At 69.2% G+C, this 54298-nt stretch carries 58 protein-coding genes and 1 tRNA gene (2 of these 59 only partly in view); 24 read left to right on the forward strand and 35 right to left on the reverse strand.

Annotated features, from left to right (window positions below):
- Together JOD31_RS14590 and JOD31_RS14595 are read right to left on the reverse strand one after the other, a co-directional pair.
- Positions 1-418 carry the 5' portion of a GTP-binding protein gene (locus JOD31_RS14590; protein ID WP_204951151.1) on the reverse strand. The gene continues 797 nt to the left of window position 1, outside the view, so 418 of the gene's 1215 nt are visible here — the first part of the coding sequence; the start codon lies at positions 416-418; its stop codon lies off the left edge, out of view.
- A 285-nt stretch (positions 419-703) separates the two neighbouring features.
- A complete protein-coding gene (locus JOD31_RS14595; protein ID WP_204951152.1) occupies positions 704-1627 on the reverse strand; it encodes a LysR family transcriptional regulator in 924 nt (307 codons plus the stop codon).
- Between the two features lie 81 nt (positions 1628-1708).
- Here JOD31_RS14595 and JOD31_RS14600 point away from each other — a divergent pair, with 81 nt between their 5' ends.
- The 10 genes from JOD31_RS14600 (at position 1709) to panB (ending at position 9806) form a co-directional block, all read left to right on the forward strand.
- Positions 1709-2686 (forward strand): alpha/beta hydrolase, encoded by a 978-nt coding sequence (locus JOD31_RS14600; RefSeq protein ID WP_204951153.1) that lies wholly within the window; start codon positions 1709-1711, stop codon positions 2684-2686.
- Positions 2687-3124: 438 nt separating this feature from the next.
- Positions 3125-4039: a metal ABC transporter substrate-binding protein gene (locus JOD31_RS14605; RefSeq protein ID WP_204951154.1), complete on the forward strand. Its 915-nt coding sequence runs from the start codon at positions 3125-3127 to the stop codon at positions 4037-4039.
- The gene (locus JOD31_RS14610) at positions 4036-4941 is read left to right on the forward strand and encodes a manganese/iron ABC transporter ATP-binding protein (RefSeq protein WP_204951155.1); all 906 of its coding nucleotides are present in this window, start codon (positions 4036-4038) and stop codon (positions 4939-4941) included. Before JOD31_RS14605 ends, JOD31_RS14610 begins: the two co-directional genes overlap by 4 nt.
- Positions 4938-5798 carry a metal ABC transporter permease gene (locus JOD31_RS14615; protein ID WP_204951156.1) on the forward strand — a complete coding sequence of 287 codons (861 nt, stop codon included), beginning with the start codon at positions 4938-4940 and terminating at the stop codon, positions 5796-5798. Before JOD31_RS14610 ends, JOD31_RS14615 begins: the two co-directional genes overlap by 4 nt.
- Positions 5795-6637, forward strand: coding sequence for a metal ABC transporter permease (locus JOD31_RS14620; protein WP_204951157.1), 843 nt, complete (start codon positions 5795-5797; stop codon positions 6635-6637). Before JOD31_RS14615 ends, JOD31_RS14620 begins: the two co-directional genes overlap by 4 nt.
- A 358-nt stretch (positions 6638-6995) precedes the next feature.
- A complete protein-coding gene (locus JOD31_RS14625; protein WP_204951158.1) occupies positions 6996-7799 on the forward strand; it encodes a sterol desaturase family protein in 804 nt (267 codons plus the stop codon).
- A 54-nt stretch (positions 7800-7853) separates the two neighbouring features.
- Complete coding sequence (locus JOD31_RS14630; protein ID WP_204951159.1) at positions 7854-8243, forward strand: hypothetical protein; 390 nt, start codon at positions 7854-7856, stop codon at positions 8241-8243.
- Between the two features lie 27 nt (positions 8244-8270).
- Positions 8271-8489 carry a hypothetical protein gene (locus JOD31_RS14635; RefSeq protein WP_103119670.1) on the forward strand — a complete coding sequence of 73 codons (219 nt, stop codon included), beginning with the start codon at positions 8271-8273 and terminating at the stop codon, positions 8487-8489.
- Positions 8486-8791, forward strand: a complete 306-nt coding sequence (locus tag JOD31_RS14640; protein ID WP_204951160.1) for a DUF6166 domain-containing protein — start codon at positions 8486-8488, stop codon at positions 8789-8791. Before JOD31_RS14635 ends, JOD31_RS14640 begins: the two co-directional genes overlap by 4 nt.
- Positions 8792-8924: 133 nt before the next feature.
- The gene (gene panB / locus JOD31_RS14645) at positions 8925-9806 is read left to right on the forward strand and encodes a 3-methyl-2-oxobutanoate hydroxymethyltransferase (RefSeq protein WP_204951161.1); all 882 of its coding nucleotides are present in this window, start codon (positions 8925-8927) and stop codon (positions 9804-9806) included.
- A gap of 42 nt (positions 9807-9848) precedes the next feature.
- On the opposite strand, the gene JOD31_RS14650 is transcribed toward panB, so the two are convergent.
- Positions 9849-10592 carry a GntR family transcriptional regulator gene (locus JOD31_RS14650; protein WP_204951162.1) on the reverse strand — a complete coding sequence of 248 codons (744 nt, stop codon included), beginning with the start codon at positions 10590-10592 and terminating at the stop codon, positions 9849-9851.
- A gap of 202 nt (positions 10593-10794) precedes the next feature.
- Here JOD31_RS14650 and JOD31_RS14655 point away from each other — a divergent pair, with 202 nt between their 5' ends.
- Positions 10795-12207 carry an MFS transporter gene (locus JOD31_RS14655; RefSeq protein ID WP_204951163.1) on the forward strand — a complete coding sequence of 471 codons (1413 nt, stop codon included), beginning with the start codon at positions 10795-10797 and terminating at the stop codon, positions 12205-12207.
- Positions 12208-12467: 260 nt separating this feature from the next.
- Here the strand turns inward: JOD31_RS14655 and JOD31_RS14660 are convergent.
- A tRNA-Met gene (locus JOD31_RS14660) sits at positions 12468-12544 on the reverse strand.
- A 315-nt stretch (positions 12545-12859) separates the two neighbouring features.
- Entirely contained in the window at positions 12860-13504 is a 645-nt protein-coding gene (locus JOD31_RS14665) for a hypothetical protein (RefSeq protein WP_204951164.1), read from the reverse strand.
- A 188-nt stretch (positions 13505-13692) separates the two neighbouring features.
- On the opposite strand from JOD31_RS14665, the gene ispH reads away from it, so the two are divergent.
- The 4 genes from ispH (at position 13693) to rnhA (ending at position 16712) form a co-directional block, all read left to right on the forward strand.
- On the forward strand, positions 13693-14658 hold the full coding sequence (ispH, locus tag JOD31_RS14670; protein ID WP_204951165.1) for a 4-hydroxy-3-methylbut-2-enyl diphosphate reductase: 966 nt from the start codon (positions 13693-13695) through the stop codon (positions 14656-14658).
- Between the two features lies 1 nt (position 14659).
- Complete coding sequence (locus tag JOD31_RS14675) at positions 14660-14995, forward strand: hypothetical protein (RefSeq protein WP_204951166.1); 336 nt, start codon at positions 14660-14662, stop codon at positions 14993-14995.
- A gap of 224 nt (positions 14996-15219) precedes the next feature.
- A complete protein-coding gene (locus tag JOD31_RS14680) occupies positions 15220-16188 on the forward strand; it encodes a homoserine kinase (protein ID WP_204951167.1) in 969 nt (322 codons plus the stop codon).
- Between the two features lie 86 nt (positions 16189-16274).
- Positions 16275-16712 carry a ribonuclease HI gene (rnhA, locus tag JOD31_RS14685; protein ID WP_204951426.1) on the forward strand — a complete coding sequence of 146 codons (438 nt, stop codon included), beginning with the start codon at positions 16275-16277 and terminating at the stop codon, positions 16710-16712.
- Positions 16713-17080: 368 nt separating this feature from the next.
- Here the strand turns inward: rnhA and JOD31_RS14690 are convergent, their stop codons facing one another.
- Complete coding sequence (locus JOD31_RS14690; protein ID WP_204951168.1) at positions 17081-17566, reverse strand: peroxiredoxin; 486 nt, start codon at positions 17564-17566, stop codon at positions 17081-17083.
- 71 nt (positions 17567-17637) lie between these two features.
- Positions 17638-18462 carry a protein-disulfide reductase DsbD domain-containing protein gene (locus tag JOD31_RS14695; RefSeq protein ID WP_246482510.1) on the reverse strand — a complete coding sequence of 275 codons (825 nt, stop codon included), beginning with the start codon at positions 18460-18462 and terminating at the stop codon, positions 17638-17640.
- 115 nt (positions 18463-18577) lie between these two features.
- Here JOD31_RS14695 and JOD31_RS14700 point away from each other — a divergent pair, with 115 nt between their 5' ends.
- Positions 18578-19201 carry a YqgE/AlgH family protein gene (locus tag JOD31_RS14700; protein ID WP_020186578.1) on the forward strand — a complete coding sequence of 208 codons (624 nt, stop codon included), beginning with the start codon at positions 18578-18580 and terminating at the stop codon, positions 19199-19201.
- 12 nt (positions 19202-19213) lie between these two features.
- Here the strand turns inward: JOD31_RS14700 and JOD31_RS14705 are convergent, their stop codons facing one another.
- The 14 genes from JOD31_RS14705 to coxB form a co-directional block, all read right to left on the reverse strand.
- Positions 19214-19795: a hypothetical protein gene (locus JOD31_RS14705; protein WP_204951170.1), complete on the reverse strand. Its 582-nt coding sequence runs from the start codon at positions 19793-19795 to the stop codon at positions 19214-19216.
- Positions 19796-19868: 73 nt separating this feature from the next.
- On the reverse strand, positions 19869-22790 hold the full coding sequence (locus tag JOD31_RS14710) for a sensor domain-containing phosphodiesterase (RefSeq protein ID WP_428980911.1): 2922 nt from the start codon (positions 22788-22790) through the stop codon (positions 19869-19871).
- A gap of 112 nt (positions 22791-22902) precedes the next feature.
- On the reverse strand, positions 22903-23487 hold the full coding sequence (locus JOD31_RS14715; protein WP_204951172.1) for a GNAT family N-acetyltransferase: 585 nt from the start codon (positions 23485-23487) through the stop codon (positions 22903-22905).
- A gap of 11 nt (positions 23488-23498) precedes the next feature.
- Entirely contained in the window at positions 23499-24773 is a 1275-nt protein-coding gene (locus JOD31_RS14720) for a M16 family metallopeptidase (RefSeq protein ID WP_204951173.1), read from the reverse strand.
- 202 nt (positions 24774-24975) lie between these two features.
- Positions 24976-26394: a threonine synthase gene (thrC, locus tag JOD31_RS14725; RefSeq protein WP_204951174.1), complete on the reverse strand. Its 1419-nt coding sequence runs from the start codon at positions 26392-26394 to the stop codon at positions 24976-24978.
- Between the two features lie 310 nt (positions 26395-26704).
- On the reverse strand, positions 26705-27169 hold the full coding sequence (locus JOD31_RS14730; protein ID WP_204951175.1) for a hypothetical protein: 465 nt from the start codon (positions 27167-27169) through the stop codon (positions 26705-26707).
- A complete protein-coding gene (locus tag JOD31_RS14735) occupies positions 27166-27912 on the reverse strand; it encodes an SURF1 family protein (RefSeq protein ID WP_204951176.1) in 747 nt (248 codons plus the stop codon). The genes JOD31_RS14730 and JOD31_RS14735 overlap by 4 nt, the downstream gene beginning before the upstream one ends.
- The gene (locus JOD31_RS14740) at positions 27909-28289 is read right to left on the reverse strand and encodes a DUF983 domain-containing protein (protein WP_204951177.1); all 381 of its coding nucleotides are present in this window, start codon (positions 28287-28289) and stop codon (positions 27909-27911) included. The genes JOD31_RS14735 and JOD31_RS14740 overlap by 4 nt, the downstream gene beginning before the upstream one ends.
- Before the next feature lie 82 nt (positions 28290-28371).
- Positions 28372-29208 carry a cytochrome c oxidase subunit 3 gene (locus JOD31_RS14745; RefSeq protein ID WP_204951178.1) on the reverse strand — a complete coding sequence of 279 codons (837 nt, stop codon included), beginning with the start codon at positions 29206-29208 and terminating at the stop codon, positions 28372-28374.
- A gap of 62 nt (positions 29209-29270) precedes the next feature.
- On the reverse strand, positions 29271-29900 hold the full coding sequence (locus tag JOD31_RS14750) for a cytochrome c oxidase assembly protein (RefSeq protein ID WP_428980916.1): 630 nt from the start codon (positions 29898-29900) through the stop codon (positions 29271-29273).
- Positions 29887-30045 carry a hypothetical protein gene (locus JOD31_RS14755; protein WP_200819600.1) on the reverse strand — a complete coding sequence of 53 codons (159 nt, stop codon included), beginning with the start codon at positions 30043-30045 and terminating at the stop codon, positions 29887-29889. Before JOD31_RS14755 ends, JOD31_RS14750 begins: the two co-directional genes overlap by 14 nt.
- The gene (gene cyoE, locus JOD31_RS14760; RefSeq protein WP_204951180.1) at positions 30045-31010 is read right to left on the reverse strand and encodes a heme o synthase; all 966 of its coding nucleotides are present in this window, start codon (positions 31008-31010) and stop codon (positions 30045-30047) included. Before cyoE ends, JOD31_RS14755 begins: the two co-directional genes overlap by 1 nt.
- Positions 31011-31095: 85 nt before the next feature.
- A complete protein-coding gene (ctaD, locus tag JOD31_RS14765; RefSeq protein WP_204951181.1) occupies positions 31096-32706 on the reverse strand; it encodes a cytochrome c oxidase subunit I in 1611 nt (536 codons plus the stop codon).
- A 40-nt stretch (positions 32707-32746) separates the two neighbouring features.
- Complete coding sequence (coxB, locus tag JOD31_RS14770) at positions 32747-33607, reverse strand: cytochrome c oxidase subunit II (RefSeq protein ID WP_204951182.1); 861 nt, start codon at positions 33605-33607, stop codon at positions 32747-32749.
- A gap of 351 nt (positions 33608-33958) precedes the next feature.
- On the opposite strand from coxB, the gene JOD31_RS14775 reads away from it, so the two are divergent.
- Entirely contained in the window at positions 33959-34453 is a 495-nt protein-coding gene (locus tag JOD31_RS14775) for an invasion associated locus B family protein (RefSeq protein ID WP_271206198.1), read from the forward strand.
- A 303-nt stretch (positions 34454-34756) separates the two neighbouring features.
- Here JOD31_RS14775 and JOD31_RS14780 read toward each other — a convergent pair whose 3' ends face one another.
- Genes JOD31_RS14780 through pabB form a run of 3 tightly spaced genes read right to left on the reverse strand, consistent with a single transcriptional unit; the run spans position 34757 to position 37598 of the window.
- Positions 34757-35584 (reverse strand): aminotransferase class IV, encoded by an 828-nt coding sequence (locus JOD31_RS14780; RefSeq protein ID WP_204951184.1) that lies wholly within the window; start codon positions 35582-35584, stop codon positions 34757-34759.
- Positions 35572-36165, reverse strand: coding sequence for an anthranilate synthase component II (locus JOD31_RS14785; RefSeq protein WP_204951185.1), 594 nt, complete (start codon positions 36163-36165; stop codon positions 35572-35574). The genes JOD31_RS14780 and JOD31_RS14785 overlap by 13 nt, the downstream gene beginning before the upstream one ends.
- The gene (pabB, locus tag JOD31_RS14790; RefSeq protein ID WP_204951186.1) at positions 36162-37598 is read right to left on the reverse strand and encodes an aminodeoxychorismate synthase component I; all 1437 of its coding nucleotides are present in this window, start codon (positions 37596-37598) and stop codon (positions 36162-36164) included. Before pabB ends, JOD31_RS14785 begins: the two co-directional genes overlap by 4 nt.
- A gap of 172 nt (positions 37599-37770) precedes the next feature.
- On the opposite strand from pabB, the gene JOD31_RS14795 reads away from it, so the two are divergent.
- Both JOD31_RS14795 and JOD31_RS14800 read left to right on the forward strand, forming a co-directional pair.
- Complete coding sequence (locus tag JOD31_RS14795; RefSeq protein ID WP_246482511.1) at positions 37771-39600, forward strand: monovalent cation:proton antiporter-2 (CPA2) family protein; 1830 nt, start codon at positions 37771-37773, stop codon at positions 39598-39600.
- Positions 39601-39658: 58 nt separating this feature from the next.
- Positions 39659-40585, forward strand: a complete 927-nt coding sequence (locus JOD31_RS14800) for a DUF937 domain-containing protein (RefSeq protein WP_204951187.1) — start codon at positions 39659-39661, stop codon at positions 40583-40585.
- A 12-nt stretch (positions 40586-40597) separates the two neighbouring features.
- On the opposite strand, the gene JOD31_RS14805 is transcribed toward JOD31_RS14800, so the two are convergent.
- Positions 40598-40960, reverse strand: coding sequence for a DUF1127 domain-containing protein (locus tag JOD31_RS14805; RefSeq protein WP_246482512.1), 363 nt, complete (start codon positions 40958-40960; stop codon positions 40598-40600).
- Between the two features lie 206 nt (positions 40961-41166).
- On the opposite strand from JOD31_RS14805, the gene JOD31_RS14810 reads away from it, so the two are divergent.
- Positions 41167-42060, forward strand: a complete 894-nt coding sequence (locus JOD31_RS14810; protein WP_204951188.1) for a LysR substrate-binding domain-containing protein — start codon at positions 41167-41169, stop codon at positions 42058-42060.
- Positions 42061-42076: 16 nt separating this feature from the next.
- Here JOD31_RS14810 and chpT read toward each other — a convergent pair whose 3' ends face one another.
- Positions 42077-42757 carry a histidine phosphotransferase ChpT gene (gene chpT, locus JOD31_RS14815; protein ID WP_204951189.1) on the reverse strand — a complete coding sequence of 227 codons (681 nt, stop codon included), beginning with the start codon at positions 42755-42757 and terminating at the stop codon, positions 42077-42079.
- A 135-nt stretch (positions 42758-42892) separates the two neighbouring features.
- On the opposite strand from chpT, the gene cysQ reads away from it, so the two are divergent.
- On the forward strand, positions 42893-43690 hold the full coding sequence (gene cysQ, locus JOD31_RS14820) for a 3'(2'),5'-bisphosphate nucleotidase CysQ (protein ID WP_204951190.1): 798 nt from the start codon (positions 42893-42895) through the stop codon (positions 43688-43690).
- A 19-nt stretch (positions 43691-43709) separates the two neighbouring features.
- Here cysQ and JOD31_RS14825 read toward each other — a convergent pair whose 3' ends face one another.
- Entirely contained in the window at positions 43710-44183 is a 474-nt protein-coding gene (locus JOD31_RS14825) for a YHS domain-containing (seleno)protein (RefSeq protein ID WP_204951191.1), read from the reverse strand.
- 165 nt (positions 44184-44348) lie between these two features.
- Between JOD31_RS14825 and JOD31_RS14830 the strand changes: the two genes are divergently transcribed.
- Together JOD31_RS14830 and JOD31_RS14835 are read left to right on the forward strand one after the other, a co-directional pair.
- The gene (locus tag JOD31_RS14830; RefSeq protein ID WP_204951192.1) at positions 44349-44969 is read left to right on the forward strand and encodes a DUF1134 domain-containing protein; all 621 of its coding nucleotides are present in this window, start codon (positions 44349-44351) and stop codon (positions 44967-44969) included.
- 182 nt (positions 44970-45151) lie between these two features.
- Positions 45152-46087 carry a coiled-coil domain-containing protein gene (locus JOD31_RS14835; protein ID WP_204951193.1) on the forward strand — a complete coding sequence of 312 codons (936 nt, stop codon included), beginning with the start codon at positions 45152-45154 and terminating at the stop codon, positions 46085-46087.
- 4 nt (positions 46088-46091) lie between these two features.
- On the opposite strand, the gene JOD31_RS14840 is transcribed toward JOD31_RS14835, so the two are convergent.
- From JOD31_RS14840 to glmM, 6 genes are all read right to left on the reverse strand, one after another.
- Entirely contained in the window at positions 46092-46643 is a 552-nt protein-coding gene (locus JOD31_RS14840) for a histidine phosphatase family protein (RefSeq protein ID WP_204951194.1), read from the reverse strand.
- Positions 46644-46902: 259 nt separating this feature from the next.
- On the reverse strand, positions 46903-48489 hold the full coding sequence (serA, locus tag JOD31_RS14845; RefSeq protein ID WP_204951195.1) for a phosphoglycerate dehydrogenase: 1587 nt from the start codon (positions 48487-48489) through the stop codon (positions 46903-46905).
- Between the two features lie 47 nt (positions 48490-48536).
- Positions 48537-49280 carry an enhanced serine sensitivity protein SseB C-terminal domain-containing protein gene (locus JOD31_RS14850; protein WP_204951196.1) on the reverse strand — a complete coding sequence of 248 codons (744 nt, stop codon included), beginning with the start codon at positions 49278-49280 and terminating at the stop codon, positions 48537-48539.
- A 238-nt stretch (positions 49281-49518) separates the two neighbouring features.
- Positions 49519-50691, reverse strand: a complete 1173-nt coding sequence (locus tag JOD31_RS14855; RefSeq protein ID WP_204951197.1) for a phosphoserine transaminase — start codon at positions 50689-50691, stop codon at positions 49519-49521.
- A gap of 185 nt (positions 50692-50876) precedes the next feature.
- Entirely contained in the window at positions 50877-51653 is a 777-nt protein-coding gene (locus JOD31_RS14860) for an outer membrane protein (RefSeq protein WP_204951198.1), read from the reverse strand.
- 316 nt (positions 51654-51969) lie between these two features.
- Positions 51970-53316: a phosphoglucosamine mutase gene (glmM, locus tag JOD31_RS14865; RefSeq protein WP_204951199.1), complete on the reverse strand. Its 1347-nt coding sequence runs from the start codon at positions 53314-53316 to the stop codon at positions 51970-51972.
- Between the two features lie 227 nt (positions 53317-53543).
- Between glmM and JOD31_RS14870 the strand changes: the two genes are divergently transcribed.
- On the forward strand, positions 53544-53714 hold the full coding sequence (locus JOD31_RS14870; protein WP_204951200.1) for a hypothetical protein: 171 nt from the start codon (positions 53544-53546) through the stop codon (positions 53712-53714).
- A 10-nt stretch (positions 53715-53724) separates the two neighbouring features.
- On the opposite strand, the gene JOD31_RS14875 is transcribed toward JOD31_RS14870, so the two are convergent.
- On the reverse strand, positions 53725-53901 hold the full coding sequence (locus JOD31_RS14875; RefSeq protein WP_204951201.1) for a hypothetical protein: 177 nt from the start codon (positions 53899-53901) through the stop codon (positions 53725-53727).
- Positions 53902-53993: 92 nt separating this feature from the next.
- Positions 53994-54298: the 3' portion of a heat-inducible transcriptional repressor HrcA gene (gene hrcA, locus JOD31_RS14880; RefSeq protein ID WP_204951202.1), read on the reverse strand. It continues 787 nt past the right edge of the window; the window shows 305 of its 1092 coding nt (coding positions 788-1092); the start codon falls outside the window, past its right edge; the stop codon is at positions 53994-53996.

A 54298-nucleotide genomic window follows, 5' to 3' on the forward strand; every position in this document is an offset into this window, starting at 1 on the left:
CGTCCACGACGGTCACCATGGTGTCGAGCCGGGCGACGTCCGACAGCGAGGCGCCGTCCTCGTCGCGGAAGTCGAAGGTGGCGGCGACGGGAAGCGGCTCGGAGACCCCCGTCGACTCGATCACGAGATGATCGAACCGCCGCTCCCCGGCGAGCCGCCGGACCTCCGTCAACAGGTCGTCGCGCAGGGTGCAGCAGATGCATCCGTTGGTCATCTCGACGAGCTTTTCGTCGCCGCGCGACAGCTCGGCGCTTCCGGCCCGCACGAGATCGGCGTCGATGTTGACCTCGGACATGTCGTTGACGATCACCGCGACCCTCAAGCCGTCGCGGTTTCTCAGGATGTGGTTAAGAAGCGTGGTCTTTCCGGCGCCGAGAAAGCCCGAAAGGACAGTGACTGGCAGGCGGTGGTCGGCCATGGCGCACCCATTACGTAACGTTATAACGTCACATAACGGATGCGCCCGCCGGTTGGCAAGGGGCCCCGCTCGGACGCGCAGGCCTGCTCCGTCACGACTTCGCCAATGATGATGAAGACGGCTCCGCGCCTTGCCCGCGACGTGAGGCGACGCAGCCGGTTGGCGCTTAGCTGGCGATCGCCGCGATGTGGACGACGGCGAGGAAGGTTGTGACGAGGTGAGGGGTCCGCCGGATTGTGTCCGGTCGGAATGTGAGGCTTAGGGCCGGCGCCCCTCATCGAACAGTCAGTCCGATTTCGATCCTCCATCACCGCGGATCGTATCGATCAGCGCACGCAGGCCGGACGAAACATGCCGACGCCCCGGATAATAAAGGCATACGCCCGGGAAAGATGGGCACCATTCGCCCAGCACGCGCTCGAGCCGGCGGTCGTCAATTGCGTCCATCACGAGAAAATCGGGCACGAAGGCGATCCCGATCCCGTCGATCGCCGCCTCCGCCATCAGGATTTGATCGGTCAGGGTGAGCGGCCCGTCGACGTTGATGGTTTCGGCAATGCCGTGACGCTCGAACTCCCACCGGTAGATCGCGCCGCTTTCGAAGCGGAAGCGGATGCAATCATGTTGATACAGATCCTGCGGCACGGTCGGTCGCCCACGCGCCGCGAGATAATCCGGTGAAGCGACGGCGGCAAACCGCACTGTGTCGACAAGGCGAACCGCGATCATGTCCTGCGGCACCGCCTCGGCCAGCCGGATGCCCGCATCGAACCCCTCGGCGACGATGTCGCCGAGCCTGCCATCGGTGACGATATCAAGGTGAACCTGCGGATAAGCGTGTCGGAAACGAGCCAGTATCGGCCGCAGGATCATGCGGATCGCCACGTCGCTGGCGTTGATCCGCACCGTGCCGCTGGGGCTCGCCCGAAAATCGTCAACCTCCTGCAGCGCTTCCGTGATCGACGACATCGCCGGACGAAGTTTTGCGGCAAGCCGCTCGCCGGCCTCGGTTAGAGACACGCTCCGAGTCGTTCGATTGAACAGACGCACGCCGAGGCGCTGTTCAAAACTCTTCACCGAATGACTGACCGCTGATCTCGTCACGTTGAGTTCGATTGCAGCCGCCTGAAAACTGCGACGGGCGGCGACCGCAAGGAACACACTGAGCGCGAAAAGGTCGCCAGCCTTGGATTGTTGAACGCCATTCATCTTGATGTCAAGAATTGGATAGATTGTTAAGACAGTCAAGTTTGCTTACGTTGAAGGCAGCTTGAACAGGAGGAAAACGCCATGGCCAAACACGGCAACTACACCCCTGAGAAGGTGACCTTTCCCTCGCATGGTGAAGATGTCGTCGGCGTCGTCTATCGTCCGAAGGGCGACGGTCCGTTCCCGACGGTCGTCCTGCTCGGACCCTATTCCTTCGAGAAGGAACAGGCGCCGACCCACTATGCAACGCGGCTGGCCGACGAGGGGTTTCTTGCGCTCGCCTTCGATCCGCGCACCGTGGGCGAGAGCGGGGGCATGCCGCGGCGGCTCGAAAACCCCAAGATGAAGAATGAGGATGCCCGCTCGGCGCTCGACTATCTCCTGACCCGTCCCGATGTCGATCCGGCGCAGGTCTTCGGACTCGGTGTCTGCCAGGGCGGACCGGAGATGCTCGATATCGCTTCCTACGATGATCGGATCAAGGCAGTCGCCTCGGTCACAGGATATTATCGCGACCGCGAGACCGACCTCTTCATGATCGCCGCCGGCGTCACGGAAAACCCGTTCGACACGGCGACAGCTCCGACGCCTTCGGAACTGGACGCGTTGCTGGCCGCCCGGCTCGAACGCGCACGAGACGCCAAGGCCCGCTACGAGGCGACCGGCGAAGTCGTCTACAGGCCTCTGGTCGATCCAGAGCTGGGCGATCGCAAGACCGGCTCGGAAGCGGGGCTACCCGGCCCGCTGGTGTGGAGCTGGTACGGTCCTTGGACGCTCAAGGGGTGGGAAAACCGCTACGCCATCATGAGCGACCTTGACCACTTCGACTACACCACCGTTCCCGGCGTAGCGAAGCTCAACAAACCCGCCCTCGTCGTCCATTCCGACAGTTGCATGAACCCGGTAGCGGCGCGGCGGCACTTTGAGTCGATCCCGACCCCGGACAAGAAGCTCATCTGGGAAAACGGCACCAACCATTTCCAGTATTACGACCAGCCCGACGTCGTCGACCGCACCGTCGGCCACGCGGCCGATTGGTTCCGCGAACACATGAACTGATCCACTGCGGCTGCCGAGGCAGCCGTCGAGGCAGCAACGTGTGTCGCCGGAAGGCGACACACGCCCCCCTCCTCATCGCCCGACGACACCGTCGAGGCTGGCTCTCGCGGACCTGCCGGAAGATCGGCGACCGAGGCCGCTTCTTTCACCTCGCGGCAGTCTTCTGGTCGACGCCGTGCGCTTGGCCGGCGCCCTCGGGCTCTCTTGACTATGCCGTTTCGCTCGAACGACCGCTGTCGTCGGGGCGCTCCCATGGTGAACCCGGCCCATAGCGCGCCCCTCGAGTCCTGCGTCGTGGCTGAACCCCCAAACGCCGAGACCGAACACGCGGACGAGCGGCGATCGCTGCAAGCCATTTTTGCAAATAGTTTGCACTTGCAGTTTCTCGCGTGCGCCACGATGATGCTTTTGCAAGTCACTTGCAAAATGGAGACGTGGATGTTGAGGGGCTCGAGGCGTTGGGCGGGAGCGGCCATCGTGGGGGCCGCTCTGGCGGGGTTGTGCCCCGCGCTGGCCGAGGCGGAGAAATTCAAGGCGGTGACGACCTTCACCGTCATCGCTGACATGGCGAGGAACGTCGCCGGCGACGCGGCGGTCGTGGAGTCGATCACGAAGCCCGGGGCCGAGATCCACAATTACGCGCCCACGCCGGGCGACATCCGCCGGGCGCAGGGCGCGAAGCTCGTCTTGTGGAACGGCCTCAACCTCGAACTCTGGTTCGAGAAGTTCTTCGTGAATCTCAGGAGCGTGCCGGACGCGGTCGTCTCAAAGGGCGTCGAACCGATAAGCATCGCCGAGGGGCCCTACACGGGCAAGCCCAACCCGCACGCCTGGATGTCGCCGAAGAACGCACTGATCTACGTCGACAACATCCGCGACGCCTTCGTGGCGAACGATCCGGACAACGCCGAGACCTACAAGGCGAACGCGGAAGCCTACAAGGTCAAGATCGCGGCGACGATCACGCCGATCCGCGAGAAGCTGAACCAGATCCCCGAAGACAAGCGCCGGCTCGTCTCGAGCGAAGGCGCCTTTTCCTATCTGGCGCGCGATTTCGGGCTGAAGGAGCTCTATCTCTGGCCGATCAACGCCGACGAGCAGGGCACGCCCCAGCAGGTGCGCAAGGTGATCGACGCCGTAAACGCCGAGAAGATCGCCGCGGTCTTCAGCGAAAGCACGGTGTCGGACAAGCCAGCGCGACAGGTCGCGCGCGAGACCGGCGCGCATTACGGCGGCGTGCTCTACGTCGACTCGCTCAGCGACGCGGAGGGCCCGGTTCCGACCTACATCGACCTCCTGCGGGTGACCTCCGACACGATCGAGAAGGGACTGGCCAAGGGGCTGACGCAGTGACGGCCCAGGTCGACGATCTCGCCCGGCCCGCATCTTCGGATGCGGGCTCGGGGATCGCGGTCCGAAACGCGACCGTCACCTATCGCAACGGGCACACGGCGCTGCGCGACGCGAGCTTCGAAATCCCGATTGGGACGATCGCCGCGCTCGTGGGCGTCAACGGCTCGGGCAAGTCGACCCTGTTCAAGGCCATCATGGGCTTCGTGCGCCTCGCCAGGGGCGAGATCCGCGTGCTCGGCATGACGGTCGCGGAGGCGCTGCGCAGGAACCTGGTCGCCTATGTGCCCCAGGCCGAGGAGGTCGACTGGAATTTCCCCGTGCTGGTGGAGGACGTCGTCATGATGGGCCGCTACGGCCGCATGGGGATGTTGCGCATCCCGAAAGCCGCCGATCACGAGGCGGTCTCGGCGGCGCTCGCCCGCGTGAACATGAGCGACTGCCGCAAGCGCCAGATCGGCGAACTCTCCGGCGGGCAGAAGAAGCGCGTCTTCCTCGCCCGCGCGCTGGCTCAGGACAGCAGAGTGATCCTGCTCGACGAACCCTTCACGGGCGTCGACGTCAAGACCGAGGATCAGATCATCGCGCTGTTGCGCGAGCTTCGGGACGAAGGCCGGGTGATGCTGGTCTCGACCCATAACCTCGGCTCCGTGCCGGAGTTCTGCGACCGGGCCATCCTGGTCAAGGGCACGGTTCTGGCCTGCGGGCCGACCGCCGAGACCTTCACGCAGCAGAACCTGGAGCGGGCGTTCGGCGGCGTTCTCCGCCACCTCGTCCTGAACGACGCGAAAGGCTGCGCGCCCACGCCGTTCGGCGTGTTCACCGACGACGAGCGCCCGCTCATCATCCAGCAGGGGCGCGCGACCGCGCGCAGGCTCGAAAGCTTCGACGAGGAGCGGCCATGACCGCGGCGCTGCTCGAGCCCTTCGGCTACGGCTACATGCTGAACGCCATGTGGGTGTCGGCGCTCGTGGGCGGCGTCTGCGCCTTCCTGTCCTGCTACCTGATGCTCAAGGGCTGGTCGCTGATCGGGGACGCGCTCTCGCACGCGATCGTGCCCGGCGTCGCCGGCGCCTACATGCTCGGACTGCCGTTCTCGATCGGCGCCTTCTTCTCCGGGGGGCTCGCGGCCGCCGCCATGCTGTTCCTGAACCAGCGGACGAAGCTGAAGGAAGACGCCATCATCGGGCTGATCTTCTCCTGCTTCTTCGGGCTCGGGCTGTTCATGGCGTCGCTGTCGCCGATGTCGGTGAACATCCAGACCATCGTGCTCGGCAACATCCTCGCCATCACGCCCGAGGACACGCTTCAGCTTGCGATCATCGGCTTCACGTCGTTCGCGATCCTGCTCGCGAAATGGAAGGATCTGATGGCGACGTTCTTCGACGAGAACCACGCCCGCACGATCGGCCCCAACCCGACCCTGCTCAAGATCATGTTCTTCACGCTGCTGTCGGCCTCGACGGTGGCCGCGCTCCAGACGGTCGGCGCCTTTCTGGTCATCTGCATGGTGGTGACGCCCGGCGCGACGGCCTACCTGCTCACGGACCGCTTTCCACGGCTCCTGGTCATCGCGGTCGTGATGGGGACCGCGACCAGCTTCGTCGGCGCCTATGCGAGCTACTTCCTCGACGGCGCGACCGGCGGGATCATCGTCGTGCTCCAGACCGCGATCTTCCTCGCCGCGTTCGTCTTCGCGCCGAAACACGGCGTGCTGGCGGCCCGCCGGCGCGCCGGCCAGGCGCTGGAGGCCACGCGATGAGCTTCGTCGAGACGCTGCTGTCGCCCTTCCAGTTCGACTTCATGATCAACGCCCTCGCCATCTCGACGCTGATGGCGGTCCCGATGGCGCTCCTCTCCTGCTTCCTCGTGCTGAAGGGCTGGTCGCTGATGGGGGATGCGATCAGCCACGCCGTCTTTCCCGGCGTGGTGATCGCCTATGTCGCCGGCCTGCCCTACGCGGTCGGGGCTTTCGCCGCCGGCATGACGTGCGCCGTCGCCACCGGCTTCCTGAAGGACAACAGCCGCATCAAGCAGGACACCGTGATGGGCGTCGTGTTCTCCGGCATGTTCGGCTTCGGGCTCGTGCTCTACGTCAAGATCAGGCCGGACGTTCATCTCGACCACATCCTGTTCGGCGACATGCTTGGAGTCGCCTGGCGCGACATCGGCGAGGCGGCCGTGATCGCCGCCGTCACGGCGGGGATCCTGGGCCTGAAGTGGAGGGACTTCCTCCTGCACGCCTTCGACCCGGCGCAGGCGCGGGCCGTGGGCTTGCGGGTCGGCCTGCTGCATTACGGCCTGCTCGGCCTGATCTCGCTCACCGTCGTCGGCGCGCTCAAGGCCGTCGGCATCATCCTCGCCGTCGCCATGCTGATCGCCCCAGGCGCGATCGCGTTCCTTCTGACGCGGCGCTTCAGCGCGATGACGGTCGTGGCCATCGTGGTCGCCGTTCTCGGCAGCTTCGCCGGCGTCTATCTGTCCTTCTTCATCGACAGCGCCCCCGCGCCGACGATCGTGCTCGCCCTCGGCTTATGTTTCATCGCGGCCTTCCTTCGCGCGACGCAGAAGGCGGCGCGGCTCGAAACCACGGGAGCCTGAGAAGCGGCCGGCCGTTCTCGTCAGAAGGATCGTCAGGCCGTCCGCGAAGCGGCGTGTCCGCTGTCCGACCGGATCGAGCTCGCGCGCCTGCCGCCGGCCCTTGCAGGGAGAGGAGGACGACGTGCGGACCGCGCGCCAAGGGCGCCGGCGGAACCTTCTATCCTCTCGCGTCACGCCCCTCCCAACGCCGCGCCTCCGATCCTTGCGGTCGTCCGCCGCCCTGGGCCCGTCACGCTCGCGCCGCGGGACGAGAACGTCCGGCGCCGCGGTTCTCCGGTTCTAGCTTTCTTGATACGCGAATGATATATCAGTGTCCAACGACGCGGCGGGCGGCTGCGCGCCTGACGAGGAGGAGCTCATGGAACTCACCCAGACAACCATGTCCGAACGGCAGCGCGCCTACCGGGCAAATTACCGGCAGCGCGTGGCGGGCTGGTACAATGGCCTGCTGCACATCGCGATCATCTACGTGATCGGCTTCACGGCCCTCTACATCTACCTGTCGAACCTCGACGCTCCGTCCTGGGCGGAGCTTGCGACCGTTCCGGTCACCTTTCTGTTCTGCAATTTCGTCGAGTGGTGGATCCACCGCTACGTCATGCACCGGCCGTCCAAGAACCCGGTCGCGCGCGCGGTCTACAATCGCCACACGCTGCAGCATCACCAGTTCTTCACCGAGCACGAGATGCGGTTCGCCGACCACCGCGACTACCGGGTGACGTTCTTTCCGCCCTACGCGCTCGCGGCCTTCACGCTGATGTCGATTCCCGGCGCGATCGTGCTCGGCTGGCTGTTCACCGCAAACGTCAGCTGGCTGTTCATCACAACAACGACGTCGATCTACATGATCTACGAGTTTATGCACTTCTGCTGCCACGTCGACGACAACTGGTTCGTCAGAAACATGCCGTTCATCAACACCAATCGGCGGCACCACACCGCCCATCACGACCAGTCGATCATGATGGAGCGCAACATGAACCTGACGTTCCCGATCATGGACTGGCTGTTCGGCACCTCCGACCTCAACCGTGGCCTGATCGGGACGCTGTTCAACGGCTACTCGACCAAGCATGTGAAGACGGACATGCGGAAGACCGCGCGCACGCCGCGGGCTCCCGGAGCCGCGCCCCAGAAGGCTTACGCGCAGCCCGCCGAATGACGTCGATCGGCGCGACGATTGCGTCGGGCCCCCGCACGGAGGAGCCGGAACCCAATGGACATGATCGAACCGAACCTGGGGGCGCTCGCATGGTTTGCGCTGTTCGCAAGCGTCGCGGGGCTGGGCTTCTACGTGCTGGCCGGGGCCTTTCCGCTGTCCACCCGCGACGATCTTAAGGTCCATCCGGCCGGGGTCCCGCTTGCGATCGTCAACGCTCTGGCGTTTCTCGCGCTCGCCGTCGGGACCGGGATCTACGCGGCGGCCGAGCTTCGCTGGACCAGCATCGTGATCGTGGCGGGCTTCGCGTTCCTGTTCGCGCCGGGGATCTTCAACATGTGGCCGGAGCGCTGGCGCGACGGCGCGGCGGGACTGGCGATCCTCCTCGCCGTCACGGTTCTCGCGATCGCGCTCCTGCACGTCGTCGGCGGCGTCTACGCCGCCTGACAACCTACGACAACAAGGGAGGAGACGATGCCATTTCGGGTGAAGATGGGGCTCACGATCGTGGTGCTGCTCGCCGCGGCCGCGGGCTGGTTCTACATGGGGCATCTCGGCAAGACCGGGCCCCAGATGGCCTTGCTGTTCCTCGGGCCGTTCACGGGCGTCAGCCTGTGGATCTTCCCCGAGGTCATGCGGTCCAAGGCCGACAACACGCCGGCGGGCCGGGACGCGAAGGGGCGCGCGCGATGAAGACCTACATCGGCGACCGCACCATCGACGGCATTCTGGTGACCGTGGACGGCGAACCGCTCCAGCCGCGCGACGACCTCAAGGACTACGCCGGCGCCGACTTCGAATGGAGCTACGAGGGTCCGGCCCCGCGGCAACTGGCGTTTGCGATTCTCACCGATCATTTCGGCGACGGGACGCGGGCCGAGGCGCTGACCGAGCGCTTCATGCGGGACGTGGTGGCGAACTTCCAGAACGAGTGGGAGATGTCGACGGCCGACATCGACGACGTCGTCTCGACCTACGACGCCGGTGCGGCCTAGCCGCCGCGACGCGTCCGTCGCACGGCCCCGCGGATCCGCCCGGAGGGTCGTTCCCCGACGGCGAACGCCGCAGGCGCGAAGCGCCCCGGCCTCCCGTCGCCTCACGCGCCGATCCCTCCTGAAAGCAGTCGATATGACCGAAGCTCCGTCGTCAGAAAAGCGCGAGAAGCGCACCGTGACGCAGATCCGCGCCTCCAAGGCCACCGGCGAGAAGATGGTCTACATGTCGGTGCCGGACTACACCTCCGCCAAATGGGCGGAGATGGCGGGCGTCGACGTCGCGGTGGTGGGCGACAGCCTCGCGATGATCGCGCACGGCCACGCCAACACCATCCCCGCGACCATGGACATGATGGTGATGCACGCGCAGGCGATCCGCCGCGGCGCGCCCGACACGTTCACGCTCGGCTGCATGCCCTACCAGAGCTACAACACGATCGACCGGGCGCTCGTAAACGCCACGCGCTTCATGCAGGAGGCGCTCACCGACGCCGTGAAGCCGCAGGGCGGCAAGAGCCAGGCGCAGATCCTGAAGGCGCTGGTCGACGCGGGAATCCCGACCGCATCCCATATCGGCCTGACGCCGCACACGGTCGCGACCTTCGGGGGCTTCAAGATCCAGGGGAAGACCGCGGACGCGGCCTTCAAGATCCTCGAGGACGCGCTCGCGATCGAAGACGCCGGCTGCTTCATGCTGGAGTTCGAGGCGGTGCCGGCGCGGATCGCAAAGCTCATTTCCGAGCAGCTGACGATCCCCACGATCGGCATCGGAGCCGGCGTCGGCACGGACGGCCAGATCCTGCTCTGCCACGACCTGCTCGGGGTCTTCACCGACTTCAAGCCCAAGTTCACCAAGCGCTACGCGCGGCTTACCGAGGTCGCGGTGGCGGGGATCAAGGAGTATGTGCGCGAGGTCAAGGCCGGCGCATTTCCCGACGACGACCATTCGTACGGGGTCAACGAGGCGGAATACGAGAAGTTCGCCGCCATGGTCGAGAACCGCCGGCAGGTCTGACGGCGGTCCTTCTGTCCGGGATCTGCTTCTGACCAGACGACGTCAGACGTCGAGCGTCTTCCTGGCGAAGCTCTCGATGTAGTCCATCAACCGGTCGGATCCCGCGGCCGCGGCCGCGCCGTCGCGCGCCGCGATCGCCTCGGCGACCTCGGCGTGGAGCCGCGCCGAGAGCCCGAGGTCGCCGACCTCTTTGTAATGCTGGTACCAGAAGCGGCGCGACAGGGCGGTCATGTTGGACATCGCGCGCGCCGCGAACTCGTTGCGGGCCGTGGCCGAGACCAGGTCGTTGAACTCGCGGTCGAGCCGCATGAAGGCGAGGTCGTCGGCGGCCGCCGCCGCGGCCCGCATGCCCTGCGCGATCGCCGCGAAACGCGACCGCTCACCGGCGTCCGACCGTTCGGCCGACAGCCGCGCCAGAAGGGATTCGAGCACCCGCCTGGTCTCGAGCAGGCGCAACTGCGATTTCAGGTTCACCTCCGAGACCAGAATGCCGCGGCGCGGGGCGACGATCACCAGGCCGTCGCGCGCGAGCCTCTGAAGCGCCTCGCGGATCGGGGTCCGGCCGAAGCCGAGCCTCTGCGCGAGCGCCATCTCGCTCAGGAAGACGCCGGGCGGAAGCTGCAGGGTGGTGATGAGCTCTTCCAGGATCACATAGGCCCGGTCGGTCAACGTCCCGCCGTCCGCGGGCTGCGCCGGCGCGGGGCGCTCTGCGGCGGGACGCTCGACCGCCGGACGCTTGGCCGCCGCAGCGCGCGGCGGACGCGATCGCACCTTCGTCACGCTCATGGCTTCCCGGTTTCCTTGGGGCGGTTTGGGTCGTCGAAGAAGGCTGACTTAGCACGCCGCCGACCACCCAAAAAGAGAAGGGCGAAGGATTGGAAGGCCACTAATATATCAGTTGCATCTCTGTCTCTGCGGAAATAGCGTTGGGGGTAAGAGGCCCAAAGGGTCCGAGCTTCGAGCCACGCAACCGGGGGAGGATGCGGCCATGACGGATATCTCGCTGCCAGCGGGAGGCGCCGCCGCGCCTGCCGGGACGTCGTCGGCCACGACGGCGAGCGACGTGATGATCGCGGCGCGGCTCGATCGCCTGCCGATGACGGGCTACCAGAAGATGATCTTCGCGATCATCGCGACCGCCTGGTTCTTCGACTCGATCGACCTCGGCTCGCTGACCTTCCTGCTCGGTTCGATCAAGACCGAGTTCAACCTCTCGACCGCGCAGGCCGGATTCCTGTCGTCGATGAGCTTTCTCGGCATGTTCCTCGGCGCGGCGATCTCCGGGATGGCGGCGGACCGCATCGGCCGCAAGCTCGTGTTCCAGATCTCGATGATCTTCTGGGGCGCGGGCAGCCTGTGGTGCTACTTCGCGCCCGATCCCACGACGCTCGGCTACGCCCGTCTGCTGCTCGGCTTCGGCATGGGCATGGAGTTCCCCGTCGCGCTGGCGATCGTGTCGGAGTTCGTCCCGACGGCGAAGCGCGGCCGCTACCTCGCGATCCTCGAGGGGTTCTGGCCGATCGGCTTCATCGCGGCCGGCCTGCTCAGCTGGCTGTTCCTCACGCACTTCACCTGGCGCGAGATGTTCCTGTGCCAGGCGATCCCGGCGCTGTTCCTGTTCGTCGTGCGCTTCCTCGTGCCGGAGAGCCCGCGCTGGCTCGCCGACCGGGGCCGCCTGGACGAGGCCGAGAAGGTCATGTCGCACATCGAACGGAAGGTCGCGGAGCGTCTGCCGGCCGGAGCCAGCCTCGGGGAGCCGAAGCCCGTCGCGGCCCTAGCGCGGGGCCAGCGCCGCTTCTCCTTCATGGAGCTCTGGGCCGGCGAATACGCCAGCCGCACCGTGATGATCTGGTTGGTCTGGTTTTTCGCGCTGCTCGGCTTCTACGGCCTCACCACGTGGCTCGGCGCGCTGCTGCAGGCGCAGGGTTTCACCAACACCAAGTCGACCGAATACGTCGTGCTGATCGCGCTCGCGGGCATTCCGGGCTTCATCACCGCCGCCTGGCTGGTCGACGCCTGGGGCCGCAAGGGCACGTGCGCCCTGATGCTGATCGGCTCCGCGGTCGCAGCCTTCGCCTATGGCAACGCGCCGTCGTTCACGATGCTGATCGTGTTCGGCCTCGTCATGCAGTTCTTCCTGTTCGGCATGTGGTCGACGCTCTACGCCTACACGCCGGAGCTCTATCCGACGCGCGCGCGGGCGACCGGCGCGGGCTGCGCCTCGGCGGTCGGCCGCATCGGCTCGCTGATCGGGCCTTCGGTCATCGGCGTGGTCTTGCCGACGCTTGGTTCGGCCGGCGTGTTCGCGCTCGGGGCCGGCTCCTTCGTGATCGCCGCGATCGCAGTGCTGACGCTCGGCGTCGAAACCAAGGGGAAGTCGCTCGAGGAAATCTCGGGCTGAACAGGCGACCGCGCTCGGCGCGACGGAGCGCCGGGCGTGTCGCGTCCCCGGACAGCGCCGACCGAGCCGGAAACCATCAAGCCGCGGATGGACGAGATCCCGGCCAAGCGAGACCGCATCCGGAGCGAGCTTGCGGCGCCGAACAAAGACAGCGCTCCGATCGCCCCGCAAACCCCTAGACATCGGATGCCGCGCCACCATGGCGGAGCTGACGGACGCGCCGATGATGGCGCCGAAGGGCCGCCACAGTGGGCTTGAAATGGTAGCGGAGGAGGGACTCGAACCCCCGACACGCGGATTATGATTCCGCTGCTCTAACCAGCTGAGCTACTCCGCCACGGCCGGGGTCGCATGAGCGTCCCCGCGGCGCGGGCGGATATAAGGAAGCGGGCGGAACGGTGTCAAGCGGTGGCCGGGGAGAAACGCGCGGCTCCCGCGCGGCGCGCCCCGGACCGCGAACCCCCAAGGCGCGCGCGCCCGGATCGGCGACGTGGGCGCAGCGCCCCTCTCCGATCTCGCCCGCGCGCGGCCGGATCGAAAACGCTCGGCGGCGCGTCCGCCGAAATTCCCGCCGCACGCGTCGATAGGAGTCTCGGCGACAGCGCGGCGGAGGGCGTACGGAACGAAGCGAAGACGCGCGGCGTCCCCGGCCTCAGCGGCGGGCGGAGCGGCGTCCGGCGGCGGCCGGCACGCCCTTCGGGTCGTAACCGACGAGAATGCGCCAGCCGCGGAAGCGGTTTTCCGGGATCGGCACCACGATGTCCTGCTCGAGATGCGGGAACTGCGCCTGGGTCTGGCCGGCCGGCACCACGACGTCGATCACGTGGACCTGCGAGTAGATCGGCTTGTCGGCCTCGTCGACCACCGCCACGCGCAGCGGCAGGCGGAAGGCGCCCGGCGCGCCCTTGGGCCCGAGAATCACCCGGCCCGTGACGCCGACCCGGATCGCCGCCTCGACGCCGAGGCTGGAGCACTGCCGCGCGGTGTCGACCAGATTGGCCTGGTAGCGCACCGAGAACGGGTCGGTCGCGGAGGGCGGATCATAGGCGCGGAACGCCGCCGTCCCGTCCAGAATCTCGATCGGCGGACACTCGCGCTTGATGGCGTCGTCCACCGGCGGCGTGATCGGCGGCGGGTTGGCGTTGCCGAGCAGCAGCTTGGTGGCGACGCTCTCCTGTTGCGGCGCGCCGGCCTGCTGGTCGCCGCCCACCGTGCTGCACGCGGACAGCGCCAGCGCCGCGGCGCCCGCGAGTATAAATGTGCCGGCCGTCGTCCGTCGTCCGTCGCCGCTACGCATACGCCTCGCCCCCGGAACAGGCGCCGCGGGCGGGAAGGCCCCGGCGCGCGGGCTTTATAGCAAGGCGCTCCCGCCCGCGAAAGCGCGGGGCTCGCCTTGACACCCCCCGCCCGCGCGGCCCATCTCGGGGGCGAACGCCGTCCCCGCCCGACGGCCCGCGCTTCGGCGCCTGTCTCATTGAGCGGACCATGAGCGACAAGCCGCCCCTCCGCATTCTGCTGTGCGCTCCGCGGGGCTTCTGCGCCGGCGTGGTGCGCGCGATCGACGTGGTCGAGGCCGCCCTCGTGCGCTTCGGACCGCCGGTCTACGTCCGCCACGAGATCGTGCACAACCGCTACGTGGTCGACGCCCTGAAGCGCAAAGGGGCGGTCTTCATCGAGGAGTTGGACGAGGCGCCCGACGGCGACCGCCCGGTGGTGTTCTCGGCCCACGGCGTGGCGAAGTCGGTGCCCGCCGCGGCGAAGGCCCGCAACCTGATCGCGATCGACGCCACCTGCCCGCTGGTCACCAAGGTGCACCGCGAGGCGGAGATCCACCACAAGCGCGGGCGTCTCGTGCTGCTCATCGGCCACGCCGGGCACCCGGAGGTGATCGGCACCATGGGCCAGTTGCCCGAGGGCGCCGTGCTGCTGGTCGAGACCGTGGCCGACGTCGCGGCCCTCGCGCTGCCGGCGGATGCGGCCGAACTCGCCTACGTCACCCAGACGACGCTGTCGATCGACGACACCGCCGACGTGGTGGCGGCGCTGAAGGCCCGCTTCCCGCTGATCCACGGCCCCCACAAGGAAGACATCTGCTACGCCACCACCAACCGCCAGGAGGCGGTCAAGCGCGTGGCGCCGGAGTGCGACGGGCTCGTCGTGGTCGGCGCGCCGAACTCGTCGAACTCTCAGCGCCTGCGCGAGGTGGCCGAGCGCGCCGGCTGCCGCGTGGCGCGGCTGGTGCAGCGGGCGACCGACATCGACTGGGACGAGTTTTCGGGACTCGCCACGCTCGGCGTCACCGCCGGCGCCTCGGCGCCGGAGATTCTGGTGGAAGAGATCATCGACGCCTTCGCCGAGCGCTACGCGGTGACGGTGGAGACCGTGTCGACGGCGGACGAGAGCGTGTTCTTCCCGCTGCCCCGCGAGCTTCGGGCGCCGGCGGCGGAGTGACATGAAGAACATTCAAATCATCGACGGCGCTCAAAACTGCACATTCTCGATCTTTCAGGCGACCGACGAGGAATTTGCGCTCATCTTCCCTGGTCCGGGACAGGACATCGAATTTGCAGAGGATCTGTGGAAACGCATCCGTAAGAAACAACCTCAGGCTTTGGACGGTCTCGCGGAACGCCCGATCTTGAAGACAGAGGCCAACGGCATCCACGGCACCCTTTTCTACGGGTTCGAAGCCAAGCGGAAACATTTCCCGAAGACGAAGCGGGAACGCGACTGGAACCCGCTGTCGATCAACACAGCGCAGCGTCGTTTGTACGGCCAGGAAGTCTAACGGCACGAGCGTTGGCTGGCTCGGGGGATCGCTCGGCGGCCCCAAGCTCCCCGTCGTCCTCCGGTTTGACCGGAGGACCCACTTTCAGCGTCGCGCTCGACGTCGAAGGTGGATGGTCCGGTCAAGCCGGACCATGACGTCTCACGTGGTCCCGAACGCCCATTGCGGCCCGCGCGCCGACCTCTTAAGCAGCCCGTGCGCCCTCCCCTCACCCGAGACCCCGCATGGCCGTCTACACCGAAGTCCCCGACGAGGACCTCGCCGCCTTCCTCAAGGCCTACGACATCGGCGAGGCCGTCTCGTTCAAGGGCATCGCGGAGGGCGTGGAGAACACCAACTACCTGCTGGTGACCACCAAGGCGCGGTTCATCCTGACGCTCTACGAGAAGAGAGTGAACCGGGACGACCTGCCGTTCTTTCTCGGCCTGCTGGAGCATCTCGCCGCCCGCGGCGTGACCTGCCCGCAGCCGGTGGCGGCGCGCGACGGCGCGCTGCTGTCGGAGCTGTGCGGCCGTCCGGCGGCGCTCGTCACCTTCCTCGATGGCGTCTCGGTGCGGCGGCCGACGCCGCGGCAGTGCGCGGAGCTGGGCCGCGCGCTGGCGGATCTGCACGAGGCCGCCAAGGGTTTTGAGCTCAAGCGTCCTAACGCGCTGTCGGTCGAGGGCTGGCGGCGCCTGGCGGAGAGCGCCCGCGGGCGGAGCGACGCGGTCGCGCCGGGCCTCGACGCGCTGATCGCGGCGGAGCTCGCAGCGCTTGGCCCCACCTTCGAGGGCCTCGCCCTGCCCTCCGGCGTCATCCACGCCGACCTGTTCCCGAACAACGTGTTCTTCCTCGGCGACCGGCTGTCGGGGCTGATCGACTTCTACTTCGCCTGCGACGACGCCTTCGCCTACGACGTCGCGATCTGCCTCAACGCCTGGTGCTTCGAGACGACCGGCGAATTCAACGTCACCAAGGGCCGCGCGCTGCTCGACGCCTACCATGCGGCGCGGCCGCTGTCGGAGGCCGAGACCGCGGCGCTGCCGGCGCTCGCGCGCGGCGCCGCGCTGCGCTTCATGCTGACGCGGCTGGTGGACTGGCTCGACACGCCGCCGGGGGCGCTGGTGAAGAAGCTCGACCCGCTCGAATACCTGAAGAAGCTGCGCTTCCACCAGCAGGCGGCGGGGCTCGGCGACTACGGGTGGCGGCCGTGAGCCCCGTGTCGAAGAAGCCGCGGGCGAAGCCGGCCGCCCTTCCCGCCCGCCCGGCGGAGCCGGAGAAGCCGGTCGCGCCCGGCCCGGTGGAGATCTTCACGGACGGCGCCTGCTCCGGAAACCCAGGCCCCGGCGGCTGGGGCGCGATCCTGCGCAAGGGCGGGGTCGAGAAGGAGCTGAAGGGCGGCGAAGCCCCGACCACCAACAACCGCATGGAGCTGATGGCCGCGATCTCGGCGCTGGAGGCGCTGACGCGGCCCTGCGAGGTGGTGCTGCACACCGACAGCCAGTACCTGCGCGACGGCGTCACCAAGTGGGTGTTCGGCTGGAAGAAGAACGGCTGGAAGACCGCCGACAAGAAGCCGGTGAAGAACCAGGACCTCTGGGAGCGCCTGGACGCCGCGATCCGGATCCACCAGATCGACTGGCGCTGGGTGAAGGGTCACGCCGGCCACCCGGAGAACGAGCGCGCCGACGAGCTGGCGCGCGAGGGCATGAAGCCGTTCCAGACGAAGCGCGGCTAGGGCCTGATCGCTTCAAACAGACGCGCCGGCCTTGTCCCCTCCCCCTCGCGGGTAGGGGTGGGGGTGGGGCAGAACGAAGCGCGGCGGCCAGGACGCAGAGCGCCCGAACGCGGTCTCGCCTCGGGAGGCTCATCCGGAACCACCCCCGACCCCTCCCCGCAAGGGGGGAGGCGAGAGAGCGCGGCTCGGCGACGGTGGGGCCTTCGGGACGGCAGGCGTTCCATGTCGAACGATCGGGCTCTGCCGGCGAGATGATGGATTCCGGGACTTCGCCCGGAATGACGGCCGGGTTCAGTGCGTCAACGAGACCCGAAACCGCGCTATAGAGTCTGCGTCCGCCGGCATAGGCCCGACAGCGCTCCGCCCCGTCAGAGGGCTGCAAGCACCTTGTCGGCGGCGGAGAGGTCGGCCTTGCCGGGGCTGTCCTCGACCGCGAGGAAGCTGACGGTCATGTCGTCGAGGATCATGGCGTAGCGCTTGGAGCGCACGCCGAGGCCGCCGGCGGAGGCGTCGAGCTCGAGGCCGAGCGCCTTCGCGAAATCGGCGCTGCCGTCCGACAGGAACTCGATCTTGCCCTTGCCGCCGGTCGCCTCGGCCCAGGCGTTCATGACGAAGACGTCGTTGACCGACGTCACCGCGATCACGTCGACGCCCTTGTCCTTCAGCGCCTCGAGATTGTTGAGATAGCCCGGCAGGTGGTTCTTGTGGCAGGTGGGCGTGAAGGCCCCCGGCACGGCGAACAGCACCGCCTTCTTGCCCGCAAACAGTTCGTCCGCCATCACCGTCGCCGGACCTTCGGGGCCCATGGTGCGGAAGGTGGTGTTGGGCAGGCGCGCGCCGACCTCGATGGCCATTGGGTCTCTCCTGATCGATCCGGTGAGGCGGCCGAACGAGGCCCGGCCGTTGGGGACGTCGAGGCTGAGATTTAGGGCTTCGCCGCGACGGCGTCGATAGGCGCAAGCGTCTCGATCGCCTCTCCTCCGGCCGAGAGCGTCAGCCGCAGCGCCGCGGGCGGAGCGCCGTCCGGCAGCGCTACGTGGAAGCGCGCGACGCCGTCCGCCCGCGGCGGCAGCGACTTCGGCGAGGGCACGAAGGCGCCCTCCCCCGTCTCGGCGAACAGCAGCGCGCCCGGCGCCCCTGCGCGGACGCCGATCTCGAAGCCGTTCCCCTCGCGGATGATCGACGCGATCGCCAGCGGCCCGTCCGGCGCGCCGAGCGCCTTGGGCTTCGGCGCATGGGCGAGCGCGCGGCGCGCGGCCGCCGCGGCGGGACCGGGAAAACCGCCGTCGGCGGCGAGGCTGAGCGAGACTTCCGAGCGCACCGGCACGCAGACCTGGTCGCAGACGCCGTAGTCCGCCACCAGCGCGAGCTCCACCGGCTCGGCCGGATCCTTCGGGGTGACGGCGACCGGCAGCGTCACCTCGTGGTGGTAGACGTTGGTGATCCCGCTCTCGTCGCTGGCGCGCTCCGGAACGGGGAAGACGACCGTCGCGGACGCAAGGTTGCGCGAACCGGAAAAGTCGAAGCGCGGCGGCACGCCGCTGTCGCCGGGCTGGCGCCAGTAGGTCTTCCAGCCGCCCTCGAGCGTGATCGCGACGGCGGCGAGGCGCTCGCCCGCAGGCCCGCGGCCGGCGTCGACCAGCCGCAGCGCCGACGCGCCGTCCCGCGCCCATGGCGACGTGGGCTCCGCCGACGCGGGCGAGGTCAGCGCGGCGACGGACAGGGCGGAGAGCAGCGAGCGAGCGATCATCATCGAAGCCTTACCTGACGCCGGGACCTGAGAAAGGCAACTCGACGTGAGGGCGACGTGAAAGCGCAGCGACGCCTCCTTTTAAAAAACCACCAGCAGCCCTACTCTTCCATGCATGCCGGAGCTTCTGCGCAAACGCCTCGCCGACCGCACGTCCCGATCGGGTTATCTCGACGGTCAGGTGCTGGTCGCCATGCCGACCATGACGGACGACCGCTTCGCCCGCACGGTGATCTACGTCTGCGCCCATTCCTCCGAGGGCGCGATGGGCATCGTCGTCAACAAGCTCGCCCCGCACATCAGCTTTCCCGACCTGCTGGTGCAGCTCGACGTGATCTCGGAGGGCGAGGAGATCCGCCTGCCGGAGCGCGCCGGCGCGATCCAGGTGCTGCGCGGCGGGCCGGTCGAATCCGGCCGCGGCTTCGTGTTGCACTCCGCTGACTTCATGATCGAGGACTCGACGCTCTCGATCGACGACGGCATCTGCCTGACGGCGACGCTCGATATCCTCAAGGCGATCGCCAAGGGCGCCGGCCCGAAGAGCGCGCTGCTGGCGCTGGGCTACGCCGGCTGGGCGCCGGGGCAGCTCGAAACCGAGATCCAGGCCAACGGCTGGCTCAACGTGCCCGCCGACCGCGGCCTCGTGTTCGACGGCGCGGTCGAGACGAAGTACGAGCGCGCGCTGGCGAAAATCGGCATCGACCTCGGCAAGCTCTCCCCGGAAGCCGGCCACGCGTGAGGCGGGCGCCGATCAGTCGTCGAGGCGGAAGCTTTCGACGTAGTCCGCACAGGTGACCTTGGCCGATTCCGCGATGGCGACGGGATAGTCGCAGATCACGTTGAACAGGCCCCTATCCGTTTTCGAGACGCGCATCACGATGCCGCGGGACGGCCCTTCAAAGGCCGCGCGCGCGACCTCCTCCCTGCCGATCATCTCAACCTCGACGTTCGGAACGGCCGCGCCCTGCTTTCTCGCCACGCCTGCGATCAAGTCGCGCAGGTCGACGTCCTTTTGACGGTCGGTCCGCACGGTTTCGATCGCGCCGAACTCCATCCCGTCCGCGCTCTTGCTTCCGACGCCGTGCAGCGTCAGGCGGCCGATGTTCCGGTCTTCGGTGACGATCGTGTAGTCGTTGAATGGGATCGGCGACAGAATGCGGAAGCCGCCCTTGGTGGACTTCGCCAGATACCAGCCGCTTTCGTCTTTCTCGGTCGCATGCGTGCGATGCATCTCGAGCTGCGGTTTCGCGGCGGCGCCGAAGGCGGCCCCGCTCGCCGCCGCAGCGGCGGCGAGGCCGGCGGCGATGCGGATCAATCGTGCGCGAACATTCATGGGGTCCTCCCGTCTCAGACGTTGAGCCCGCGCCTGGACATCAGCGCTCCGGAAGCGCCGGACGACGGCGCCTTCACCGCCGCCCGAGCGCGCCCTGCATGACGCGGCGGGCGACGCCCTGGGGGGCGAGGCCGAGCATGCGGTCGCAGTCGTCGGCCGACATGGCCTCGCCGAAGGCGTAGCCCTGCGCGAAGGTCGCCCCGAGGTGGTAGAGCTCGACCGCGTCGCTGTCGGTCTCCACGCCCTCCGCGACGACCTCCATGCCGAGATCGTGGGCGAGCCGCACGATCGAGCCGAGGATCACCGGCCGCTCCCCGCGTCCCGTGGGACGCACGAAGGACTTGTCGATCTTCAGCACGTCGAAGGGGAAGCGCTGGAGGTAGGCGAGGCTGGAATGGCCGGTGCCGAAGTCGTCGAGCGAGAGGCCGGCCCCGAGTTCGCGCAGGCGCAGCAGCATCTGCGCCGCGTGCTCCGGGTTCTCCATGACCAGGCTTTCGGTCAGCTCGATCTTGAGCGAGCCCGGCGGCAGCAGCGCCCGCGCCAGCACGTTCTTGATGTCCTGCACCAGGTCCTGCCGCAGGAACTGCCGGCTCGAGACGTTGACCGACATGAACAGCGGCGGCTCGCCCGGCACCCGCGCCTGCCACTGCGCGAGCTGACGCGCGGCCTCGTCCAGCGCGAACAGCCCGAGGTCGACGATCAAACCGCTCTCTTCGGCGATCGAGATGAATTCCGCGGTCGAGCGGCGGCCGTAGCGCGGATGCTCCCAGCGCAGCAGCGCCTCGAAGCCCGCGATGGTGCGGTCCTCCAGCCGGACGATCGGCTGGTAGTGCACCTTGATCTCGTTGCGCTCGAGCGCGCGGTTCAGTTCGCCCGCGATCAGCAGGCGGTCGGTGGTCGCCGCCCGCATGGTCGGCTTGAACACCTCGATGTGGTCCCCGCCGAAGCGCTTGGCGTGGTACATCGCCACTTCGGCGTTCTTGACCATCTCGTCGCCGGTGCCGCCCGAGCGGCCGTCGGCGAGCGCGAGGCCGATCGAGGCGGTGAGGAAGATCTCGCGGCCGCCGAAGGTGATCGGCGCGCGCAGCGTCCGCTTCAGCGTGTCGGCGAAGCCCGTGATGTTCTCGCCGTCGCGCTCGGACAGCAGCAGCACGCCGAACTGGTCGCCGCCGAGGCGCGCCAGCGTGTCCTGCGGCTTCAGGAGCCGCGAGAGGCGCCGGACCACCGTGATCAGGATGGTGTCGCCGGTGGTGACGCCGACGCTCTCGTTGACCTTCTTGTAGCGGTCGATGTCGAGCACCATCACCGTCGGCCGCAGACCCGTGTCGGTCTGGGCGTAGGCGAGCGCGGCATCGAGCCGGTCCACGAACAGCTCGCGGTTCGGAAGGCCCGTGAGGTTGTCGTGCACGGCGTTCTGGAGCAGGCGCTCCTCGGTGGTCTTGGCGTCGGTCACGTCGAGCAGCGTGCCGACGCAGCGCACCACCTCGCCGTCGGCGCCGACCACGGGGCGGGCGCGCAGCGTGTACCAGAGGAAATGCCCGTCCGCGCCGCGCAGACGGAAGGTCTCGGCCAGGCGCCCCCGGCGTTCCTCCACCAGCGCGTCGAGCGCCGCGCGGAACCGGTCGCGGTCGCTCGGATGGACGACGTCGAGCCAGCGCGCGGCCGGCGCGTCGAGCGCGCCGCGCTTGAGGCCGAGCGCATGCTCGAGCTCGTGCCCGGCGTGGACCCGGTCACCCTCGACGTCCCAGTCCCACACCACGTCGCCGGAGCCGGTGATCGCCAGCGCCCGGCGCTCGACGTCTGAGGCCGGCCCTGTCGCCACGGAGCCGCCGGAGAAGGCGTGCTGCATGACCGTGAAGCCGATGAGCAGGACGATCAACACCAGGCCGCCCACCAGCGCCGCGGCGGCCAGATCGCTGGCGAGCCCGCCCGCGACGGTGATCGCGGCGGCGCCGACCCAGGCGACCAGCAGGATCCATGTCGGCGCCAGCATCACCGCGCGGTCGTAGCCCTTGGCCGCGAACCACACGACGATGCCGAGGCCGATGACCGCCACGCCGATCAGCGAGAGCCGCGCGATGCCGGCGGCGATCGGCGCCTGGTAGGCCGCAAGCCAGACGAGCCCCACCAGGAAGGCCAGCCACACGCCCATGATGTGGCTGTAGCGCACGTGCCAGCGGTTCAGATTGAGGTAGGCGAACAGGAAGACCAGCAGCGTGGCCGCCAGCGAGGCTTCGCTCGCCGCCCTCAGGATGCGGTCGACGTCCGGCTGCAGGTCGAAGATCTTGCGCCAGAACCCGAAGTCGACGCCGAGATAGAACATCACGCCCCAGGCCAGCGCGGCCGCGGCGGGGAACATCACGCTGCCCTTCACCACGAACAGGATGGTCAGGATCAGCGCCAGAAGGCCGCCGACGCCGAGCATGATGCCGCGGTAGAGCGTGAAGGAGTTGATCTTGTCCTTGTAGGCGTCGGTGTCCCAGAGCGTCAGCTGCAGCAGCTTCGGCGACGCGAGCTCGACGACGTAGGTGACCGTCGCGCCGGGATCGATCGTCAACTGAAACACGTCGGCGTCGTCGGAGGCCTGCCGTTCGGGCCGAAGCCCCTGGCTGGCCGTGACGTTCGCCAGCCGCTCTTCGCCGAGGTCTGGCCACACGGCGCCCGAACCCACCAGCCGGAAGTGCGGCGAGACAAGCAGGCGGTCGATCTGCTCGTCGCCGTCGTTGCGGAGCGCGAAGACGAGCCACTGCCGTCCGTCGCCGCCCTCCCGCTGGGCGCGCACCTCGATCCGTCGGACGATTCCGTCGGGGCCGGGGAAGGTGGCGACCTGGAGCCGGTCCGCCTGGCCGACCGGCCGCTCGACCGCGCCCAGCAGATCGATCGCCTCGTCGTCGCCGTCGACTGACAACGGCTGCAGCGCCGCCGCGGGGGCGACGGTGAAAAGGAGCGACATGAAGAGAAACAGCGCCGGAAGAAGGGCGCGGACCGAACGCAACGCTTGGCGTCTCCCCGAAAGCCGTCGGAGCGACGGCGACGTGATGGCCCGGCGTTTTCACCGCGGGTCCCGATCGCGTCGGCCGCTCCGCGAAGCGCCGACCCGCATCTACTTAGCCCACGGCGTCGCTTCGCAGAAGCGCGTAAAGCAGGTGGTCCTGCCAGACGCCGTCGATGCACAGATATTCCCGCGCGTAGCCCTCCTTCTGGAACCCCGTCTTTTCCAGCAGACGGATCGACGCGGCGTTGAAGGGCAGGCAGGCGGCCTCAATCCGCCGCAGCTTCAGCTGGGTGAACACGAAGGGCGCGAGCGCGCGCACCGCCTTGGTCATCAGGCCCCGGCCCGCGTGGCGTTCGCCCATCCAGTAGCCGACCGAGCAGGTCTGGGCGACGCCGCGGCGCACCTGGCTCAGCGTGACGCCGCCGACCAGCTGGCCTTCGGCGTCGAACACGAAGAACGGGTAGGCCTGGTCCTGCTCGATCTCGCGCACGTAGCGCTTCAGACGGCGGCGATAGGCGAGCCGCGTCAGGTCGTCGGCGGGCCAGATCGGCTCCCACGGCCGCAGGAAGGATCGGCTGGCGGACCTCAGGTCCGCCCAGGCCTGGTAGTCCGCCATCTGGGGCGTGCGGAGCGTGACGCCCTCCCCCGCCACGGTGGGCACCAGCTCCGCCGCCGCCAGCGTCCGGAAGAACGCCATCGCCCGCGGTCTCAGGCTGCGGAGCGCCGCGCGCCCAGCCGTTCGGCCAGGCGATCTTCGCGCATCAGCCCCCGCGTCGGGCCGATCGCGGCGAGCGTCGACGCGGAGCCGAGCATGAGCTTGCCCGCGGCCCGCGCGTCCTCCACCGTCACCGCCTCGATCTTGGCGAGCGTCTCCTCCAGATCGAGCGGCCGCCCGTGGGCGAGCTGGTGGCGGGCATGATGATCGGCCCGCGACGCCGCCTGCTCCAGCGACATCAGCAGCCCCGCCTTCATCTGCGCCTTGGCGCGGAGCACCTCGCGCTCGGTCGCCGCATCCGCGGCGTCGTGCAGCACGTCGAGCATCACGGGCAGGATTTCGGCCGCGTCCTCCGGCCCGAGGCCGGCGTAGGCGCCGAACAGGCCGGCGTCGGCGTAGCCCCAGTGGAAGGCGTGCACGGAATAGGCGAGGCCGCGGTTCTCGCGCACCTCCTGGAACAGGCGGGAGGACATGCCGCCGCCGACGAGGTTCGCGAACACCTGGGCCGCATAGGCGTCGGGCGCCTCGTAGGGGCGACCCTCGAAGGCGATCGCGACATGGAGCTGCTCGAGGTCGCGTTTCGCCCGCTTGTCGCCGCCGCGGTAGGCCGCGGCCTTCGGCGTCTCGGCCTTGCCTGCGGGCAGCCGGGCGAAGAGCCGGGCCGCCGCGTCGACGATGGCGTCGTGCTCGACCGCCCCGGCCGCGACGACGACCGCGCCGCCGGAGGTGTAGTTGCGGCCGAGGAAGCCCGCGAGGGCGCGCCGGTCCAGTCCGCGCACGGTCTGCTCCGTGCCGAGGATCGAGCGGCCGAGCGGCTGGCCGGGGAACGCCGCCTCCTGCAGCATGTCGAACACGAGGTCGTCGGGCGTGTCCTCGACGGAGCCGATCTCCTGCACGATCACGTTCTGCTCGCGCTTCAGCTCGTCCGGATCGAAGGCGGGCTCGGTGACGATGTCGGCCAGCATGTCGAGCGCCAGCTCCACGTCGGCGGCCAGCACGCGGGCGGAATAGGCGGTCTGCTCGACGCCGGTCGCGGCGTTGAGGTCGCCGCCGACCTGCTCGATCTCCTCGGCGATGGCGAGCGCGGAGCGCCGCGCCGTGCCCTTGAACGCCATGTGCTCCAGCAGATGGGCGAGCCCGTGCTCCTCCTCGCGCTCCGACCGGGCGCCGGCCCCGAAGGAGACGCCGACGGCCGCCGTGCCGAGCTCGGGCATGGCGTCGGTCACGACCGCGAGGCCGGACGGGAGCGTGGTGACGCGCGCGCTCATCGGGCGGCTTCTTCGTTGGAACAGGCGGGAAGGGCCCCCCTCCCCCTTGTGGGGAGGGGTTGGGGGTGGGGGTGGTTCAGAACGAAGCGCCCCGCCTTCGCCGCCTCGGGCCAGGAGCGACGTCCTGCGCGACCCCCGCCCCGGGCCTCTCCCCGCAAGGAGAAGGGGGGAAGGGCGGTCGCGTTCGCCTCCACGCGGGCGGTCACGCGGCGGCGTCCCGGAGCACGCGGGCGTGGTCCGACACGTAGGCCTCGATCGCCGCGACGTCGTTCGGCAGGCGCTTGAGGCGCTCGGGCCGCGTCAGCAGGTCGGCGAGATGCGGCGGCAGCGCGGGCCGCACACCCGAAGCCGCCTGCACCGCGTCCGGGAACTTGGCGGGATGGGCGGTCGACAGCACCACGGTCGGCGTCGCCGGATCGAGCGCGGCGTGGTCGGCGACGGCGTAGGCGACCGCGGTGTGGGTGTCGAGCAGGTAGCCCGCGTCCTTCAGCACGGCGCCGATGGTGCGGCCGACCGTCGCCTCGTCGGCGCGGGCGGCGTCGAACTCGGCGCGGATGGCCGCAAGCGCGTCCGGCTCCAGCGTGAAGGCGCCGGACTGGCCGAGCGACGCCATCGCGGCGCGCACCTTGGAGGGGTCGCGGCCGACGGCGTCGAACAGAAGCCGCTCGAAGTTCGACGACACCTGGATGTCCATGGAGGGCGAGGTCGTCGCGGTGACGCCGGTGACCTCGTAGCGCCCGGTCTCGAGCGTGCGGGCGAGGATGTCGTTGACGTTGGTGGCGATGACGAGCCGCCCGATGGGCAGGCCCATGCGCTTCGCCACATAGCCCGCGAAGACGTCGCCGAAGTTGCCGGTCGGCACCACGAAGTCGACCTTGCGATGGGGGGCGCCGAGCGCGAGCGCGGCCGCGAAGTAGTAGACCGCCTGCGCCAGCACCCGCGCCCAGTTGATCGAGTTGACGCCGGCGAGCGCCAGGCGGTCGCGGAAGGCGTGGTGGTTGAACATCGCCTTCACGTGCGCCTGCGCGTCGTCGAACGAGCCGTCGATCGCGATGGCGTGGACGTTGACGTCCGGCACGGTGGTCATCTGCCGGCGCTGGACCTCGCTGACCTTGCCGTCCGGCATCAGGATGAAGACGTCGAGCCGCGAGCGCCCGCGGAAGGCCTCGATCGCGGCGCCGCCGGTGTCGCCGGAGGTGGCGCCGACGATGGTCGCGCGCTGGCCGCGCTCGGCGAGCGCGTAGTCCATCAGCCGCGCGAGCAGCTGCATGGCGACGTCCTTGAAGGCGAGCGTCGGGCCATGGAACAGCTCGAGCACGAAGCGGTTCGGCCCGGTCTGCACCAGCGGCGTGGTCGCCGGGTGGCGGAACGAGCCGTAGGCTTCCTGGATCATCGCCCGGAGCGTCGGCGCCGGGATGGCGTCGCCTACGAAGGGGGCGATCACCGCCTCGGCGATCTCGGCGTAGGGGCGGCCCGCAAGCGCGGCGATCTCGTCGCGGGAAAGCGTGGGCCAGGTCTCCGGCACATAGAGGCCGCCGTCGCGCGCGAGGCCCGCCAGCATCGCGTCGGCGAAACCGAGCCTGGGCGCGTCGCCGCGGGTCGAGACATAGGCGACAGCCATGCCGAAGATGCTCCGTCGAAACAGGGAAATGAGGCCGTCAAACTAGGCCCGGAGGCCCGGAGCCGCAAGCGCGGCGGACGGCTCCCCCAAATAGATCCGCATTGTAATGGCGCGCGAAAGCCCGCAACTGTCACACTGACCCCAGCCGCTCATTCAGCTGGCGTCAAAAGCGACCTGCAATATTGCACACAGAATATCGTCTCTAGACCAAATAAACTCCCAAGATAATATGCTTTTGCCTCATCGTCCTTTATAATTGACACGCTGATGTAAAACGTATCGTTGTTCCTGTGCCTTATCGACGTCAGTCTCAGAGAGCCACCAAGACGAACGCCCATTGTTTTTTGGAGCATATCCTCATAAGCGCCCCCTCGAACTCAGGAACTCTAATAGTTTTACCTATTCCATCCCGCAAATTATCCAACTCACCTTTAATTTCAGAATTGTTTTGGAATATTCCTTCGGCACAGGCGTTAAGGTCGTGCGACGGATGCATGTCACCATAGTAGGCATAAACAATCTTGCCCTCGACTGATGGGCGGGCAACCAGCCCACTGATCACTTGAGGTGTCCGTTTGTCTGGATGCAGCCGTTTGGCGAAATCGGCGACGTCCTTCGTCGTGAGCATGGACGGCTCGCTGCAGAGCACAATCAGCGCCGCTTCCGCCGTTTCCTGGCCGAAATCACCCGGCTGGAACACTGGCGTTTTTACTCCTTCGGCCTCAACGCCGCCGCTCATCAAAGCACCGATCAAGCCTATCGCCGCCGCCCTCATCGCGTTTGCTTTCCCTCGCGCAACGCCCGGACGGCGTAGACCGCGAACACCGCGGCAAGCGCGGCCGCGAGGCCGAACCAGGTGAGCGCGTATTCCAGGTGGCGGTTGGGGAAGGTCAGCCGCGTCTCGCCGCCCTGCGGTAGGCCGCCGGGGTTCGGCGTCGCGTCGGCGTCGACCGTGAACGGCGCCACGCGCGTCAGCCTGAGGCCCGCCGCGATGGCTTTCGGGTCGCGGGCGAAGAACAGGCGCTTCGCCGGGTCGTCGGCGGGGGTGAACAGGTTGCGGTCCTCCGGGACCCGCAGGAGGCCCGTCACCGTGACCGGTCCGGCGACCAGCGTTTCGGGCCGGCGCGCCGGATCGCCCAGCGGCTCGGGCACGAAGCCGCGGTTGACGATGACGGCGGAGCCGTCCGCCCGGACGAGCGGGGTGAGGACGAAGTAGCCCGGGCCGGACAGCGGCCCGCGCGCGTCGCCGAGCGCGACGTAAACCCGGACCTCGTTCTGGTGCGCGAACGTTCCGGTCAGGTTAACCCGACGGTAACCCCAGGCGTCAAAGTCGAGCGCCGGCCAGTCGGCTTCGGCCGGCGCCGCGACGGGCGGGGCTTCGGTTCGCGCGGAGATGCGGGCGACGAGGTCGTTCTTCCAGGCGAGCCGTTCGAGCTGCCAGACGCCGAGGGCGACCAGGAGCCCGAGCGCGACCAGCGTCGCGAGCCCGGCGCCGAGAAGCTTGCGCGCGCCGGTCATCGGTCGAGCTTCGCCTCGGACGCGGCGTTGCGGTGCTGGAGGGCGATCAGCAAGCCCTTGAACAGACGGAGCATTCCCAGGCAGACGAACAGCGTCAGGGGCAGCGACACCAGCAGATGGACCCAGAACGGCGGTTCGAAGGTGAACTCGAACCACAGCACGAAGCCGAGCACGAGGAAGCCCGCGATCAGCGTGACGAACACCGCCGGCCCGTCGCCCGCGTCCGCGAAGCCGTAGTCGAGCCCGCAGACCTCGCAGGCCGGCGGCAGATCGATGAAGCCCTTGAACAGTTTGCCTTTTCCGCAGGCGGGACAGCGCCCCAGCAGACCCGCGACGGCGGCGTTGACGGAGGGCTGGGACACGGTCGGCGTGGTCATCGCGGGTCCTTGGAACGGCGAAGGGCCGCCGGCGCGACGCCGGCGGCCCTTCGGAAGCTCTGGCGCCGCGAGGGCGCCGTCGTCAATGGGCCGCAGCGTGCGCGCCGGCGCCCCAGACGTAGATCGCCGCGAACAGGAACAGCCACACCACATCGACGAAGTGCCAGTACCAGGCCGCCGCCTCGAAGCCGAAGTGCTGCTTCGGGGTGAAGTGGCCGGCGTAGACGCGGGCGAGGCAGACCGCGAGGAAGATGGTTCCGACGATCACGTGGAAGCCGTGGAAGCCGGTCGCCATGAAGAAGGTCGCGCCGTAGATGTTCTCGGAGAACTTGAACGCGGCCTCGGAATATTCGACCGCCTGGAACACCGAGAACAGCGCGCCGAGGCCGATCGTCAGCCACAGGGCGATCTTGAGGCTGCGGCGGTCGCCATGCAGCAGCGCATGGTGCGCCCAGGTCACCGTGGTGCCCGAGGTCAGCAGGATCAGCGTGTTGACCAGCGGCAGGTGCCACGGGTCGAAGGTCTGGATGCCCGTGGGGGGCCACACGCCGCCGGTCGCCTCAAGCCGCTGGAACTGGTGCGCCTCGTTCGGGAACAGGGCCACATCGAAGTAGGCCCAGAACCACGCGACGAAGAACATCACCTCGGAGGCGATGAACAGGATCATGCCGTAGCGCATGTGGATCTGAACGACGCGGGTGTGGAAGCCGGCGTGGGCCTCCTTGATGACGTCGCGCCACCAGGCGATCGCGGTGTAGAGCACGCCCGCGAAGCCGGCGAGCCCGATCCACGGCGTGTGGCCGTGCATCCATAGCACCGCGCCGACAGCCATGACGAAGGCCGCCATCGAGGCGAGGAACGGCCACGGGCTCGGGTCCACGAGGTGGTAGTCGTGATGCTTGGCGTGGGCGTCGGCCATGGTCGTCTCCCCGTTATTGTCCTTCGGACCGCGGCTTTTGAGCGTCGCGCCCCGGTGAGCGTCTAGAGTTTCGGTCGGTCATCCTTCACGGCGGCGAGCGGCTTGGGGCCCTTCGCCGGGAAGAACGTGTAGGACAGCGTGATCTGCTTCACGCGGTCGAGCTCGCGCTCGTCCGCGATCGTCGGATCGACGAAGAACGCGACCGGCATGTCGATCTCCTCGCCCGGCTTCAGCGTCTGCTCGGTGAAGCAGAAGCACTGGAGCTTGGCGAAGTAGGCGCCGGTCGTCTCGGGCGTGACGTTGTAGGTCGCGGTTCCCGACAGTTCGCGGTCCGAGCGGTTGCGGACCTTGAAGTTCACGAGCTTCGTCTCGCCGACCTTCACCGTGGTCGTCGTGATCTCCGGCCGGAAGTCCCAGTCGAGTCCCGGGGCGACGTTGCCGTCGAACCGGACGATCATCGTGCGGTCCAGCGCCGCCGCGGGCGCGCTCTTCGCGACCTGCGTGGTGCCGTCGAAGCCGGTCGCCCGGCAGAACATGTCATAGAGCGGCACCGCGGCGAAGGCCGCGCCGACCATCACCGCGACGAACAGGCTGCAGGCCGCGGCCACGTTGCGGTGGCGGCGGTCGAGATCGGTCGTCGGCTTCGGCGCCTGTTCGGTCACCGTTCGGTCTCCACGCTCACAGGGGCCGATTGAGGACGTTGCCGCCCAGTTTGAAGATTGTCACCAGCCAGAACAGCACCACCAGCGCGCCCAGCGCCCAGGCGATGGCGACGTTCCGCCGCCGCCGCTGACGCTGCTGCTCCGTGGTCAGGCGGACGCCGTCCTCCTCGGCCATCACATCCAGCCGTCGAACGGCGCGGTCAGCGCCGCGACCCCGAAGCTCTTTTCGATCAGGATCGTGGCGAACAGCGCCGTCAAATAGAACAGCGAATAGGCGAACAGCTTGCCCGCGGCGCGGCGCGCCGGGACGCCCTCGCGCAGCCGGTAGACGCGCCAGGCGAAGCCGACGAAGGCGAGACCGGCGACGCTCGACAGCGTCAGGTAGGCCCAACCGCCGAGCCCGATCGCGGCCGGCAGCACGCCGAGCGGCGCCAGCGCGAGCGAATAGAGCAGGATCTGCCAGCGGGTCTCGTCCTCGCCGGCGACGACGGGAAGCATCGGCACGCCGGCCCGCGCGTAGTCCTCGGACTTGATCAGGGCGAGCGCCCAGAAGTGCGGCGGCGTCCACATGAAGATGATGGCGACGAGCGTCGCGCTCTCGAGCCCGACCGTCCCCGTCGCCGCCGCCCAGCCGATCATCGGCGGCAGCGCGCCGGCGAGCCCGCCGATGACGATGTTCTGAGGCGTCCAGCGCTTCAGCCACATCGTGTAGACGACGACGTAGAAGAAGATCGTGAAGGCGAGCAGCCCGCCCGCCAGCCAGTTCGTGGCGAGGCCGAGCAGCATCACCGAGACGCCGGAGAGCAGCAGGCCGAAGCCGAGCGCCTCGCCCGGCGCCACGCGACCCGCGGGGATCGGCCGGTTCTGCGTGCGGGTCATGACCGCGTCGATGTCGGCGTCCCACCACATGTTCAGCGCCCCCGAGGCGCCGGCGCCGACGGCGACGCAGAGCAGCGCGATCGCGCCGAGCACCGGGTGCAGGCCGCCGGGCGCGGCGACGAGGCCAACGAGCGCCGTGAAGATCACGAGCGACATCACCCGCGGCTTCAGGAGCGCGACGAAGTCCTCCACGCCGGCGAGGCTCGGGCCGGGGCCCGTCAGCGTCGGGGCGTCGAGATGATCGTCGTGAGCGAGGGACATGAAGGGGTACGCGCCTGACTTGAGGTTGAGCCCGGTCGGGGCAGGAGCGGCCGGAGGGGCGAAGCCCGCCCGGCCGCTCGGAAGGTCACTTCACGCGGGGCAGCGTCTCGAACTGGTGGAACGGCGGGGGCGAAGGCAGCGTCCACTCGAGCGTCGTGGCGCCCGGACCCCAGGGGTTATCGCCCGCCACGCGCTTCTTCGAGAAGGCCTCGAACACGCCGAAGAGGAAGATGAACACGCCGACCGCCGAGATGTACGACCCGACCGAGGACACGAAGTTCCAGCCGGCGAACGCGTCGGGGTAGTCGACGTAGCGACGCGGCATGCCTGACAGGCCGAGGAAGTGCTGCGGGAAGAACACGAGGTTCACGCCGATGAACGTGACCCAGAAGTGGGTCTTCGCGATCGTCTCGTTGTACATGTAGCCGAACATCTTCGGGAACCAGTAGTACCAGCCCGCGAAGATGGCGAAGACCGCGCCGAGCGACAGCACGTAGTGGAAGTGCGCCACCACGTAATAAGTGTCGTGCAGCGACCGGTCGATGCCGGCGTTCGACAGCACCACGCCGGTGACGCCGCCGAGCGTGAACAGGAAGATGAAGCCGATCGCCCAGTACATCGGGGCGCGGAGGCTGATCGAACCGCCCCACATCGTCGCGATCCACGAGAAGATCTTCACGCCCGTGGGCACCGCGATGACCATCGTGGCGAACACGAAATAGGCCTGCGTGTTCACCGAAATGCCGGAGGTGTACATGTGGTGCGCCCACACGACGAAGCCGACCACGCCGATCGCGACCATGGCGTAGGCCATGCCGAGGTAGCCGAACACGGGCTTGCGCGAGAAGGTCGAGATGATGTGGCTGATGATGCCGAAGCCCGGCAGGATCAGGATGTACACTTCCGGGTGCCCGAAGAACCAGAACAGGTGCTGGTAGAGGATCGGGTCGCCGCCGCCGGCCGGCGAGAAGAAGGTCGTGCCGAAGTTGCGGTCGGTGAGCAGCATGGTGATCGCGCCGGCGAGGACCGGGAGCGAGAGCAGCAGCAGGAACGCCGTCACCAGCACCGCCCAGGCGAACAGCGGCATCTTGTGCAGCGTCATGCCCGGGGCGCGCATGTTGAAGATCGTCGTGATGAAGTTGATCGCGCCCAGGATCGAGGACGCGCCGGCGATGTGCAGGCCGAGGATCGCGAAGTCCATGGCCGGGCCGGGCTGGCCGCTCGTCGAATAGGGCGGATAGATCGTCCAGCCGCCCGAAACGCCGTGCGAGCCCGGCGCGCCCTCGACGAAGAGCGAGGTGATGAGCAGGCCGACCGCGGGGATGAGCAGCCAGAAGGAGATGTTGTTCATGCGCGGGAACGCCATGTCAGGCGCGCCGATCATGAGGGGCACGAACCAGTTGCCGAAACCGCCGATCATCGCCGGCATCACCATGAAGAAGATCATGATGAGGCCGTGCGCCGTGGTGAAGGCGTTGAAGGTGTTCGGGTTGGTGAAGAACTGCATGCCCGGCTGCTGCAGCTCGAGGCGGATGCCGATCGAGAGCGCGCCGCCCAGGATCCCCGCGCAGATCGCGAAGATCAGGTACATCGTGCCGATGTCTTTGTGGTTCGTCGAATACACGTAGCGCCGCCATCCCGTCGGATGGTCGTGCCCCGCGTGCGTCGTACCATGGGCGTGAGCCGCAGTGGCCATAGCCTCGTCTCCCTGACTCAAGTCTTTTTCGGGCGGTCGATCAGCGCTGCGCGACGGTCGCGCCGCCCTGCTCGATCGACGCCTCGAGCAGCTTCTTGGCTTCTTCGGTGTCCGACTTCGCGGCTTCGAGCCAGCGGCCGTACAGCTCCTCGTTCACCACCCGGATCACGATCGGCATGAAGGCGTGGTCCTGGCCGCAGAGCTCGGAGCACTGGCCGTGGTAGACGCCTTCTTTGTCGGCGCGGAACCAGGTCTCGTTGTTGCGGCCCGGAACGGCGTCCACCTTCACGCCGAAGGACGGCATGGCGAAGGAGTGGATCACGTCCTCGGAGGTCACCTGCACGCGGACCACCTTGCCGACGGGCACCACAGCCTCGTTGTCGACGGTCAGCAGCCGGGGCTGGCCGGGCTTGAGGTCGCTGTCCTGCGCCATCACGGCGGTCAGCGTCAACTCGTCGGCGTCGGGATAGACGATGTCCCAGTTCCACTGGCGGCCGACGATCTTGATGTTCAGATCGCCCGGGGGCGGGGTGTACTGGGCGTAGAGCAGACGGAAGGACGGCACGGCGATCGCGACCAGGATCAGGACCGGCGCGATCGTCCAGACCACCTCGAGCATCGTGTGATGCGTGGTCTTGGACGGAACCGGGTTCTTATCCTCGCGGAAGCGCACCACGACGTAGATCAGAAGCGCCAGCACGAACAACGTGATGACGGTGATGATCGCCAGGATGAAGTTATGGAAGTCGTGGATCTGCTCGAAGATCGGCGTGACGGCGTCCTGGAAGCCAATCTCCCACGGGCTGGGCTGGCCGGCGGCGGCCAGCGCCGGCGCGGCGCCGATGATCGAGGCCGCCGCGGCGGCGATCGTGAGCGTCGTCAGACGTCCGGTTGGAAACATGCCAGCCTCTCGTCGCTTCCCAAGGGCCGGTTTCGCCCTTTTTTGTTGTCTTGTCATGCCCCTGCCCGGCGGAGCGAGCCCGCCAATGGTCGGAGCCGGTCGGGCCCAAGCGGCCGGCCCGCGCGGACGAATCCGTACGTGCGGCAGGCTGTAGGGGGTCTAACCTGCTTTCTTGAAATCATAAAGGTTGCGCAAGCTCAATGTGGCGCCTCAGTGACTTCCATGCGGCATAAGGGCGCGAAAAACCGCAGTCCCGAGACGACCTTGGGCGCACGGCCGTCAGCTTGACACGCCGCTCCGCTCTGCTACGCCCGAACGGTCCGTATCCGGAGACCGCCCCACGTGCCTCGCATCCGTTCTCTGGCGCCCGCCGCCGCAGCCGCTCTGATCGGGCTCGCGCCGGTCGTCGCCGCCGCCCAGGGCGCGGTCAAGGCCACCCACGGCGATTGGCAAATGCGCTGCGACACGCCGGCGGGAGCGCAAGGCGAGCAGTGCGCTCTGATCCAGAGCGTGACCGCCGACGACATGCCGAATGTCGGCCTCACGGTCATCGTGCTGAAGACCGCCGACAAAAAGAGCCGCCTCCTGCGCGTGCTGGCGCCGCTCGGCGTGCTGCTGCCGTCGGGACTGGGCCTGCGGATCGACCAGAATGAGGTGGGCCGCGCCGGCTTCGTCCGCTGCCTGCAGAACGGCTGCGTGGCCGAGGTCGTGCTGGAGGACACCCTCGTCGGCCAGCTCCGCAACGGCCAGAGCGCGACCTTCATCATCTTCCAGACCCCCGAGAAGGGCATCGGCATTCCGGTGTCCCTGAAGGGCTTCGGGCCTGGCTACGACGCCCTTCCGTAAGGCTCGGGTCCGCTCAAAGTCCTTCGAACACGATCATCACAATCGCGTAGACGATCATGACCGCGCAGAACGCCAGCGCGGCGCGGGACGTGCGCCGTCGCCGGGGCGCTGGCTCCGGAACCGAAACGCGGCGGCCGAAGGGCGGGCGGCCCGGTTGCGCCGGCGGGGACGTCGGCGGGCGAAGGCGCTTGAAGGTGCGAGCGGCGTCGGCCATGGCGTTCGCGGAGATACCGCCGCCGACGCCGGCCGCAAGCTCTCACGTCCGCGCGTAGTGAACGATCGATAATTTCAGAGCGTCGATCGTTAACCGTTTCGGGGGGCGCCGCAGGCCTCTCGGACGGCGTCGGCGACGGCTGTCACGAGACGCGTCTCGCCGGCGAGTTCGACGCCGTCCAGCGCGGTCACCGGCATCACGAGCCGGACGCTGTTGGTGGCGAAGACCGCGTCGGCGGCGCCCAGATCGGCGCGCGGCAGCGGGCGCTCCTGCGGCGTGAGGTCCAAGGCGGGCGCGATCTCCAGGACGAGCCGTCGCATGATCCCCGGCAGCACGCCTTCGGACGCCGGCGGGGTGACGAGCGTCCGGCCGAACAGCGCGAAGAGGTTCGCCATCGAGGTCGACGCGGCGCGGCCGTGGACGTTGAGCATCAGCGCGTCGTCCGCGCCCGCGCTCCGCGCCTCGTCGTAGGCCAGCACGCTGTCGAGGTAGGACAGCGTCTTGGCGCGCGACGCGAAGGACGTCGGGTTGCGCTGGACTGCGACCGTGGCGAGCCGGATCGGCGCGCCGAGCGTCGCCCAGGGGAACGGCGTCCGCGCCGCGATCACGGTCGGCGCGCAGGTCTGGGGGATCGCGAGCCCGCGCGCGCCGGCTCCGCGGGTCACGGTGAGGCGCACGACGGCGTCGCCGCCCTCCCCCGCCAGAGCCGCCGCTTCCGCTGCGAGCGCGGCGCGGTCGACCGGCAACCGGATTTCGGCCGCGGCCTGGACCATGCGGTCGAGATGGGCCTCGAGCGCGGCGGGACGGCCGCCGAAGACGGCGATGGTCTCGAACAGTCCGTCGCCGAGCGTCAGGCCGCGGTCCGCGAGGTCGAACGGCGCGACCCCGCCCACAGCGGCGCCGTTCAGACGAGGCACGGCGCGCGCGCCTCCGCCATGGCCAGGAAGTTCCGGAGCAGCGCGTGCCCGCTGTCGGTGAGGATCGACTCCGGATGAAACTGCACGCCGACCGTCGGATGCTCCGCGTGCGCCAGCGCCATGACCTCGCCCTCCTCCGAAGTCGCCGTCACGCGCAGCGGCCCGGCGTAACCCTCGTCGAACGCGACGATCAGGGAGTGATAGCGCCCGACGGTGAGCGGGTCGGGAAGCCCGGCGAACAGGCCCTCGCCGTCATGCGCGACGCGGGAGGCGCGGCCGTGGAGGGGGCGCCGGGCGCGAACGACGCGGCCTCCGAAGACCTCGCCGATCGCCTGGTGGCCGAGGCAGATGCCGAGGATCGGCACCACGCCCGACAGCGCCCGGATCAGCGGCAGCGACACGCCGGCTTCGGTCGGGGTGCAGGGGCCGGGCGAGACGATCACCGCCTCCGGCGCCATCGCCGCGATCTCCCCGACGCCGATCGCGTCGTTGCGCACGACCGTCACCTCGCGGCCGAGCTCCTCGACGTAGCGGGCGACGTTGAAGACGAAGGAGTCGTAGTTGTCGACGACGAGGATCATCGGAGCCCTCCGGCGGCCGCGCGCGGCGGCTCGCCGCCGTCCTTCGTCGCCGCGAGGCCGCCGCCGAAGGCGTCGAACACCGCGCGGGCCTTGGTCAGCGTCTCGTCGTATTCGGCGCGCGGGTCCGACAGCGCGGTGATGCCGCCGCCGGCCTGGAACAGGGCCTTGCCGCGGGCGAGGGTCGCGGTGCGGATCGCGATGTTGAAGTCGGCGTCGCCGGCGAAGGAGATCCAGCCGATCGAGCCGCAATAGACGCCGCGAGCGTGGCGCTCCAGTTCGGCGATGATCTCCATGGCGCGGAGCTTCGGGGCGCCGGTGATGGAGCCGCCGGGAAAGCTCGCCCTGAGCAGATCGGTCACGCCAAGCCCCTCGCGCAACCGCCCGGTCACGACGGAGACCAGGTGATGGACCGAGGCGTAGGTCTCGAGCCCGCACAGCGTCGGGACCTCGACGGTGCCCGGCCGGCAGACCCGCGACAGGTCGTTGCGCAGCAGGTCGACGATCATGACGTTCTCGGCCCGGTCCTTCTCGGAGGCGAGCAGCGCGCGGGAGGACGAGCCGTCGGCGTGCGGGTCCGCCCAGCGCTTGGCCGTGCCCTTGATGGGCCGCGCCTCCACGCGGTCGCCCTCGACCGAGACGAAGCGCTCCGGCGAGCTCGACGCCAGCACGACGTCGCCGAAGGCGAGGTAGGCCGCGAAGGGCGCGGCGTTCCGGGTGCGCAGGCGCCGGTAGAACGCCCAGGGGTCGAAGCCCGCCGGGAGATCGGCCAGGAAGCGCTGGGCCACGTTCGCCTGAAAGATGTCGCCCGAGAGCACGTAGTCGACGGTGCGTGCGATCGCGCGCTCGTAGGCCTCGCGGGTGAAGTTCGAGGCGAAGGCGATCGGCTGGGTCGGGGCTGCGGCGCGCGCGACGACAGGGGCCGCGAGCCGCTCCAGCACGTCGTCGGCGCGGGCGTCCGCGCGCGCCGCGCGGGCCTGTGCGTCGCGCTCCGGCGCGCCGGTCGAGATCAGCCACACCTTCCCCTTGGCGTGGTCGCAGGCGATCACCCAGTCGTAGAGCGGCAGCACCGCGTCCGGAACGCCGAGATCGTCCACCTCAGGCGCCGGCAGCCGCTCCAGCCGGCGTCCATAGTCATAGGAGATGAAGCCCGCCGCGCCGCCCTGGAACGGCGGAAGATCGGGATGAGCCGGCGCGCGCTCGGCGGCAAGCGCGCGCTCCAGCGCCGCCAGCGGATCGCCGTCGACGATCTCCCCGCCCATCCGCGCTCCGGCGGCGTCGACCTCCAGAACGGCGTAGGGGTCGGCCGCAAGGTAGGAGTAGCGGCCGAGCTTCGCGTGCGGCATCGCGCTGTCGAGGAAGACGAGATGCGGCAGCCCGGCGAGGCGTTCCGCCAGCGCAGGCATGTCCGTCGTCTGAAGCTCCGCGATCCGCATCGTCCGTCCGCATGCTGGCGCCGCCGGTCGCCGGCCGCGCGTGTCGTGTCTTATGATAAGCGCGCTCAAGCCCTGCGTCATGTGCGGCGCGGCGATGCATAGCCGGGGATCGCTTGCGAAGGCGAGCCGCAGGGCGCCACATGCGCGGCAATCCTCCCGCCGGAGCCGCCCTATGGAACATTCCGCAGCCCCCGGACCGCTGATCGGCATCCTCGTCTTCCTGGTGGCCGCGGTCGTCGCCGCGCCGATCGCCCGCCGATTGGGGCTGGGCGCCGTCGTCGGCTACCTCGCGGCCGGCGTGGTCATCGGCCCCGCCGCGCTCGGCCTGTTCCGCGACCCGGATCAAGTGCTGCAGCTCGCGGAGCTCGGCGTGGTGATGCTGCTGTTCCTGATCGGGCTCGACCTCCGGCTGGAGCGCCTGATGGCGCTGCGCCGGTACGTCGTGGGCATGGGCGGCGGCCAGATCGTCGGGGCCGCCCTCGCCGTGGCGCTGTTCGCCTACCTCGGCGGCTGGGCGGCCCCCTCGGCGCTCGCGATCGGCGTCGCGCTCTACTCCTCGGCCACCGCCATGGCGCTCCAGATCCTCGACGAGCGCGGCCATCTCAATCGGCCCTACGGCGAGAAGACGTTCGCGGTGCTGCTGGCGCAGGACATCGCCGTCGTGCCGGCGCTGGCGCTCATTCCGTTTCTCGGAGCGCCGGCGGGCGCCCCGAGCGAGAGCTGGGTCCATACCCTCGCGTCGGCCGCCATCGCGATCGGCGCCCTCGCCGGGATCGTGGTCGCGGGCCGCTACCTGCTCGATCCCATGTTCCGCCTGCTCGCGCGCACCGGCGCGCGCGAGGTGATGACCGCCGCCGCGCTGCTCGTCGTGCTGGGCGCGGCGGAGGTCGCGCACGCCGCGGGCCTCTCGATGGCGCTCGGCTCGTTTCTCGCCGGTGTCCTGCTCGCGACCTCCTCCTACCGGCATGAGCTCGAAGCCGACGTCGAGCCGTTCCGCGGCCTGCTGATCGCGCTGTTCTTCATGGGCATCGGCATGACGATCGACATCGGCGTGGTCTGGGACCGCCTGCCGCTGCTGCTCGCCGCGACGTCCGCCTACCTCGCGCTCAAGATCGGCGTGGCGGGAATGCTCGCCCGCCTGTTCGGAGCGCCGCTGCCGGACGCAATCCGGATCGGCTCGCTGCTTGCGGCGGCGGGCGAGTTCGTGTTCGTGCTGGTTCCGCTGTCCATGAGCAACGGGCTGATCGACGCCGAGACCGCAAGCCTGCTGTCCGCCATGGCGGCGCTCAGCCTGGTGGCGGCCCCGCCCCTCGCGGCGCTGGCCGAGCGGCTCGCCGCGAGGGCCGAGCCGACCCTGCCCGAGCCGGACGAGGACTTCGAGGGCGTCAAAGGGCAGGTGCTCGTGATCGGCTTCGGCCGCGTGGGCCAGATCGCCTCGCAGCTGCTGCTTGCGGAGGGCGTCGAGACGACCCTGATCGACGGCAACCCGGAGCGGGTCTTTCAGGCCGCCCAGTTCGGCTTCAAGGTCTATTACGGCGACGGCTCGCGCCTCGACGTGCTGCGGGCGGCGGGCGCGGACAAGGCGCGCGCCATCGTGGTCTGCGTCGACGACCGCGAGACCGCCAAGCGCATCGTGGAGCTCATCCAGTCGAGCTTCCCGCTCACCGAGCTGGTGGTGAAGGCCTACGATCGCGGGCACGCCCTCGACCTTTACGGCATGGGCCTCGCCAACGTGGTGCGCGAGACCTTTGAGAGCGCGCTCGTCATCGGGCGCATGGCCTTGGAGGCGGTCGGCGTCGACGCCGACCGGGCGCTCGAGATCGAGGAGGACATCCGACGCCGCGACGCCGAGAAGCTCGACGTTCAGCGCGTGGAGGGCATCTACGCGGGGCGCGACCTCACCTACACCAACAAGCCGACGCCCCAGCCGCTGGCGCAGCCGAAGCGGAAGGGCGCCGTGGTCGACGACGCCGCGACGCCCGCCCCGGCCCCCGCGGAGTGAGTGGCGGCCCCGATCGCCGCGGGTTAGGGTGGGCGAGGCTCGGCGCAGGAGAGACGCGATGTTCGACATGTTCGAGCTGATCCGGCGAACGCAAGGCGGCGGCGCCTTCGACCACATCGCCCGCGCCTACGGCATGACGCCGGAGCAGATGCGCGCCGCGACCGCCGCGTTGACCCCGGCCTTCGCCCAGGGCTTTCAACGCCAGTCGCACAGCGACGCCGCCGCGCGGCGGCTGCACGAGCTGATGGGGGCCGAAACCTACGCGCGCGCCTTTGAGGCCCAGGCCGCGGCGCTCGACCCCCGCGCCAAGAGCGCGGGCGAGGACGCGCTCGGCGCCCTGTTCGGCTCGAAGGACGTGTCGCGCGCCGTGGCCGCCCAGGCCGCCGCGGCCTCCGGCGTGCAGGCCGACATCATCCGCAAGGTGATGCCGGTGCTGACAAGCGTACTGATCGGCGGGGTGATCAAGGCGGCGCAGGCTTCGCAGGCGGGCTCGCCCGAGGCTGGGAGCGGCGGCCCGTTTCCCGGCCCCTTCGGCGCGTTCTGGAACGAACTGCTGCGCGACTCGACCCGCCGCCCCGAAGCCGGCGCCGCCGACGACGCGCCGCGCAATCCGTTCACCGACTGGGCGAACGCGTTCCGGCCCGATCCCGCCAAGACGGATGGCGGCAAGGCCGAGGACGGCAAGACCGAAAGCGCCGGGAGCGACGGCCCGGCCGCCTCGAACCCGATGGGCGAGATGATGGCGGAGATGTTCGGCGGGATGTTCGGCGCCCGACCGGCAGTCGAGCCCGAGACTCAGGAGCCGACGCCAGATCCGGCCGAGGCTCCGGCGACGGACCCGGCCAAGCCCGCCGGGACGACGCCGTTCGACCAGATGCTCGAGACCAGCCGGGAGCTTTCGGCGCAGAACGCCCGCGCCATGGAGCAGATCTTCGAGACCTTCTTCAGCGAGCAGAACGGCGAGCCGCGCAAGCCGCCCGCCTGATCCGCCGTCGCCTCAGTCCGCGCAAGCCTCGCGCGGCAGGCCCTGCTGCGCCTGGACCGCCTCGCGCCGACGCGAGACCCGCCACCGCAGGTGCGCCTTCTCCGACGCCCGGCGTTCAACCGCCAGCACGGTGAGCCGAACGGTCGGATCCCGCCACAGCGGCTCGGACGCGGCCATGCCGACGTCCGCGCGGGTGAGGCCGATGTCGGCCAGCATCTTGTCGTCGAGGCCCGCGAGCTCGCCGAGCTTCCGATGGTTGTTCCACGCCACGGCCGCGGCGAAGGCGGTTCGCATGACCGCCTGGATCTTCACGAGGGCGACCTTCGCCGGGGCGATCCGGGCGGGCGTCAGGCTCTCGATGGACGGCAGGGACATGGCAACCTCCTCGCGCCGGGACGACGTCTCTCACCTTTTGAGGGGCGGTCCGCCGCTCGGATCATCCGAGATGCTTGAAAACCGCCGCCGGCCTCCCGGGGACGAGCGAACCTTGCCTGACCCGCATTGATCAGTGAAACGAATGTTCCTAATATAGGTCATCAGATCCCGTGATGGGCGGTAGAGGCCCAGACTGTGGAGCCGCCATGACCGCCCTTCTCGACGTCGACCAGTTGAAGACCTTCCTCGCCATCGTCGACACCGGCTCGTTCACGCGAGCGGCCGATGTGGTGCACAAGACCCAGTCCGCGGTCTCGATGCAGATGAAGCGGCTGGAGGAGAGGATCGGGCGGGCGATCTTTGCGCGCGACGGTCGCGGAAACCGGCTGACGGAAGACGGCGAGCGACTGCTGGATTACGCCCGCCGCATCGTCCACATCTCGCGCGAGGCGGTGTCCGCCTTCGCCGACGACGCGCTGACCGGCCGGGTGCGGCTCGGCGTGCCGGACGACTACGCCGAGCGCTACCTGCCCGAGATCCTCGCCCGGTTCTCGCGCTCCAATCCGCGCGTGGAGGTGTCGGTCGTCTGCGAACCGACGAGCCATCTCATCGGCTTCATCGCGCGCGACGATCTGGACCTCGCCATCATCACGCACGCCTCCCGCAAGCCGGTCGGCGAGATCATCCGGCAGGAGCCGCTGCTGTGGGTGACCTCGCAGCGCGCCTTGGTGCATGAGGAGCAGGTGCTTCCGCTCGCGCTCGGCACCGCCGCCTGCGAGTGGCGCGAGACCGCCATCGCCAAGCTGGAAGCGATGGGCCGGCAGCATCGAGTGCTCTATTCCAGCTGCAACTTCACCGCGGTCGGCTCCGCGGTGCTGGCGGGGCTCGCGATCTCGGTGCTGCCGGAATCTGCGCTTCGGCCGGGCATGCGGGTGCTCGGGCCGGCCGAGGGCTTCCCGTCGCTGCCCACCTGCAAGATCGCCCTGCTGCGCAACACCGGATCGCTGACCGAGACCGCGCAGGCGCTCGCCGACCACATCGTGGCGAGCCTCGACAACATGTCGGCGAACTACGAAGACCGCGCGATCGCCGCGGAGTGAACGCCCGCCGCCGGCGCTACGCCGAGACGTTCGTCGCCTTGGTGACGATGCGCTCGCCTTCGATCTCGGCTTCGATCGTCACCGCCATGTTCGCCGCCTTGGCGACGAGGCCGGCGTAGAACGGCTGGATGACGTGGGCGTCGACCCGGTCGTCCGGCGCGCGGCCCGCCAGCAGGTCGACCACGTTGCCCGGCACGCGGGCGGTCGGGCCGGTCGCGACGATGCGGAACGCGGTGGCGTCGCCCTCGCCTTCCGACGTCACGGCGATGACGCCGCCGCGCGGGATGGTGGTGGTCGCGACCAGCACTAGGTTCAGAAGCAGCTTCACCTTGTTCTTGAGGAGCAGTTGGCGCGGCGCCTCCCAGGTGAGCTTGGTCTTCTGGTCCTCGATGAAGCCGCGCGCGACCTGCTCGGCGTCGCCGAGGTCGAGCATGGCCGCCGCTGAGCCCGCCGCGCCGAAGGCGATGCGGCAGAACTGCAGGCGGGCGGAGGCCTGCGCCGCGCTCTTCTTGATGAGGTCGAAGGCGAAGCCGCGCATGCCCTCGTCCTTCTCGTCCTCGAGGATCTCGAGGCCGTTGACGATGGCGCCCACCGGGCTGATCACGTCGTGGCAGACCCGGCTCGCGATCAGCGCCGCGAGGTCGAGGGCGTCGAGCGTGATCACGCCCGAAGGCGGCGTCGCATCGGAGGTTGACATGGGGGCTCCTGCCGGCGCTTTGGGAGCGGCTTCCGGGCCGGCGACTCGTCGGCGCCGCCCGGCCGCGACGTCTGGCCTGATACACGCTGCCGTCTCCGCCCTCAAGCCGAAGCCTTCTGGAAGGACACAGAGCCCATGACCGACCTCGCGTCGCTCCACGCGCTCGGCGCCCTCTGCGTCGAGGCCGGCCGGGCGATCCTGGACGTCTACGACGCCGAGGCCATCGTGGTGCGCTCGAAGGACGACCGCAGCCCCGTGACCGACGCCGACGAGCGCGCGGAGGAGATCCTCCACGCCGGCCTCGCCAGGCTGTTTCCGGGCGTGACGGTCATCGCGGAAGAGGCGACCTCCCGCGACGGCGCGCCGGCGGCGGCGCCCGAGACCTTCCTGCTGGTCGACCCGCTCGACGGCACCCGCGAGTTCATCAACCGCAACGGTGAATTCACGGTTAACGTGGGGTTAATCCGGAACGGAACGCCGATCGCCGGCTGCGTGCATGCGCCGGCGCTCGGCGCGACCTGGATCGGCGCGGCGGGCCTCGGCGCCTGGAAGGCCGAAGCGGCGGTCCGCGAGGTCCCCGCCCCGGCCGCCTATCGGCCGATCGCGGTCCGGCCGCGCCCGGCCGCCGGCCTCTGCGCGGTCGCGAGCCGCAGCCATTCCGACGCCGAGACGGAGGCGTTCCTCGAAAAGCTCGGCGTCGTCGATCGCCGCTCGGCGGGGTCGTCGCTGAAGTTCTGTCTGGTCGCGGAGGCCGCGGCCGACGTCTACCCGCGCTTCGGTCCGACGATGGAGTGGGACACCGCGGCGGGCCACGCCGTGCTCGCCGCCGCCGGCGGCGCGGTGACGCGGCCGGACATGACGCCCTTCGGCTACGGCAAGGCGGACGCGGGCTTCAGGAACGGCGGCTTCGTCGCCTGGGGCGCGCGGGACTGACCGCGGGCGGACGCGCCGCTTACGGCGTGAGGTCGCGCTCGACCGCGGGCCATTCGGCGACGGCCGGCGCGGGGTCGGCGAAGGAGTCGCGGGCGTCGGGCGAGCGGAACAGGTAGAGCCGGTCGCGGAGCACCGCGAAGACCTGCGGATGGCCCGCCGCCGCACGGCCGCGCGCGACCGCCAGAGGGTCGTAACCGCCGAACTGGGGCGCGTAGACCTCCGGGGCGCTGAGGAAGACCGCGCGGTTCGCGGCGCTGGCGAACCGCCAGGCGGCCCCGCCCCATTCCGCCTCGAACACCCGCTTGCCCAGCACCGGGCGTCCTTCGGTGAAGTAGGCCACGGGATCGTAGCCGAACAGCGCGATGCCGCTGGCGGGATCGGCCACCACGCGCTCGTTGAGGCCCGGCGTCGCGGCCGCCGGCGCGGCGCAGGCCAGCCCGGCGCAGAGCGCGCCGAAGGCCAGAACGCCGGTCAGGGTCGTCTCGAACGCCACGGGCTGAGCGTCTCCTCGCAGGTTCGCCGGAATGGGAACCGTCCGCAGCATCGGTCTTAAAACGGCTCTGTTCACCTTTGAGTAAAGCCGATCGATCAAATTCTACGAATCAGCGCGAATCCGTCTCTCCGGACGCCGCGCGCTTACGTGAAAAGGACGTACGCGATGACGTGGAAGACCCTCGTCGCGGCCGCGACCCTCCTCGCAGGCTTCGCCGCCGCGACCACCGACGCCTCCGCCCAATACGCCGGCCCGCGCGTCGAGAACGCGGCCTACTCCGACCGCCAGTACGGCGGCGCGAGCGACACCTTCTCCGCTTCCGAGATCGTGGAGAAGGGCCACGGCTTCTTCGGCTCGATGTCGCGCGGCCTCGCCGGCATCGTCGAGAAGGCCACCAGCCAGTGGGGCGAGCCCAACGGCTACATCCTCGGCGAGGAGGCGGCCGGCGCCTTCGTCGGCGGCCTGCGCTACGGCGAAGGCAAGCTCTTCACCCGCGGCGAAGGCGAGCAGCACGTCTACTGGCAGGGCCCTTCGCTCGGCTTCGACTTCGGCGGCGACGGCGCCCGGACGATGATCCTCGTCTACAATCTGCGCTCTCCCAACGCGATCTTCAGCCGCTTCGCCGGCATCAACGGCTCGGCCTACCTCGTCGGCGGCCTCGGCATGACGGCGCTGAAGGACTACGACACGGTCCTGGTGCCGATCCGCACCGGCCTCGGCGCGCGCCTCGGCGTCAACGTCGGCTACCTCAAGTTCACGCCGACCTCGACCTGGAACCCGTTCTGACGCCGACCGCGGCGCGCCGAACCCACGGGCGGCGGCCGGTCTCCGGCCGCCGTTCGGCTTTATGTCGCGCCGCCCCTGTGCCATCCTGAGACCCGCGAGGATCGCGGGCGCGCCCGCCGTCCGCACCCGCGAAGCACGACGCCCAAAGGGCTGAGCGCTTTGGCCCGCCGAGTACGCCGCCGATGGTCGAGCCCCTTCTCTATGCTTCGCTCGGAGCCTGCGTCGCGGGCCTCATCGGGCTGTTGCTGCTCCCCGCCATCTGGGCGCGCGCGGTCCGTCTGACGACGCGCCGGCTGGTGGGGCGGCTTCCCGTTTCGCTCGACGAGATCGTCGCCGCGCAGGACCGCCTGCGCGCGGAACATGCGATCGGCGTCCGCGCCATGGAGCGCCGCGCCGAAGCCGCGGCCGACGAGGCCGCCCGCGAACGCATCGCCGCCGGCCGGGCCCGCTCGCACGAGATGGGCCTGAAACTCGAGATCGCGAAGCTGAGGGAGAGCGTCGCCGCGCTCGAGGCCCATGGCGCGACGGTGCGCGGCGATCTCGACCGCACCGGCGCGGAGGCTGCGGAGATTTCGAAGGCGCTCGACGCCGAACGCGCGGCCGCGATCGCGGCGCGGCGCGAGTCCGACGAGGCGCGCAAGGCGCTGTCCGAGCTGGAGCTCGCGCGCGACGCGATGCGCGTGGAGCTTGCGGCGACCGAGGCCGAACTCGCGTCGGCGCTCGCGCAACAGGCGGCCTCGGAACGCGAGATCGCCCGGCTGCGCGGCGCCGTGCAGGCCGGCGAAGCGGCGGCCTCCGGCGTGGCGGCCACGATCGAGGTCGAGCGGTCGCGCGCCGGCGAGGCCGAGGCCGCGCGGCTCGCCGCCGAGCGTCGGCTGGCCACGGAAATCGAGAGCTTCGTCGCGTTTCGCGCCGACGCCGCGCGCCCCGCCGGCGCTCCGGCGGACGCAGGCCTCGCCGCGCTCCGCGCGCGTCTGGACGAGCTGGCCGACGAGATCGTCCGGGCAAGCGGCGCGCCCCGCCCGCCGGAGCCCCCGCGCTCCCGGACGCCGCTACAGCAGGCGGCCGAGCGGGTCCGCCTCGGCTCGCTGGTCGGCGGCGAGATCGGCGCGCAGTAGGTCTCTACGGCGCGATCCGGCCGACGACCTGGATCGCGTCGCCCTCCACGGTCACGACCACGATTTCGCCGGAGGCGGGAAACACGCCTGTGGCGGCGGTGACGTTGACCTGGTGCGTGACCAGCACGGCTGCGGAGCCGGAGCGGACCGCGTCCCGAACCGCCGCTTTGGACGCCTCGAGTCCGCCCGCGCGATCCCCGTCTCCGAAGAATGAGTTCAGCCGCGGGTCCTCCGTCACGGACCCGAGCTTCATCTCCTCCGCCGTGTCGCGCGCCCGACACCACTGGCTGGTGCGCACTTCGGCGACGGCGACGCCGTGCGCCCGGAACCGCTCGCCAATGGCGCGCGCTTCGGCGCGGCCGGCGTCGTTGAGATTGCGCTGCGTGGAACAGTCGCCGAGCTTGAAAGTCGCGGGGTCGCCCACGCCCGGCGCGGTCGCGTGCCGCATCAGGGCGACATGCCCGCCGCCCCTGAGGGCGGCCCAGGCCGCCTGCTCGTCGGCTGCGGCCGCTGTCGCGGTGAGAGCGAAGACGATGGCGAGCGCTGTGCGGATCATCGCTGGATGATGGAGCTCGAGAGGCTCCGCGTCAGGCCACCGACGATCACGAGCGCGTGGGCGGCGGGAGAAGACGCCCACGCGGCTTCGCGTGAGGTGAACGCCCCGCCTGGCGCTCCACGTCGCCCCGGCCGGAGCGCCGGGGCCTATAGCCCGCCGTCAGGGATCGTTCTGGAACGGCGGGGTGATGGGTTCCGGGACAAGCCCGGAACGACGGCGTGGCTCCCTGCGTCACCCAAAGCCGGGAGCGTCCTGCGCTTCAGAACCGCAGCGCGCGGGCCTGTTTGACGTGCTCGAGCGCCTGGACCTGGGCCACGACCGAGTCCGGAATGTCGCCGTCGATCTGCACGATGGCGATGGCGTCGCCGCCCTCGGCCGCGCGGCCGAGGTTGAAGGTGGCGATGTTGACGCCCGCGGCGCCCAGCGTCGCGCCGAGCGCGCCGACGTAGCCCGGCTTGTCCTCGTTGGTGACGTAGAGCATCGACGGGCCGAAGGCCGCCTCGATCTCGATGCCCTTGATGTCGATGATGCGCGGCTTGCCGTCGGCGAACACCGTGCCGGCCACGTGGCGGGTGACGTCGCCGGTGGTGACGGTCAGCCGGATCACGCTGTCGTAGGTCTCGGCGGCCTCGCGCAGAACCTCTTCGATCGCCACGCCGCGCTCGCGCGCGATCACCGGGGCCGAGACCATGTTGATGTCGGCGAGCTGCGGCTTCAGCAGGCCGGTGACGGCGGCGGAGGTCAGCGCGCGGGTGTTCATGCCCGCGACCAGGCCTTCGTACTCGATGCGGATCGCGGTGACGCCGGCCTCGGTGAGCTGGCCCGCGAAGGAGCCGAGCTTCTCGGCGAGCGCCACGAAGGGCCTCAAGCGGGGCGCCTCCTCCGCCGTGATCGAGGGCGAGTTCACTGCGTTCGAGACCGCCCCGCGCAGCAGGTACTCCGACATCTGCTCGGCGACCTGGAGGGCGACGTTCTCCTGCGCCTCCGTGGTGGCGGCGCCGAGATGCGGCGTGCAGACGACCGCCGGGTGGCCGAACAGCGGGTTCTCGGTCGCGGGCTCGGTGACGAACACGTCGAAGCCTGCGCCCGCCACATGGCCGGCGTCGAGCGCCTCGCGCAGCGCGGCCTCGTCGACGAGGCCGCCGCGGGCGCAGTTGATGATGCGCACGCCCTTCTTCATCCGGAACAGCGCCTGCCGGTCGATGACGTTGCGGGTCTTCTCGGTCAGCGGCGTGTGCAGGGTGATGAAGTCGGCGCGGGCGAACAGCTCGTCGAGCTCGACCTTCTCGACGCCGAGGTCCTGGGCGCGCTCCGGCGACAGGAACGGATCGAAGGCGATGACCCGCATCTTCAGGCCGATGGCGCGCTCGGCGACGATCGAGCCGATGTTGCCACAGCCGATGATCCCGAGCGTCTTGGAGGTGATCTCCACGCCCATGAAGCGGTTCTTCTCCCACTTGCCTCCTTGCGTGGAGGCGTCGGCGGCGGGGATCTCGCGGGCGACCGCGAACATCATCGCGATGGCGTGCTCGGCGGTGGTGATCGAGTTGCCGAAGGGCGTGTTCATCACGATCACGCCCTTCGCCGTCGCCGCCGGCAGATCGACGTTGTCGACGCCGATGCCGGCTCGGCCGATCACCTTGAGGCGGCTCGCGTTGGCGAGGATCTTCGGCGTCACCTTGGTGGCCGAGCGGATCGCGAGGCCGTCGTAGTCGCCGATGACGGCGGCGAGCCTGTCCTTGTCCTTGCCGAGGTCGGGCTGGAAGTCGACCTCGACGCCGCGGTCCTTGAAGATCTGGATCGCGGCGGGGGAGAGCTTGTCAGAGATGAGGACGCGGGGCGCCATGGGAGGCTTTCTCTCGTGTTCGCCGGCGCCTGATCTCGTCAGCCGGCTCAGGTTTTCCGATAGAACGGCTGGACGTCGCGCGTGAAGTAGTCGTCCAGGGGCGATCCGGGGATGGAGACGAAGTCGATCTCGTCGGTCGGCTTGGCGGCCTCGGACAGCACGTCCTCGACCTGGTCGAGGGCTTCGTCGAGGTCGCCGTCGACCACGAGGCCGACGACGAGGCGCCGCACGCCGCGCGCGTCGGGCGTGATCGCCTGCGCCACATGGGCGGCGCGGACGGTCGGCATGGTGGCGAACAGCGCCGCGAGCGGCGTCGTCAGATGGGTCGGCGTCGGGGACGGCTTGCCGACGAGGGTCGGGAGGTCGTCCTCCTCGTCCTCGTCTCCGAGCTCGCGCTCGAAGCCGTCGGCGGCGCGCACGAAATCGCCGTCGAGCATGGAGGCGACATCCTCCGCCATGAACTCGTGGCCGGCCTCCGAGCCCGGATTGAGGACGAAGTTCGCGTCCTCGATCTGCGAGACGATCTGCTTGAAGCTCTGCCGGACGATCATCAGCTGCTCGTCGGGGAACATCGCCTTCACCCGCGTGTCCGAGGTGAACACCGGCACAAAGCTGATGTCCTCATGGGTCACTTCGGGCACCGCGTAGCCGGCGCCCTTGCCCTCGTTCGGATCGATCAACGCGAAGGACAGCTCCGCGTCGAGGAACGACTTCAGGAAGGCGACGCGCTGCTCGGGCTCCTCGAGCGCGCGGAGAAGCGACTTTTCGAGGGCGTTTTCGGGCGTGAACATGGGCTGGGCTCCGGGTCTTGCAGGCGACGGGTCTTGCGGGCGGGCAGTCAGAAAAAGCGACGTCATCCCCGCCTTAACGGGCGTCCTTGACTGGAATGCGAAGGTCGGCCTGATCGGCCCGAAGTCATGATCACCCGAAGTCATGCCCGCCTGATGTGATGGACGCCCGGCCCGAAGGCCGACAGCCCGTCGCGGCGCGTGGCCGCGACGACGCCCTGTCAGGTCCCGAAGCCGAAGCTCAGGCCGCCTTGGCGAGCGCCGGGGACAGCTGCGCGTAGGCCCAGTCGAGCCAGGGCAGCAGCGCCTCGACGTCGGACGGCTCGACCGTCGCGCCGCACCAGATGCGCAGGCCGGGAGGCGCGTCGCGGTAGGCGCCGAAGTCGAAGGCCACGCCCTGCTTCTCCAGCAGCGCGACGAAATCCTTCGCGAAGGCGGCCTGCCTCTCGAGCGGCGCCGCGGCGAGCGCGGGATCGGCGAACACCAGGCAGACGCCGGTGTTGCTGCGGGTCGCGTCGTCCGCGGCCAGGACCTTGAGCCAGGGCGTGCGCGCGACGAAGTCGTAGACGGACTTGGCGCTGGCGTTGGAGCGCGCGATCAGGCCCTTGAGGCCGCCGACCGACTTCGCCCAGTTCAGCGCGTCGATGTAGTCCTCGACGCACAGCAGCGACGGCGTGTTGATGGTCTCGCCCTCGAACAGGCCCTCGTCGAGCTTGCCGTTCTTGGTCATGCGGAACAGCTTCGGCAGCGGCCAGGCCGGCGTGAAGCTCTCCAGGCGCTCGACCGCGCGCGGACCGAGGATGAGGATGCCGTGGGCCGCCTCGCCGCCCATGACCTTCTGCCAGGAGAAGGTCACGACATCGAGCTTGTCGTAGTCGAGCTCCATCGCGAAGGCGGCCGAGGTCGCGTCGCAGATGGTGAGGCCGGCGCGGTCGGCCGGGATCCAGTCGTGGTTCGGCACGCGGACGCCGGCGGTGGTGCCGTTGAAGGTGAAGACGACGTCGTTCTCGAAGTCGACGGCGGCGAGGTCCGGCAGCTTGCCGAACTCGGCGACGACCGCCTTGGTGTTCGGCAGGCGAAGCTGCTTCACCGCGTCGGTGACCCAGATCGCGCCGAAGCTTTCCCAGGCGAGCACTTCGACGCCGCGGGCGCCGAGCATCGACCACATCGCCATCTCGACGGCACCCGTGTCCGAGCCCGGAACGATCGCGATGCGGTGGGTGGCGGGAACCTCGAGGACCTCGCGGGTGAGGTCGATCGCTTCCTTCAGCTTGGCCTTGCCAGCCTTGGAGCGGTGCGAGCGCCCGAGCGCCGCGCCCTTGAGGGCGTCGAGCGACCAGCCGGGGCGCTTGGTGCAGGGTCCGGACGAGAAATTCGGATTCGCGGGGCGAACCGCGGGAACGGCAGTCGTCATGGTCCATCCTTCCAGATGGTCAGCCCCTCGTTGGGGAGGGGTGGCCCGGCGCGGGAGATACGTCCGGGGAGCCGACGTCGTCAAGCGAATTGCGCGGGATGAGAATTGGCGCGGACGAACGAAAGCGGCGGGACCCATGGATCCCGCCGCTCGAAGACTTGGCGCTGAAGGCGTGAGCCCAGGGCTCAGTCGAGCATGTAGCGCACGCCGAGGCGGACCTCGTTGGCCTGAAGGTTCTTGACCTTGACCCTGCCGCTTTCGCCGGCCGCGGTGTAGCTCTTCGACTTCACGTCGCCGAGGTTCACGTAGCGGTAGTTGGCGTCGATCACGACGTTGTCGGAGACCTGATACCCGACGCCCGCCATGAGCGCCCAGGCGAAGTTCCAGTCCGAGCCCGAGCCGGGGCCGTCAGCATAGCCCGTGTCGCCGGGGTTCTTCGAGCGGAAGCCGCTCATGTGGATGCGCGACGCGCCGATGCCGGCGCCGACGTAGGGCGTGAAGCCTTCCCAGGTGCCGAGGTCGAAGTAGGCGTTGGCGAGGAAGGTCAGAGCGGAGATCTTGCTCTTCTCGATCGACGAGGACGACGATCCGGCGCAGCTCGGGCAGCCGAGCCGGCCCTTGAAGTCGGCCTTGGTCTCGTAGTCGACGGTGACGTCGGTGCGGACCCAGTTGTTCCACTTGTAGCCCGCGCCGCCGCCGATGATGAAGGCGTCGTCGAGATCCTCATCCTTATACTTGGAGAGACCCGCACGCTTGAAGAAAGGGTTGTCGTAGGACGCGGAGGGGTCGCGGTAGAACTTGTACCCCACGTCGCCGCGGAGATACCAGCTGGAGCCGAACTCGATCGGCTCCGGGATGGGCTCCAGCAGCGGCGGTTCGGGAAGATCGGCCGCGAGACCCGCGACCGGGGCGAACGCGACTGCGAGCGCGCCCGCGAGCGCGTAGGTCATCAATTTGGCCATACCGCCAGTTCCTCAGAAGTGCAGCGCATCGCCGCCGGCGAGAGGCGCGTTCATGTCACGACTGCAAATTTGGCGTGTATTCGTTAAAAACCGCTTAACCTTAACTTTTAACCGTCGCGTCTTTACCTTTGGACGACGGACGCGAGGTGTTTAGGCAACACGGGCGCCCGCGGGGAGTGCGCGCCTCAAACCCATTGAGAACACTCGGACATTTCCGGCGCGCGCAACGGAGCGCGCCGAACGGCGCCTGCAAGGCCCTCTTCGGAGAAGCTCGACGCAGCGCAGCGGCTTTATCGGGAAGACTACGGAGGAGCGCTCAGGCCGCCGCGGCGCGGATCACGTCCGCGACATTCGCCACCACGTCGTTGACGAGGTCGCGGTCGTCGCCTTCCGCCATCACCCGGATCACGGGCTCGGTGCCCGAGGGGCGGATGACGAGCCGCCCTTCCCGGCCGAGGCGCTCGGTCGCCTTCGCGATCGCGGCGCGGACCGCGTCGTCGTCCAACGGACGGCCGCCGGCGTAGCGCACGTTCTTCATCACCTGCGGCAGCGGCTCGAAACGGTGGCAGATCTCGGAGACCGGCTTGCCGGCCCTCTGGACCACCGACAGCAGCTGCAACGCCGCCACCAGGCCGTCGCCGGTCGTGGCGTAGTCCGACAGCACGATGTGGCCGGAGGGCTCGCCGCCGAGGTTGTAGCCCTGCGCGCGCATGCGCTCGACCACGTAGCGATCGCCCACCGGAGTCCGCTCCAGCGTCAGCCCGATCGACGTGAGATAGCGCTCGAAGCCGAGGTTGGACATCACGGTCGAGACCAGTCCGGGCGCGGAGAGGCGGCCGTCTTCCGACCAGGAGGCCGCGACCACGGCCATCAGCTGGTCGCCGTCGACCACGTGGCCCTTCTCGTCGATGATGATGACCCGGTCGGCGTCGCCGTCGAGCGCGATGCCGATGTCGGCGCGGGTCTCGCGCACCTTTTCGATCAGCGCGTTCGGCGCGGTGGAGCCGACGTCCTTGTTGATGTTCACGCCGTTCGGCTCGACGCCGAGCGTGATCACCTCGGCGCCCAGCTCCCACAGCGCTTCGGGCGCCACCTTGTAGGCGGCGCCGTTGGCGCAATCGACCACCACCCGCAGCCCCTCGAACGACACGGCGCGGTTGAGCGTGCGCTTGGCGAACTCGATGTAGCGCGCCTGCGCGCCCTCGATGCGCTTGGCCCGGCCGAGCGCGGGGCTGTCCGCGAGCTTCGGGCCAAGATCGGCGTCGAGCAGCGCCTCGATCTCCAGCTCGACCTCGTCGGACAGCTTGTAGCCGTCCGGGGCGAACAGCTTGATGCCGTTGTCGTCGTAGGGGTTGTGCGAGGCGGAGATCATCACGCCGAGGTCGGCGCGCATGGAGCGGGTCAGCAGCGCGACCGCGGGCGTCGGCATCGGCCCAAGCAGCAGCACGTCCATGCCGACGGAGGTGAAGCCCGCCTGGAGCGCGCTTTCGATCATGTAGCCCGAGAGGCGGGTGTCCTTGCCGATCACGACCCGGTGGCGATGGTCGCCGCGGCGGAACGCGATGCCGGCGGCCATGCCGACCTTCATCGCGAAGTCCGGCGTGATCGGAAACTTGTTCGCGCGACCGCGGATGCCGTCGGTGCCGAAATACTTGCGCGTCATCGGGCGCTCCTCGAATCCCGCGCGGCCGATCGCCGGCTCACCGCGTCCCCGTCAGTCTTAGCGCAGCATCATGCCGCAGCGACGTTCAAAAAAGGTGAGCGATCATTGCGGTCGCGGATCGCGCCTGCGCCCTTCGGCCAAACGGCGCCTCACACGCGAAGGTTTGATGGCGCGAGCGCGCTCGCCGGCGGCATAATCGCCAGCGTTCCTTCATGAGGATGAGCGAGATGGAGCTTGATCCCGACGATCTCCGCGACCCCGTAGGACGGGCTTTCGAGCAGATGGCCTCGCTGATCGCGATCTTCCTCATCGCCGTCGGGATCGACCTCGCCGTGCAGGTCGCAGCCCATGCGGTGGAATGGGCGACCTACGAAAACCAGGACGGCCTGGCGCGCTGACGCCGAACGCTCAGCTCAGCAGGAACCACAGCGCCAGCGCCGGCGCGGCCAGAGTGGCCGCGACGCCGATCAGAAGAGCGGCGAAAGCCGCGACCGAGCGGATCTCGCCCAGCACGGTGCGTTCGCGCCGCGCCGCCGCAGCGCGGTCGTAAGCGACGCGCGCGTGGAGTTCCACAACGTTGTTCATGCGCCTGCCATTCCCATGAGCAGGCGCAATCATGCGCCAGAGCGCGGCGCCGCGATACCTCCTGATGAAGAGTTTGTTAAAATGCGGCCGGCTCACCCCTGCCGCAGGAGGCTGCCGACCACCTTGGCGGTGTAGTCCACCATCGGCACGATGCGAGCGTAGTTCAGCCGGGTCGGACCGATGACGCCGAGAACGCCGACGATCTTCTGGTCGCCGTCGCGGAACGGCGCCGCGATCATCGAGGAGCCGGAGAGCGAGAACAGCTTGTTCTCCGAACCGATGAAGATGCGGACCCCGTCCGCGGTCTCCGCCCGCCCGAGCAGATCGATGACGTCCTTCTTGGACTCGAGGTCGTCGAGCAGAAGACGCACGCGATCGAGATCCTCAAGCGCCTTGA

Origin of the sequence: Methylopila capsulata, from assembly GCF_016907975.1 — a bacterium.
Taxonomy (GTDB): domain Bacteria; phylum Pseudomonadota; class Alphaproteobacteria; order Rhizobiales; family Methylopilaceae; genus Methylopila; species Methylopila capsulata.

Excerpts from the sequence above, each read along its gene's own strand:
- JOD31_RS14705 (WP_204951170.1), bottom strand. The coding sequence starts at position 19,795 with ATGAATGTTCGCGCACGATTGATCCGCATCGCCGCCGGCCTCGCCGCC.
- JOD31_RS14715 (WP_204951172.1), bottom strand. The coding sequence starts at position 23,487 with ATGGCGTTCTTCCGGACGCTGGCGGCGGCGGAGCTGGTGCCCACCGTG.
- JOD31_RS14850 (WP_204951196.1), bottom strand. The coding sequence starts at position 49,280 with ATGTTCACGCCCGAAAACGCCCTCGAAAAGTCGCTTCTCCGCGCGCTC.
- JOD31_RS14870 (WP_204951200.1), top strand. The coding sequence starts at position 53,544 with ATGGAGCTTGATCCCGACGATCTCCGCGACCCCGTAGGACGGGCTTTC.
- JOD31_RS14650 (WP_204951162.1), bottom strand. The coding sequence starts at position 10,592 with ATGAGCGTGACGAAGGTGCGATCGCGTCCGCCGCGCGCTGCGGCGGCC.
- JOD31_RS14690 (WP_204951168.1), bottom strand. The coding sequence starts at position 17,566 with ATGGCCATCGAGGTCGGCGCGCGCCTGCCCAACACCACCTTCCGCACC.
- JOD31_RS14620 (WP_204951157.1), top strand. The coding sequence starts at position 5,795 with ATGAGCTTCGTCGAGACGCTGCTGTCGCCCTTCCAGTTCGACTTCATG.
- JOD31_RS14700 (WP_020186578.1), top strand. The coding sequence starts at position 18,578 with ATGCCGGAGCTTCTGCGCAAACGCCTCGCCGACCGCACGTCCCGATCG.
- JOD31_RS14810 (WP_204951188.1), top strand. The coding sequence starts at position 41,167 with ATGACCGCCCTTCTCGACGTCGACCAGTTGAAGACCTTCCTCGCCATC.
- JOD31_RS14640 (WP_204951160.1), top strand. The coding sequence starts at position 8,486 with ATGAAGACCTACATCGGCGACCGCACCATCGACGGCATTCTGGTGACC.
- ctaD (WP_204951181.1), bottom strand. The coding sequence starts at position 32,706 with ATGGCCACTGCGGCTCACGCCCATGGTACGACGCACGCGGGGCACGAC.
- JOD31_RS14755 (WP_200819600.1), bottom strand. The coding sequence starts at position 30,045 with ATGGCCGAGGAGGACGGCGTCCGCCTGACCACGGAGCAGCAGCGTCAG.
- JOD31_RS14745 (WP_204951178.1), bottom strand. The coding sequence starts at position 29,208 with ATGGCCGACGCCCACGCCAAGCATCACGACTACCACCTCGTGGACCCG.
- JOD31_RS14795 (WP_246482511.1), top strand. The coding sequence starts at position 37,771 with ATGGAACATTCCGCAGCCCCCGGACCGCTGATCGGCATCCTCGTCTTC.
- thrC (WP_204951174.1), bottom strand. The coding sequence starts at position 26,394 with ATGGCTGTCGCCTATGTCTCGACCCGCGGCGACGCGCCCAGGCTCGGT.
- JOD31_RS14735 (WP_204951176.1), bottom strand. The coding sequence starts at position 27,912 with ATGACCGGCGCGCGCAAGCTTCTCGGCGCCGGGCTCGCGACGCTGGTC.
- coxB (WP_204951182.1), bottom strand. The coding sequence starts at position 33,607 with ATGTTTCCAACCGGACGTCTGACGACGCTCACGATCGCCGCCGCGGCG.
- JOD31_RS14665 (WP_204951164.1), bottom strand. The coding sequence starts at position 13,504 with ATGCGTAGCGGCGACGGACGACGGACGACGGCCGGCACATTTATACTC.
- chpT (WP_204951189.1), bottom strand. The coding sequence starts at position 42,757 with ATGTCAACCTCCGATGCGACGCCGCCTTCGGGCGTGATCACGCTCGAC.
- JOD31_RS14730 (WP_204951175.1), bottom strand. The coding sequence starts at position 27,169 with ATGAGGGCGGCGGCGATAGGCTTGATCGGTGCTTTGATGAGCGGCGGC.
- JOD31_RS14860 (WP_204951198.1), bottom strand. The coding sequence starts at position 51,653 with ATGGCCAAATTGATGACCTACGCGCTCGCGGGCGCGCTCGCAGTCGCG.
- JOD31_RS14855 (WP_204951197.1), bottom strand. The coding sequence starts at position 50,691 with ATGACGACTGCCGTTCCCGCGGTTCGCCCCGCGAATCCGAATTTCTCG.
- pabB (WP_204951186.1), bottom strand. The coding sequence starts at position 37,598 with ATGCGGATCGCGGAGCTTCAGACGACGGACATGCCTGCGCTGGCGGAA.
- JOD31_RS14695 (WP_246482510.1), bottom strand. The coding sequence starts at position 18,462 with ATGATCGCTCGCTCGCTGCTCTCCGCCCTGTCCGTCGCCGCGCTGACC.
- ispH (WP_204951165.1), top strand. The coding sequence starts at position 13,693 with ATGAGCGACAAGCCGCCCCTCCGCATTCTGCTGTGCGCTCCGCGGGGC.
- JOD31_RS14830 (WP_204951192.1), top strand. The coding sequence starts at position 44,349 with ATGACGTGGAAGACCCTCGTCGCGGCCGCGACCCTCCTCGCAGGCTTC.
- JOD31_RS14675 (WP_204951166.1), top strand. The coding sequence starts at position 14,660 with ATGAAGAACATTCAAATCATCGACGGCGCTCAAAACTGCACATTCTCG.
- panB (WP_204951161.1), top strand. The coding sequence starts at position 8,925 with ATGACCGAAGCTCCGTCGTCAGAAAAGCGCGAGAAGCGCACCGTGACG.
- cyoE (WP_204951180.1), bottom strand. The coding sequence starts at position 31,010 with ATGTCCCTCGCTCACGACGATCATCTCGACGCCCCGACGCTGACGGGC.
- JOD31_RS14875 (WP_204951201.1), bottom strand. The coding sequence starts at position 53,901 with ATGAACAACGTTGTGGAACTCCACGCGCGCGTCGCTTACGACCGCGCT.
- JOD31_RS14635 (WP_103119670.1), top strand. The coding sequence starts at position 8,271 with ATGCCATTTCGGGTGAAGATGGGGCTCACGATCGTGGTGCTGCTCGCC.
- JOD31_RS14600 (WP_204951153.1), top strand. The coding sequence starts at position 1,709 with ATGGCCAAACACGGCAACTACACCCCTGAGAAGGTGACCTTTCCCTCG.
- glmM (WP_204951199.1), bottom strand. The coding sequence starts at position 53,316 with ATGACGCGCAAGTATTTCGGCACCGACGGCATCCGCGGTCGCGCGAAC.
- JOD31_RS14720 (WP_204951173.1), bottom strand. The coding sequence starts at position 24,773 with ATGAGCGCGCGCGTCACCACGCTCCCGTCCGGCCTCGCGGTCGTGACC.
- JOD31_RS14625 (WP_204951158.1), top strand. The coding sequence starts at position 6,996 with ATGGAACTCACCCAGACAACCATGTCCGAACGGCAGCGCGCCTACCGG.
- cysQ (WP_204951190.1), top strand. The coding sequence starts at position 42,893 with ATGACCGACCTCGCGTCGCTCCACGCGCTCGGCGCCCTCTGCGTCGAG.
- JOD31_RS14655 (WP_204951163.1), top strand. The coding sequence starts at position 10,795 with ATGACGGATATCTCGCTGCCAGCGGGAGGCGCCGCCGCGCCTGCCGGG.
- JOD31_RS14740 (WP_204951177.1), bottom strand. The coding sequence starts at position 28,289 with ATGACCACGCCGACCGTGTCCCAGCCCTCCGTCAACGCCGCCGTCGCG.
- JOD31_RS14615 (WP_204951156.1), top strand. The coding sequence starts at position 4,938 with ATGACCGCGGCGCTGCTCGAGCCCTTCGGCTACGGCTACATGCTGAAC.
- JOD31_RS14680 (WP_204951167.1), top strand. The coding sequence starts at position 15,220 with ATGGCCGTCTACACCGAAGTCCCCGACGAGGACCTCGCCGCCTTCCTC.
- JOD31_RS14835 (WP_204951193.1), top strand. The coding sequence starts at position 45,152 with ATGGTCGAGCCCCTTCTCTATGCTTCGCTCGGAGCCTGCGTCGCGGGC.
- JOD31_RS14605 (WP_204951154.1), top strand. The coding sequence starts at position 3,125 with ATGTTGAGGGGCTCGAGGCGTTGGGCGGGAGCGGCCATCGTGGGGGCC.
- JOD31_RS14840 (WP_204951194.1), bottom strand. The coding sequence starts at position 46,643 with ATGATCCGCACAGCGCTCGCCATCGTCTTCGCTCTCACCGCGACAGCG.
- JOD31_RS14785 (WP_204951185.1), bottom strand. The coding sequence starts at position 36,165 with ATGATCCTCGTCGTCGACAACTACGACTCCTTCGTCTTCAACGTCGCC.
- serA (WP_204951195.1), bottom strand. The coding sequence starts at position 48,489 with ATGGCGCCCCGCGTCCTCATCTCTGACAAGCTCTCCCCCGCCGCGATC.
- JOD31_RS14800 (WP_204951187.1), top strand. The coding sequence starts at position 39,659 with ATGTTCGACATGTTCGAGCTGATCCGGCGAACGCAAGGCGGCGGCGCC.
- JOD31_RS14595 (WP_204951152.1), bottom strand. The coding sequence starts at position 1,627 with ATGAATGGCGTTCAACAATCCAAGGCTGGCGACCTTTTCGCGCTCAGT.
- JOD31_RS14805 (WP_246482512.1), bottom strand. The coding sequence starts at position 40,960 with ATGTCCCTGCCGTCCATCGAGAGCCTGACGCCCGCCCGGATCGCCCCG.
- JOD31_RS14630 (WP_204951159.1), top strand. The coding sequence starts at position 7,854 with ATGGACATGATCGAACCGAACCTGGGGGCGCTCGCATGGTTTGCGCTG.